This window comes from Acidimicrobiales bacterium (genome assembly GCA_035540975.1).
In the GTDB taxonomy this organism is placed as follows: domain Bacteria; phylum Actinomycetota; class Acidimicrobiia; order Acidimicrobiales.
The window spans coordinates 1-54,803 of sequence record DATLFN010000016.1 but is presented as its reverse complement, the minus strand read 5'-3'; the positions used below and the strand labels follow the sequence as shown (position 1 = coordinate 54,803).

Genomic DNA, 54,803 nt, shown 5'->3' with positions numbered 1-54,803 from the left:
ACCGTCCCCCGCGACGCGTGGGCCAGCCCGGCCGCAACCAGCCGCTTCGGCTCCTCGTAGATCTTGCTCTGGGCCCGGGGCCAGAAGTCGCCCAGGCCGCGTCCCATCTGCTGGGCGAGCTCGTACGTCGTCCACGAGCGCACGGCGAGCAGGCCGAGGACGGCGTACGAGGTGGTGGTCAGCTCCTTGGCCATTGACTTCCTCCTCGCCCCGCCCTACCTTCCTCCCAAAGGGAGTATAGGGGGAGGGCCGACGGATGAGGACGATCGCCAACGTCGACATGGCCAGGGCGTGGGACGGCGAGGAGGGCGAGCGCTGGACGGCGCAGGCCGACCGCTACGAGGCCGCCGGTCGCCGCCACGACGGCCGGCTCACCGGCGCCGGCCTCGTCGCCTCCGGCGATGCGGTGCTCGACGTCGGCTGCGGCACGGGCCGGTCGACGCGCGACGCCGCCCGCGTCGCCGCGCCGGGGCCGGTGCTCGGCGTGGACCTGTCGTCGCAGATGCTCGAGGAGGCCCGGCGGCGGGCGGCGGCCGAGGGGCTCGCCAACGTGTCGTTCGAGCAGGCCGACGTGCAGGTCCACCCGTTCGCCGACGGCGCCTTCGACGCCGCGATCAGCAGCTTCGGCGCCATGTTCTTCGCCGACCCGGTGGCCGCCTTCGCCAACATCGGGCGGGCCCTGCGCCCCGGCGGGCGGCTGGCCGTCCTGGCGTGGCGCGACCTCGGGCGCAACCAGTGGGTCACCGCCATCCGCGACGCGCTGGCCCTGGGCCGGGCGCTCCCCGAGCCGCCGGCCGACGCCCCGGGGCCGTTCGGCCTGGCGCGTGAGGACCACGTGCGCGCCGTCCTGGGCGCGGCGGGGTTCGGCGCCGTCGAGCTCGAGCCGGTGGACGAGCCGGTGTGGCTGGGCGACGACGCCGACGACGCGTGGGGCTTCGTGCGGACCATGGGCATCGTGAAGGGACTCACCCAGGACCTCGAGCCGGCCGACCGGGAGCGGGCGTTCGCATCGGTGCGGGCTGCGCTCGCCGCCGCCGAGGGGCCCGGAGGCGTCGAGTTCGCGTCGTCGGCCTGGCTCGTCACCGCCGCCCGCCCGCCGTCGTGACCGGGTTCGCCCGCCGGGGCCCGGGCGGGCGGGCCGCCGGACGCGTCTGGCGGCGAGAAGGGCCGCTGTGCGCCCGATCCTGCCGCCGGAACGGCGTGCCTCAGCCGGGCCGCCCCGCCGTCGGCCCTGCGACCGCCTTCACCTCGTCCCAGAGGGCGTCGAGGCCGTCGAGGTCGAGGGCGGCCAGGTCCAGGCCCCGGTCCCCGGCCAACGCCTCCACGGCACGGAAGCGGTCCCGGAACTTGACGGTGGCGCCCCGCAGGGCGGCCTCGGGGTCGAGCCCGAGGTGGCGGGCGACGTTCACGACCGCGAAGAGCAGGTCGCCCAGCTCCTCCTCCGACGGCTCCGCCCGCAGCTCCTCCAGCTCCTCGGCCACCTTGGGGTAGGCGCCCTCGACCGACTCCCAGTCGAAGCCGGCGGAGGCGGCGCGGCGCTGGACCTTGGCGGCGTGGAGGAGCGACGGGAGGGCCGACGGGATCCCCTCCATGATGCTGGAGCGGCCCTTCTCCTCGGTCTTGATGCGGTCCCAGTTGGCCATGACCTCGGCGGCCGTGCCGGCCTCTACGGCGCCGAACACGTGCGGGTGGCGGTGGACCAGCTTGTCGGAGATGCCCCGGGCGACGTCGGCCAGCGTGAAGTGGCCCTCCTCGGCGGCCAGCGTGGCGTGGAAGCAGACCTGGAACAAAAGGTCGCCCAGCTCCTCCTCCAGGTGGGCCATGCCTTCGGGCCCGTCCGTGCGGCCCAGCGCCTCGATGGCCTCGACCGTCTCGTACGCCTCCTCCAGCAGGTGGCGGGTGAGGCTGGCGTGCGTCTGCTCGCGGTCCCACGGGCAGCGCTGGCGCAGCGTGCGGACCAGCTCGGCGAAGGCGACCAGCTCCCGGCCCACGGGGGCGGCCAGCAACGGGATCCACAGGGAGGTGAGGTGGTCGGCCTCGACCTCCCGGTCGAGGTCGTGCCAAGCCACCTCCCGGACCCGCTCGTCGGGCAGGCCGAGGCGCTGGAGCACGGTGAGCGACGGCGGCGGGTCGTCCACCGCCAGCTTGATGTCGGAGAGGACGAGCGCCGAGTCGCACTGGGCGACCAGCAGCGGGCCCCGCTCCCCGGCCGCCTCCGAGGCGAAGCGGCGGCCGTCCACCAGCCGGGCACCGGCCGCCACCGGGTCGACGCCCAGGCGGTCCCACGCCAGGTCGACGAACGACAGGGCGGGCAGCACCACCACCGACACCCGGTCGTCGTCCCGCAGCAGCTCGACCGTGCGCTCGGCCACCGACGGCGACCCGGGGACGAGGTACAGGACCTCGCCCTCCTCGCCGGCCGCCTCGACGAGGGCGTCCACGATGCCGGCGTACACCTCGTCCAGCGTCGCCGACCGCTCGTACACGTCGTCGAACGCGACGGCGGACGGGAAGGCGGCGGCGGCCGGGTGGCGGGCGGTGCGCAGGAACGTGCGAGGCGCCCGCCCGGCCGCCTCCAGCGTGGCCGCGGTGAGCAGCTCGGGGCCGGCCGGGCCGAGCCCGCCGACCACGACCCGCCGGTTCACGGCGTCGAGCGGGGCCGGGGCCCCGGCACAGGCGAGGCGGGGGCCGGCGCCCCGGCGCGGTCGAGCGTCAAGGCCCGGGGGTCGGCTCGGGGAGCTGCGGCTCGGTGGGCGCGCCGAGCAGCTTGGGGGCCTTGACGCCGGGGCTGTCCCCCTCCTTCTCGAACGTCCCGTACCGCGGGTTCACCTTGATGTCGGCCTCGGCCAGGGCCCGGTTGACGAACTGCTGCACCGGATCGGCCCGGGACGACTGGAGGCTCTGGCGGATCTGCGGCGTGGCCTCCTCCAGCGAGACCACCTTGCGCTCGCGCACCTCGATGAGGTGGTAGCCGAACTGGGTCTGGACGGGGTCGCTCACCTGGCCGGGCACGAGGTCGTCCATGGCCGCCTCGAACTCGGGGACCAGGCTTCCCCGGGCGACGCAGCCCAGGTCGCCGCCCTGCTGGGCGCTGCCGTTCGGCACCTGGTTGTCGGTGGACTCCGCCATGGCGACGGCGGCGAAGTCCTCGCCGGCGGCGATGCGCGCCTTGAGCTCGGCCGCCTTGGCCTGGCTGTCCACCAGGATGTGGCGCACGCACGACTGCTGGAACGCGTCGGGGTTCTCCTCGTAGAACGATCGGACGGCGGCGTCGTCGACCTCGGCCTCGCCCAGCGCCTCCTGGAGGGCCGCCACCTCGGAGAAGATCCGCACCAGGTCCTCCCGGTACCCCTTCGGGAAGGCCCGGAAGATCTCCTTGCCGTACGATTCCTCCAGGTTCGCCTGCGTCTCCCGGCGCCGCTCGGCCGAGATCGGGATCTTGCGCCGCACGACCTCCTGGTGGATCAGCTCGAACCCGATGCGGCGGTCGAGCACGGCGGCCACGAACACCGTGTTGAACGTGCCCCGCCCCTCGCCGACGGCCGGCTCCCCGCCGCGGCTGGCGAAGCCCTGGTCGACCTGCTCCAGGTAGTCCTCGTTCTCGAGGATCGCCTCGAGCTCGCGGTTGAGCTCCTCCTGGGTGATGCGCTGGCCGTTCACCTCGGCCGCGTAGGTGTCGAAGGTGCCGCAGCCGCCGACCACGGCGACGGATGCCACGACCAGGGCGGCGAGGCGCTTCACGGGCCGGGATCCTACGCCGTGGCACCCGCCGCCGGGCTCTCGTCGCCCGGGGGGACGAGCGTGCCCAGCAGGGAGAGGACGGCGTCCACCGGCTCGGCGCCCCGCACGACGGGCACGACCAGCTGGCGCAGGTCCTCCTTGAACACGGCCCGCGGGAACAGCCGCCTGAGGCGGATGGCCTGGCTCGTCCTGAGGGCGAGCGGGCTGAGGCGGATGACGTCGCGGGCGACGTTCACCTCCCGCACCCCGGTGCGCACGCACTCGGCGCGGAGGCGCCCGACGGCCAGGAGGGCCTCGGCCGGCGGGGGCAGGGGGCCGTAGCGGTCCAGCCACTCGGCCCGGATGTCGTCCACCTCGGCGTGGCTGGTGACCGTGGAGAGGCGCCGGTACGCCTCCAGGCGCAGGTCCTCGCGGGCCACGTAGTCGGGCGGCAGGTTGGCCGTCACCGGCAGGTCGAGCTTGACCTCGGCCGGCTCGCGGGGCTTCTCGCCCTTGAGCTCGGCCACCGCCTCGCTCACCAGCTGCACGTACAGGTCGTAGCCGACCGCCGCGATGTGGCCGGTCTGGTCGGCGCCCAGCAGGTTGCCGGCGCCCCGGATCTCCAGGTCCCGCATGGCGATCTTGAAGCCCGACCCCAGCTCGGTGTGCTCGCCGATCGTCCTCAGCCGCTCGTAGGCCTGCTCCGACAGCGAGCGGTCGGGTGGGAAGAACAGGTAGGCGTACGCCCGGGAGCCGGCCCGCCCCACCCGGCCCCTGAGCTGGTGGAGCTGGCCCAGCCCCAGCAGGTCGGCCCGGTCGACCACCAGCGTGTTGACGGTGGGCATGTCGATCCCGGACTCGATGATCGTGGTGCAGACGAGGACGTCGAAGGCGCCCTCCCAGAAGTCGAGCACGACCCGCTCCAGCGTCCCCTCGTCCATTTGGCCGTGGGCGACGGCGATGCGGGCCTCGGGCACCAGGTGGCGCAGGTCGCGGGCCACGTGCTCGATGTCGGCCACCCGGTTGTGCACGAAGAAGACCTGTCCTTCGCGCAGCAGCTCGCGCCGGACGGCCTCGGCCACCGCCCGCTCGTCGTACTCGCCGACGTAGGTGAGGATGGGCTGGCGGTCGGCCGGGGGCGTGTTGAGCAGGGTGAGGTCGCGGATGCCGGTGAGGCTCATCTCCAGCGTCCGGGGGATGGGCGTGGCCGTGAGCGTGAGCACGTCCACGTCGGCCCGCAGCTTCTTGATGGACTCCTTGTGGCTGACGCCGAAGCGCTGCTCCTCGTCCACCACCAGCAGGCCGAGGTCCTTGAAGACGATGTCTGCGCTCAGGAGGCGGTGGGTGCCGATCACCACGTCCACCGTCCCGTCCTTCAGGCCGTCGGTGACCTTCTTGGCCTGGGGGCCCGTCAGGAAGCGGGACAGGACCTCGACGCGCACCGGGTAGCCGGCGAAGCGGTCCGAGAAGGTGGCGTAGTGCTGCTGGGCCAGGAGGGTGGTGGGGACCAGCACGGCCGCCTGCTTGCCGTCCTGCACCGCCTTGAACACGGCGCGCAGCGCCACCTCGGTCTTGCCGAAGCCCACGTCGCCGCACACCAGCCGGTCCATCGGGACCGGCTCCTCCATGTCGGCCTTGACCTCCTCGATGGCCTTCAGCTGGTCGGGGGTCTCGGTGTACGGGAACGACTGCTCCAGCTCGTGCTGCCACGGCGTGTCCGGGTCGAAGGCGTGGCCCGTGCTGGTGACCCGCCGGCGGTACAGGACGATGAGCTCCTGGGCGATCTCCCGCACGGCCGAGCGGACCTTGGCCTTGCTCCGCCCCCAGTCCACCCCGCCCAGCTTGTGCAGGGTGGGCGACTCGCCGCCCGTGTAGGGGCGCACCAGGTCGATCTGGTCGGAGGGGACGTACAGCTTGTCGCCGCCGCGGTACTCGAGCAGGAGGTAGTCGCGCTCGGCGCCGCCCATCGACCGCTTCACCATGCCGCCGTAGCGGGCGACGCCGTGGCTGTGGTGAACGACGTGGTCGCCGGGCGCCAGGTCGTCGAAGAAGCCATCGCTGGCCCGGGGGCGGGCCCGGGGGCGGCGGTGGGGGCGGCGGCGGCCGGTGACGTCGCTCTCGCCCAGCACGGCCAGCTTGATCGACGGCAGGACGAACCCCCGCTCCAGGGGCGCCACCACCACCTCGACGCCGCCCACCGCCTCGTCCCGCAGGCGGCCGGTGATGCGGGCCGCCGTGCCCTCGCCGTCGGCCGCCACGACGACCCGGAACCCGTCGCCCACCAGGTCGGTGAGCTGCTTGGCCAGGCGCGACCCGTCGCCCACCACGGGGTCCCAGCCGGTGGCGGCGAGCGTCGGCGTGCCGGGGCCCTCGGCGGTGCCGGTGACCGACCACACCGGCGCCCTGGTGTGGGCCAGCAGGCGGTCAAAGGGCAGGTGGAGCGGGGGGAAGGAGCGGTCGCCGGCACCCTGGCCAGCACCTGGGGTGCCGGCCAGGGCGGCCTCCTCGTCCAGCAGCTCGGCGGCCCGGTCGCGCATGCGGCGAGGCTCGACCAGCAGCACCTGGGCGTCCTCTTCGACCAGGTCGGGCAGGAGGTGCTCGCCCTCGGTGAGCCACGGCAGCCACGACTCCATGCCGTCGAACACCAGGCCCTCGGCCAGCCGCTCCCACTGCTCGCGGCCCCACGGCTCGGCGCCCACCAGCCGGGCCGCCCGCTCCCGCACCTCGGGTGTGGGCAGCAGCTCCCGGCAGGCGAAGATCTCGACCCCCTCCACGTCGGCCGTCGAGCGCTGGTCGGCCACCGCGAACTCGGTGAGGCGGTCGACCTCGTCGCCCCACAGGTCGACGCGGACGGGGACGTCGGCGGTGGACGGGAACACGTCGACGATCGAGCCCCGCACGGCGACCTCCCCCCGGTGCTCGACCTGGTACTCCCGCCGGTAGCCGGCGCCCACCAGGCGGGCGACCAGCTCCTCGGGATCGACCCGGTCGCCGGGCGCCAGGACGACGGGCTCGGCCGCCTCCACGTGGGGCCCGAGCCGCTGGACCAGCGCCTTGACCGGCGCCACGAGGACCCGGGGCATGCGGTCCGGGTTGCGCAGCCGCCACATGGCCCGCAGGCGCCGGCCCATGGTCTCCACGCTGGGGCTCACCCGCTCGAAGGGGAGCGTCTCCCACGCCGGGAAGGTGTCGACCGAGTCGTCGCCCAGGAAGGCCCGCACGTCGGCCGCCAGCCGCTCGGCGTCGGTCGCCGTGGGCAGCGCCACCACCAGGGGGTGGCGGTCGGACAGCTGGGCCAGCCCGGCGACCGTGAACGCCCGGGCCGGCTGGGGGACGGCCAGCACCGCCGTCCTCCGTCCGGCCACGGCGGTGAGGGTCGGATCGGCGCGCAGCAGCGACGGGAGGGACCGCAGGCTCACCGGGACAAGGCTACGGCGGCCCACGCCATGCGCTCACCTCGCGATTGAGCGCCACCTGCTGGCGCGCCGGCGCGAGGTGAATCAGGCGGGGGCGGCGTTGAAGCGGTTCATGGCGGCCGCCGGGCCCTCGGCCAGGACGGCCTCGACGGCGTCGGCCGCCTCCTCCACGGCGACGGCCAGCAGCTCGCGCTCCGCCTTGCCCGGCGCCCGCAGCACGTGGTCCACGCCCTGGCGCCGGCCCGGCGGCTTGCCGATGCCGATGCGCACCCGGCAGAAGGCGTCGGTGTGCAGGTGGGCCTTGATCGACTTCAGCCCGTTGTGGCCGGCCAGCCCGCCGCCCACCTTGACCCGGATGCGGCCGACCGGCAGGTCCAGCTCGTCGTGGACCACCACCAGCCGGGTGAGGTCGTCGATGCCGAAGCGGCGGACGAGGGGCGCCACCGCCATGCCCGACTCGTTCATGTACGTCTGCGGGAAGGCCAGGGCCAGGCGGCGGCCGCCCACCCGCACCTCGTCGACCAGCGCCAGCTCCCGGCCCTTGCGCAACCGGCCGCCGTGGCGGGCGGCCAGGAGGGCGACGACGTCGGCCCCGGCGTTGTGGCGGGTACCGGCGTACTGCGTGCCCGGGTTGCCCAGGCCGACGGCCAGGAGGTCGGCGGGGGTGCCCGTTCGGGGCCCGGCCAGGTGCTAGCCCTCGCCGCCCTCGGACGCCGCGGTGGGTGCCTCGCCACCCTCGGCCTCGGCCTCGGCCTGGGCGGCCTCGGCCTCCTGGGCGGCCTCCTGCTCGGCCTCGGTCATCAGGTCGGCGTCGGACACCTGAGGCGGCTGGGCGACCACGACCGTCACCTCCGGGTCGGTGTCGGTGGTGACGCCCGACGGCAGGGGCAGGTCGCCGACGCGCACGGTGTCGCCGATGGCCAGCCCGCTGATGTCGATCTCGATGCTGTTGGGGATCCGCGCCGGCACGGCGTGCACCGTGAGGCCGAACAGCTGCTGCTCCACCACCCCGTCGCCCCGGTGCACCTTCTCGGCCTCGCCGACCAGCGCCAGGGGGACCTCGGCGGAGATCACCTCGTCGCGGCGCACGACCTGGAAGTCGACGTGCACGACGGTGTGGCGCACGGGGTGACGCTGGAGCTCGCGTGCCAGGGTGAGGTGCGACGCCCCGTCCACCTCGATGTTGAGCAGGGCGTTCAGCCCCGAGTCGGTGGTGAGGGCGGCGCGCAGGGCGCGGGCGTCCACGGCGACGGGCAGCGGCTCGATGCCGTGCCCGTACACCACGCCGGGGATCTTGCCGGCGGCGCGGAGGCGGCCCGACGAGCGCGACCCCAGGGCGCGCCCGCTGTCGGCGGAAAGGGTGATCTCGGCCATCCCGGGAGTCTACCGACCGTCCGTGCGGCACCAGCATCCGCCCAACCCCCGGGCGGCACCGAGCGGCTCCGTGCCGTGCTGGTCGCTCGCCTCGGCCCCTCGGGGGCCGTCGTTCACGACTGGTTGTCGCCGCCGAAGATGTCGGACACGGAGGCATCCTCGAACACGGCGTCGAGGGCGTCGGCGATGATCCCGGCGACCGAGAGCACCTCCAGCTTGTCGATCTGCTTCTCGGGGGGCACCGGGAGGGTGTTGGTGACCACCACCCGGGCGATGGGCGAGTTCTTCAGGCGGTCGACGGCGGGGTCGGAGAGGACCCCGTGGGTGGCCATGGCCCACACCTCGCCGGCGCCCCGGCTGGTGAGGATCTCGGCGGCCGCCACGATGGTGCCGGCCGTGTCGATCATGTCGTCGATGAGGACGCACCGCCGCCCGGCCACGTCGCCGATGACCTCGCGCGCCTCCACCACCCCGGAGGACCGCTTCTTGTGGACGATGGCCAGGTCGGCGCGCAGGCGCTGGGCGAACTTCTCCGCCACCTTCACCCGGCCGGCGTCGGGCGCCACGATCACCATGCCCTCGGGATCGTGGCCGAGCAGGTACTCCACCTGCACGGGCATGGCCGTGAGGTGGTCGACGGGCCCGTCGAAGAATCCCTGGATCTGCCCCGAGTGGAGGTCGACGCTCACCACCCGGTTGGCGCCCGCCGCCTGCAGGAGATCGGAGACGAGCTTGGCGGTGATCGGCTCGCGGCCCTCGGCCTTGCGGTCCTGGCGGGAGTACCCGTAGTAGGGGCAGACTGCGGTGACCCGCTTGGCCGACGCCCGCTTGGCGGCGTCGATCATGATGCACTGCTCCATGATCGAGTCGTTCACCGGGCCCGAGTGGGTCTGGATGATGAACACGTCGGCGCCCCGCACCGACTCGTTGAACCGGCAGTGGATCTCGCCGTTCGGGAACTGCCGCAGGTTCGGCTCGCCCAGGCGCACGCCGAGGTGGGCGGCGATCTCCTCGGCCAGGGACCGGTGGGCCCGCCCCGAGTAGAGCTCGAGCCGCTTGGTGGGGACGACCTCGAGCGTCGTCACGGGCGCTCCTGCACGTGCGGGACGGCCGAGAAGAACGGCCCGGTGACCGTCCCCGGCTCGACCCGGGACCCGGGCGCCAGCGACGCGAACGGGCCGACCCGGGCGTCCGCCCCGATCTCGGCCTGGCGGCCGACGGTGTGCTCCACCACCGCGCCCTCGGCCACGGCGCAGTCCACCAGCCGGCAGTCCGGGCCCAGCTGGGCCCCGGCGGCCACGACCGTCCGGCCCTGGAGCACGGTGCCCGGGAAGAGGGTGACGTCGGTGCCCAGCTCGACGGTGGCGTCGATGTACGTGCGAGCCGGGTCGAGCATGGTGACGCCCCGCTCCAGCCACATGCGGTTGGTCCGGTTGCGCAGCTCGGCCTCCGCCACGGCCAGCTGGGCCCGGTCGTTGACGCCGGCCGCCTCCAGCGGGTCGCCGGCGAGCAGGGAGAACACCGGGTAGCCGGCGTCGTGCAGCACCTCGATCACGTCGGTCAGGTAGTACTCGCCCTGGGCGTTCTCGGGGCTCAGCCGCCGGAGGGCGGGCGCCAGCACGCTGCGGCGGAAGCAGTAGATCGACGTGTTGACCTCGTCGATTGCCCGTTCCTCGGGGGTGGCGTCGGCCTCCTCGACGATGCGGGCGACCCGGTCGTTCTTGTCCCTCACGACGCGCCCGTAACCGGTGGGGTCGGCCATGCGGGTGGTGAGCAGGGTGGCCGCCGCGTTCTTCTCGCGGTGGCGGGCGAGCAGGTCGGCCACCGTCGACGGCCGCAGCAGCGGCGTGTCGCCGGGCAGGACGACGATCTCGCCGTCGTCCGCATCGTCGTCGGGGAAGGCGGTGAGCGCCACCGACGCGGCGTCGCCCGTCCCCCGCTGCACCCGCTGCTCCACGAAGTCGATGCGGAGGCGGGCCGGCGCCTCCTCGAGCAGCGCCTTGGTGACCCGCTCGGCGCCGTGCCCGACGACCACCACGGCCCGGTCGACGGGGACGGCGCCGAGGGAGTCGATCACGTGCAGGACCATGGGCCTCCCGCAGAGGAGGTGCACCGGCTTGGGCCTCGACGACTTCATGCGGGTGCCCTCCCCGGCGGCCAGCACGACGGCGGAGAGCGGACGGTTCATGGTTCCTTTCTACCGCGACGGCCCGTTGGCGGGGCAGGGATCGAACCTGCGACCTCCGGATCCAAAGTCCGGCGTTCTGCCAGTTGAACTACCCGCCATCCCTCCATCGAGGCTACTGTCCTCCCCGGCATGGGCTCACTGATAAAGAAGCGCCGCAAGCGGATGCGGAAGAAGAAGCACAAGAAGATGCTGAAGGCCACCCGCTGGCAACGGCGGGCCGGCAAGTAGCGACGGCTCCCCCGGACACCGCCCCTGCCGACCGTCCCGACTAGGGACGCTCGGTCCGCGTCACGACCGCACCGCGCACGTCGGGGAAGGCCCCTTCGACGAACCAGGTGCCGCCGCTCCCGGCGAGGACCGGCACGCACTCCGTGGCGTCCCCCAGCGCGTCGCGCCACGCCGCCAGGCGGGGCTCGACCCGCAGGGCGGCCGGCTCCAGGTCGTTGGGGCCGTCGGCGGTCGGCCCCCCGAGGTCGTCCCACGCCGCGTAGACGGCGGGCGTCGACACGTGCAGCGGCGGTGTGAGGAGGGTGTACGCCGCCTCCACGAACGGGAGGGGCTCGACGACCTCGCCCACTCCCGTCACCCGCGCCCGCCCGCCCACCAGGCAGAACGGGACGTCGGCTCCCAGGGCGACGGCCACCGCCGGGTCGGAGCAGCCCGCCCAGCGCAGGACGGCGGCCGCGTCGGCCGAGCCGCCCCCGAGGCCGCCGCCCACCGGGATCCGCTTCTCGAGCCGCACCGCCGCCCGCCGCCCCACCGCCCGCAGGGCGCGGGTGACCAGGTCGTCCGCCGGCAGGTCGGCGCCGACCACCTCCACCCCGTCGCCGTCCGAGAACTCGAGGACGTCGGCCAGGTCGATCGTGGTCATGACCGAGTCGAGCAGGTGGTAGCCGTCACCCCGGCGGCCGGTGACGCGCAGCGTCAGGGTCAGCTTGGCGAGGGCCCGGCGGCGGTCGCGCACTCGGTCAGCCTCCCCCATGCCTCGACGCCGAGCTCCTCGGCCCGCGCCTCGGGCCGGATGGCGGCGGCCGCGAACACCCGGTCGTCGACCACCCCGGCCAGCGCCCGGCGCAGCATCTTGCGCCGGTGGGCGAAGCCCGCCTCGACGAGCGCGAACAGCCGCGCCTCGTCCACCGCCACCGCCGGCTCGGGCCGCCGCGTGACCGACACCAGGACCGACTCGACCTTCGGTTGCGGTACGAACACCGTCGGCGGCACCCGGCCCACCAGCCGGGCCTCGGCCCGGTACGCCACCTTCACCGACACCGCCCCGTACGCCTCCTCGCCCGGCCCGGCGGCCAGGCGCTCGCCCGCCTCCCGCTGCACCATCACCAGCATCCGACCGATCATGGGCGCCCGCTCGAGGAGGGTGAGGACCAGTGGCGTCGCCACGTTGTAGGGCAGGTTGGCGACGAGCACCCATGCTCCGCCGTCTCCGAGCAGCTCCGCCCAGTCGAGGCGCAGGGCGTCCGCCTCGACCACCCGGACGCCCGCCCGCTCCACGACCTCGCGCAGCACCGGCACCACGTAACGGTCCAGCTCGACGGCGACGACCGATGCGCCCGTCTCGGCCAGCGCCAGGGTGAGCGACCCCAGGCCGGCGCCGATCTCGACCACCCGGTCGCCGGGCCCGACGGCCGCCAGGCGGGCGATGCGGCGCACCGTGTTGGGGTCGACCACGAAGTTCTGGCCCAGCGCCCGGCTGGGGCGGATCCCGCTGCGGCGGAGGAGATCGGCGACCTCCCGCCGCGTGAGCGTCACCCGGCGCGGGGGCCCGCCGGGCGCCGGGGGGGACGGGGCCTCACCACTCGATCTTGACGTCCACCACGCCTTCGTGCGAGCCGGTGAGCTGGGCGAAGTCCACCTCCGACAGGTCGACGACCCGCCCGTCGATGTACGGGCCGCGGTCCGCCACGGTGCAGATGACCGACCTGCCGCTCGCCAGGTGCGTCACCCGCACCCGGGTCCCCTTGGGGATCGTGCGGTGTGCGCACGTGCCCGGGGCGGCCGCCACGTACCACGACGCCTTGCCCACCTCCTGGCCGGCCACGAACTGGGCGGCCGTCGTGGTCGTGGTCGCGGGCTTGGCCGTGGTCGTGGTGGCCGGGGCGTGGGTGTGGGTGGTGGTCGTGGGCTTGACCGTCGTCGTGGTCGCCGGGGCGTGCGTGTGCGTCGTCGTCGTCGGCTTGACCGTGGTGGTCGTCGCCGCTCGTGCCTCCGTGGTCGTCGGCGCCTTCACCGCCAGCGGGACGGGGACGGCGATGGTCGACGGCGCGGTCACCGGCAACGAGATCGGCGGCCTGGCACCGGCGTCGCGCGCCGCCCGCGACGAGCCCGGGCGCTCGAGGTCAGCGGCGCTCAGCCGGGTGGCCCCGGCCCCTGGAGCGGGCGACTCTCGATTGGTTCGTGCGATGAGCGCGGGAATCAGCAGAAGCCCGGAACACAGCAGCAGGGCAACCACAACCCGCCTCACCTGAGCATGTTCCAGCCTCAGGTCCTCCCCTTGTGGCGCTGGGGGGACCCTAGGTGGAGCCGACAGCTACCGCAACTTCGGCGGGCCGACAAGGGGCTACCGGGCGCAAGCGGGGGTTGCGGACCGCTAAAGGCCGAAGACCCGTCCGGCGTTGTCCCAGGTGACCGCCTCGACCTCCTCGACGGCGACCGCCCTGGCCGACGCCACGGCGGCGCCCACCACGGGCAACAGCTCGGGCCGGTTGGGCTTCCCGCGGTGGGGAACCGGGGCGAGGAACGGCGAGTCGGTCTCCACCAGGAGCCGGTCCAGCGGGCAGAGGGCCGCCGCGGCGCGCAGGTCGTCGGCCGCCTTGAACGTGACGATGCCGCTGAACGACAGGAAGGCGCCGACGTCGAGCGCCCGGCGCGCCTCGGTGGGGCCGCCGGTGAAGCAGTGGAAGACGGTGCGGGCGGGGGCCCCCTCGGCGGCCAGCAGGTCGAAGGTGTCGTCCCACGCCTGGCGGGTGTGGATCACCAGGGCCAGGCCCCGCTCGTGCGCCAGGGCGATCTGGGCGGCGAACGCCTCCCGTTGCGCGGGGCGGGGCGAGTGGTCGTAGTGGTAGTCGAGGCCGCACTCGCCGACGGCCACCACCTTGGCCTCGCCGAGCAGGGGGACGATGGTGTCAACGCCCAGCTTGGCGTCGTGGGGGTGGAGGCCGACCGTCGCCCACACGCCGTCGTGGGCCTGCGCCACCGCGATGGCGGCCGCCGACTGCGCGGCGTCGGTGCCCACGTCGACCAGCCGCGTGACGCCCGCCCGCCGGGCGTCCGCGACCACCTGGGCCGGGTCCGCCCCGAGGCCCTCGAACGGGACGTGGCAGTGGCTGTCGGTCCATGCCATCAGCCCGGCCGGGGCCCCGACCCCGGCCTCCTCGCCGAGACGGGGGCCCCAGCCCCGTCCGGCGCCGTCGACGCCATCAGCCCGGCCCGGGGCCCCGACCCCGGTCTCCTCGCCGAGAGCGTCACTTGCGGGGGAACAGGGGCGGGCCCTTCTCCACCGGGAGCCCACCCGGGTAGCCCCCCCACGCCGCCGCCCGGGGCAGGTGCTCGTCGCCCGGCACGCCCGGCAGGCCGATGCGCCGCCACACCTCGGCGCACGCAGCCGGCATGGCCGGGGTGGCGAGCACGGCGACGATGCGCAGCGCCTCGAGGGCGTCGCCCAGCACGGCGTCGACCTCGGGCCCGGGCTGCGCCTTCCACGGCTCGTTGGCCTCGAGGTGGGCGTTGGTCTCGCGGATGAGCCGCCACGTGGCGTCCAGCGCCTCGCTGGGCGCCACCCGCTCCCACGCCCGCGCCGCGTCGGCGAAGGCGGCGGCGGCCACCGGCGCCAGGGTGCTGCCGGCGGCGGGGGCCGGCCCGACACCGCCGCACTTGCCGTTGACCACCGTCGAGACGCGCGACAGCAGGTTCCCGAGGTTGTTGGCCAGGTCGGCGTTGTAGCGGGAGACCATGCCCTCGTACGAGAACTCGCCGTCCGGGCCGAACGGGGTGTCGCGCAGGAAGTGGTAGCGGAAGGCGTCGACACCGAACTCCTCCACCAGGTCGGCGGGGGCGATGGCGTTGAGCCGAGTCTTCGACATCTTCTCGCCGCCCACCAGCAGGTACCCGTGGACGTGGATGTGGGCGGGAGGATCGAGCCCGGCGGCCAGCAGCATGGCCGGCCAGTACACGCAGTGGAACCGCACGATGTCCTTGCCGATCAGGTGGTGCACGGCGGGCCACCACGCCCGGAACCGCTCGTCGTCCTCGCCGTAGCCGATGGCCGTGGCGTAGTTGATGAGCGCGTCGTACCAGACGTAGAAGACGTGGCCCGGCGCCCACGGCACCTGCACGCCCCAGTCGAGCGACGTGCGGGTGATGGACACGTCCTGGAGCCCCTGGCGGATGAGGCCCAGCGCCTCGTTCCGCTTCGACTCCGGCGTGACCGCGTCGGGGTGCGCCTCGTACCAGTCGAGGAGCGCCTGCTGGTACCGGCTCAGCTTGAAGAACCAGTTCTCCTCCTCGAACATCTCCACCGGGCGGAGGTGCACCGGGCAGCCGCCGTCGACCAGCTCGCCCTCGTTGTAATAGGCCTCGCACGACACGCAGTACGGGCCCTGGTAGGTGCCGAGCTCGATGTCGCCGTTGTCGTAGATGCGCTGGAGGAAGGCCCGGACGGCGCGGTGGTGGCGCTCCTCCGTCGTGCGGATGAAGTCGTCGTAGGAGATGTCGAGCAGCTTCCACGCATCACGGAAGCGCTCGCTCGTCCGGTCCGCCTGCTCCTGGGGCGACAGCCCGTTCTCGGCCGCCTTGCGGGCGACGTTCAGCCCGTGCTCGTCGGTCCCGGTGAGGAAGAACACCTCGTCGCCCACCAGCCGGTGCCAGCGGCAGAGGGCATCGGCGGTGACCGTGGAGTACGCGTGGCCGATGTGGGGCGCGTCGTTGACGTAGTAGATCGGCGTCGTCGCATAGAAACGGCCCACGTGCCTAGGCTATAGACGGCAGCGGGGGAGGCTCGATGGTTTCGACCGGGATGGCACGCAAGGTGGACGACCTCGGGCGGATCGTCCTGCCGGTCGAGATGCGGCGCATGTTCGGGATCCGCCCGGGCGACGAGCTCGAGATCGCGGTGGACGGCGCGTCGATCCTCCTGCGCAAGATCGAGGCCCGCTGCGTGTTCTGCGGCGACGCCGGCGGGCTGCGGCCGTACCGCGACAAGCAGGTGTGCGGGTCGTGCTGGCACGACCTAGTGGCCGGGCAGCCGGCGCGCCAGCTCGTAGACGCGCCGCTTGGCGACGGCCAGGTCTGACGCCACGGCGGCCACCGCCGCCCGCCGGTCGTCGCCCGCCGCCATCCGGTCCACCAGCGCCTCCGCGATCTCCTCGTCGGACGCGTCGGCGGGCGGCGGGGCGCCGCCCACCACCACCACGTACTCACCTCGCGGCGCCCGGTCGGAAAGGTCGGCGACGGCCTCGCCGAGGGTGCCCCGCCACACCTCCTCGTGCAGCTTGGTGAGCTCGCGCGCCAGCGCCACCGGCCGGCCGTCGCCGCACGCGGCCGCCAGGTCGGCCACCGTCTCGCGCACGCGGTGCGGCGCCTCGTACAGCACCACCGTGCGCGGCTCGCCCGCCAGCGCCGCCAGCCGCCGACGCCGGGGTGAGCCCGTGCGGGGCAGGAACCCCTCGAACACGAACCGCTCGCAGGGCAGCCCGCTCGCCACCAGCGCGGCGACCACCGCCGACGGGCCCGGCACGACGTCCACCGGCAGCCCCTCGGCAGCCACCGCCGCCACCACCCGCTGGCCGGGGTCCGAGATGGAGGGCATGCCGGCGTCGGTGACCAGCGCCACCCGGGACCCGTCGCGCACCAGGGCCGTGATCTCCTCCGCCCGCTGGGCCTCGTTGTGCTCGTGCACGGCGACGAGGCGCCGGCCGGTGACGCCGGCCGCCGTGAGCAGGGCGCGGGTCCGGCGGGTGTCCTCGCAGGCGATGACGTCGGCGCCGGCCAGCGCCTCCACCGCCCTCGGGCTCAGGTCCCCCAGGTTGCCCAGCGGCGTGCCGACCACGACCAGCGCGGCCTCACCCGTCACCCGTCACCCTTGATCTCCAGGCGGTCGCCGGGCTTCAGCCCCCATCGCTCGAAGGCACCGGCCTCGGCCTCCACCACGCACCGGGCGCGCAGGCGGGGCCGGCTCACCCGGAACCGGCCCATGGTGATGGTGTCGACCACCGTCAGGTCCTTGTCGCAGAAGGCGACGTCGATGGCGAACCTCATGCCGACGGTGTGCACCGACCGGGCCGGCCTGATGAGCATGGCCCCCTCGATGCCGTCCCGCCCGAGGAGGCCGCGGGAGCGCCCGGCGAACCCGTCGGCCACCTCGATGGCCGCCAGCACCTCACCGTCACGCAGGAGCCACGCCATCCCGAGCCCTCACACGTTGAAGCGGATCTCGAGGACGTCGCCGTCGAGCACCTCGTAGTCCTTGCCCTCCACCCGCAGCCGGCCCGCCTCCTTGGCGGCGTGCCACGAACCCAGCGAGAGCAGCTCGTCCCAGCGGATCACCTCGGCCCGGATGAAACCCCGCTGGAGGTCGGAGTGGATGACGCCCGCGCACTCCGGGGCGCGGGCGCCGGCCCGGAACGTCCACGCCCGCGACTCCTTGTCGCCGGTGGTGAGGAACGTGCGCCGGCCGAGCAGGTGGTAGGCGGCGCGGGTCACCCGGGCGAGAGCGCCCTCCCCCAGGCCGAGGCCTTCGAGCAGCTCGGCCCGCTCGGCGGCGTCCAGGCGGGCCGCCTCCGCTTCCAGCTGGACGCACACGCCGAGCACGTCGGCACTGCCGCCGAGCGCGTCGGCCACCGGCTTGACCGCCGCGTCCAGGTCGGCGACGTCGTCCTCGCCCACGTTCACCACCGCCAGCACCGGCTTGGCCGTGAGGAGGAACGACGGCTTGAGGGCGGTCATCACGTCGGCGGGCAGCGACGCCCGGTAGAGCGGCGTGCCGGCCTCGAGCACCTCGCCCGCCGCCTCCAGAGCGGCCACCTCGGTGCGCGCCACCGGGTCGTTCTTGGCGGCCTTGCGCCGGCGCCCGACCAGGTTCTCGACCGTGGCGGCGTCGGCCAGGACCAGCTCCAGCTCGAGGACCTCGAGGTCGTCCACCGGGTCCGAGCCGCCGGGCACGGTGTCGTCCTCGAACGCCCGCAGCACCAGGCAGATGGCGTCGGTCTCCCGGATGCCGGCCAGGAACCGGTTGCCCATCCCCTCGCCGGTGGACGACCCGGCGGTCAGCCCCGCCACGTCCACCAGCTCCACGGTGGCCCGCACCGTCTTCCTGCTCCTGGACATGGCCGACAGCGCGTCGAGGCGGGCGTCCGCCACCTGGGCGACACCCACGTTCGTCTCCGTGGTCGAGAAGGGGTGGGGCGCCACCGCCGCGCTGCCGCCGGTGAGCGCGTTGAAGAGCGCCGACTTGCCGGCATTGGGCAGGCCGACGATCCCGAGTCGCTCCATTCGGCGGAGGCTACCTGCGCCCGCTACGGTGCTCAGGCCATGTCGAAGAAGACCAGCAAGCGCAAGCAGCGAGCCACCAAGAAGGCCAACCACGGGAAGCGGCCCAACGCCGGGCGCTGACTCCACCGCTTCCCGCCGCCGAGCCGTGCCGGTTACGGCGGCTCGGGTGCCCCCGTGGCGGCGAGCACCACACCGAGCAGGCTGGGGCGGTCGGTCATGATCCCGTCGACCCCCGCCGCCAGCAACGCCTCCATCTCGTCGCGCTCGTCGACGGTCCACACGTGGACGGCGAGGCCGGCCCGGTGGGCAGCGGCGACGAAGCGCTCGTCGACCACGGTGACGCCACCGAGGCTCGCCGGCACCTGGAGGGCCACCGCCCGGCAGGGCGGGGGCTCCTCGCCGTTCACGGCCGCGAAGTAGAAGGCGGCGGTGGCGTTGGAGGCGGCGGCGGTGGCGATCTCCGGCGCGGCGGCAGAGAAGGCCGACACGGCGGCGTCGGAGAACGAGGCGACGATGACGTCGTCCGCGCGCCCGTACTCGCGCAGCAGCCGCGCCACGTCCTCCTCGTAGGGCTCCACCTCGGGCGCCGTCTGCTTGATGTCGAGGTTGAGGATCGTGCCGGGGAACTCCTCGAGCACCTCGCGCAAGGTGGGGATGCGCAGGGCGGCGTCGCCCGGCGCCCGTCCTCTGAGCAGGAACTCGGACGGCTCCGCCTCGTGGTCCACCACGGTGCCCGGCACCCACCAGTAGGCGTTGTCGAGCGCCTGCACCTGGGCGAGCGTCATGTCGGCGATCCGGCCCGTTCCCTCGGTGGTGCGGTCGACGGTGGCGTCGTGGCACACGACCAGCTGGCGGTCGGCGGTGGCGTGCACGTCCAGCTCGATGGCGTGGGCGCCCCCGGCGACGGCGTGGTGCATGGCGTGGAGGGTGCTCGACGGGCCCTCCCGGGCGCCCCCCTGGTGGGCGTAGTTCAGGACCCGGCGCTCCAGCCACGGATTGTCCACGCCGCGGGACGGTAGCCTCGACCCGCATGCTCGACCACGCGTTCGTGGAGGCGATCGCCGCCGTGCGCCGGGGCCTCGAGGGGGCGCTCCTCCAGCGCTCGGCGGTCGAGGAGCGCTTCCAGGTCGACATCCTGCTGGGCGACGTCTCCTGGGAGACCTCGTACACGCTGCCCTTCGAGGGCGTCCCGCCCCGGGTCCAGGCCGAGCTGGCCGTCGACTGGTCGGCGTGGAGCCAGGCCGCCTACCGGTCGTGGCGCATCGGCGACCCCGGGGAAGACCCCCCCGAGATCGACGTGGAGGTGGTGCTGCGCATCCAGCGGCTGGCCCGCCAGCCCGACGTGTCGACCGTGCTCTCCGTGCTCCCCGCCGAGGGGCCGGCCGTCCTCGGCGAGCCCCTGGAGCGCGACGACCCGACGGTGGAGCAGCACGTCGACACCGGCACGAACACCTCCCAGTACGCGCTCGAGGTCTCCTACGCCGGCACCGTCGCCCTCGGTGTCGAGGTGCTGGAGGACATCCGCCGCCTGGACGACCACCTCGGTCCGCTCGGGGCGTGGATCGCCTCCGGGCTGGTGCGCCTGGCCGACCTCGACCTCGCATTCGTGCCGCCCGAGATGGAGGGCGGCGGCCTGCGCTGAGGCGCCGCCCCGCTACCGGGGCTGCTCGGCGGGCTCGGTGACGAAGTCGATGAGCCGCTCGACGGCGCCGACCAGCGCCGGCTCGAGGTCGGCGTAGGACCGTACCGACGACAGGATCCGCCTCCACATCAGCGGCGGGTCGCCGACGCCGAGCCGCCGGCACACCCCGGCCTTCCAGTCCTCTCCCCGCGGCACCGCCGGCCAGGCGGACAGGCCGACGGCGGCGGGGCGCACCGCCTCCCACACGTCCACGAACGGAGTGCCGGTCACGAGGACGTCGGGCCCCTCGACGCCGGCCGCCAGCCGGGCCTCCTTGGAGCCGGCCACCAGGTGGTCCACCAGCACGCCGAGCCGCCGTCCCGGCCCCGGGCGGAACCGGGCGACCACGTCGCGGAGGACGTCGACGCCGTCCAGGCGCTCGACCACCACGCCCTCGACCCGCAGGTCGTCGCCCCACACCCGCTCCACCAGCTCGGCGTCGTGCACGCCCTCGACCAGGATCCGCCCGGCGCGGGCGACCCGGGCGGAGCGGCGCTGCACGGTGAACGACCCCGAGGCGGTGGTCGCCGGTCCGGCTGCCCGGTCGGGCCGGGGCGCCACGAGCGTGACGGCTCGGCCGTCGACGTCGAAGGCGCCCGCCGTGTACGGGAAGACGCGCTCCATGCCGGTGACACCCCTCAGCACCACCCCGTCGCGCTCGAGCCGGGCGATCACCCCGGAGAAGCCGCTCGCCCGGTGGGCGGCCCGCAGCCCGGCCACGGCCGCCACCTCGGGGTAGGCGACCTTCGGCTTCGCCGGGCCGTCGAGTGGGCCGGCCAGCAGCCCGGCCCACGGGTCCCACGTCTTCACGGCGAGCGACGGTACCGCCGCCGCCTCGGGCGGGCGGGGATGGTCGGGGGACGTGCGGCTCGAGGCCCGCCCGTGGTCGGTGGGCACCATGAGCCGGCGCTCGTCTCCCTCGGCCACGTCGGTGCGCCGGCCCCGTGCCGCTCCTCCCGGCGGCTGCCGGCGCCCTCGAAGGTGAACGGCACCGTCTGGTCGGAGTCGCCCACCGTAGAGCGGCGGTGCCACCTCAGATCAGAGCTCGACGTCGATGACGATCCTGCAATGGTCGCTGGGCCCCCACTCCTCAGGGTCGTTGAGCGCTCTGGCGCTGACGCGGTCGGCGATGAACTTCGACGCGAACACGAAGTCGAGCTGCCGCGTGGCGGTCGCCGGGTTCTGACGACTGTGGTGGTAGGTCGGAACACACTTGCTGTCCTTCGGAAGCTCGTCGGGCCAGGGTTCCGCCTGTCGCCCGGCAGGGTGTTGAGGCCCGAGGAACGTCAGCTCCAACGCCTCGGCTCGTGCGAACACGGTGTCGTAGCGCGCCTTGTTGTACGCCGCTCCGTTCTCCCCGTAGCCGTACAGGATGTTCCAGTCGCCTGACACGACGACTGGTTCGCGCCGCTGGTTCCACAGCAGCGGAGCGAGGTCAGAGAGGACTCGGTGCGCTGAGCCGTCCGCCCACATGGGCGACTCCTTGCCGAAGTACCGCTCCCACGGTGCATACACGCTGACAGCGGTGAACCGCGGCGCGCCGTCGACGGACACCTTTGCCGCCGTGCTGGTGCCGGACCGGCTGATCGGCAAGACGCTGGGGTCTTCGCCGTGGATGTCCCCGCTGATGATCGGCTCGAGTGTGATCCGGTCGGACAACGGCAGGATCGCAGTGCGCCACGGACGCTTCTCCCATCCGGCCGTGGACCAGGTGTCGGTGCCGCCCGGGAGCACCTTGGACTTCAAGTCGCCGGTCGGCTCAGGCACTTCCTGCAGCAGGCCGACGTCGGCGCCACTCGTGGCGAGCTCTTGCCAGAGCGCCAGCTTGTTGAGGTTCCAGGAGATCAGACGGATCACATCTCCACGGTACGCACGCCGTGTGACACCTGCCTGGCGGGGGCGGGCGAGAGTCACCCGTCGCCAGCGTCCAGGACACCCCGACCAACGGCGGTCAGGCAATGTCGGGAAAACCCTGGTACCGCGTGGTCGGGGAGGCAAGAGCCGTCGCCCTGGCGTCGTTGCCTCGGCCACCTGACATCCGGCGCGCGGTTTGCGTGCCGACCGCTCGGAAATGTCAGCGGCGCCACGAGCGACGACGTGTCTGGCGCGCCGCGCTCGGGAACGCCCGACCGGTCGGGCATGGGACCAGACACAGTGGGGATGTCGAGATCAGGCTGAGAATGAGAGTCGAGTCGCGCTCGTTTCTGACACGAAACCTCGGCTCGGACCGTTCGGCCAGGCTGATCTGTTTCGTGGACATGGCATGGCGGAGATCGAAGAAGGCCTACCCGACGTGGGGCCGAGTGGAGTCGGATTCGGCGGGCGGTGCCCAGAGTGTGGAACGGGCTTGGCCGGTGTGAGGGCGCAAGATGTTGGCTTGGTGACCGGTCATTCCCCAGTGCCCCAGGCACGGGGAGTGGAGTCGCGAACGGGAGCGGGCCTGGGGCGATCGGGCCGCCGTAGGAGCCCCATGCATGGACAAGCTGATGCGCCGCCTCCCCTGGACGCAGTGCCCGATCAGCAGGCGAATTCGCTGCAGCGCGCTAGCGCGCACCTGCTCGCTCACCTAGGTACGGCGGCTTCCGGCCACCGGCCGGCCGCACGCCCGGAAGGCGCTCGCGCCGGCGCTGCTACGCCCCCGGCGGTGGTCCCCGGTGGCGGGCCCGGTTGTGGAACCCGCAGGCCGGTCTGCCGTTGGCGGCCACCGTGCGCCCGCCGGCCGACCAGGGCTCCAGGTGGTCGACCTGGCAGCGCCCGGCCGGCTCGTCGCAGGTGGGGTGGAAGCACTCCCGGTCCCGTGCCAGCGCCTGCGGCTCGGCCGCCCCCACCTCCTCCAGCACCGCCTCCAGCACCGCCTCCAGCCCGTCGATCACGACACATCGTGCACCTGTTCGATCCACCGGCGCAAGGAGAAATCGTTGCGTGGCCACGGTTTCTGGTCTCCTGACCCCTTGCTCGGCTCGACGAGCGAGTGCAGGTCGCCTCGTTCAGCGCCGGCGCTTGCGTCGCTTGGCCGACGAGTGCCGGGGCCGGGTGCCGGGAGGGGTGAACCGGCCGCTCGGCGGAGGTCGGGGCGCTGCCGGGAGTGGCCCGAGCACCGCCTCGCGCTCGTCGCGAGGGCGAGCGTTGAACCGAGCCATGAAGGCTTCCATCGCTTCGGGATCGTCGGGCCGGACGCCCTCGGCCGACGCCGCCAGCCAGAAGCGCTTGCCGAAGCTGTGGCGGGACGCATCGGCCATGTGGGCACGGAAGCGGCCCTCGATCCGCTCGAGGTGGTCGATGAGCACGTCGGCAGGCTCGCTGCCGGGATCGAGGAGGTCGGTCTCGGCCAGGAACGCGATGAACGCCTTCGCCTCCTCCATGACGTCCCCGAGCTCTTCCGCCTCGGCGATCACCTTGGCGGGATGGAGCTCGAGGTAGAGCTCGTTCAGGTCGTCGCGCGTCCAGCGGGTGAGATGGCCGTCGAGGAAGCCCCACTTGTAGTGCAGCGGCGACTCAGGCGCTTCTCGATCGACGGCGATCGCCTTCTCCGCTGCCCATGCCGCGAACCTTGCCTTGAGTTCGGCGCGCACGAGCTCATATTCCTCGTCGGTGTCCGGGCTCCACCTGGCCTGCCCGTCACTGCTCACCGCACCATCTTTGCCAGTCAGCGGGGCGCTCACCACGGTTCCACCCACGGATGGGTGGGAGAGCCGCGGATTTCTCCTGCGCCCGGGACCGTCACGACCGTCGCACCGGCGCGCCGGCCGGGCGTCGAACGGTGGGGCGGCGGCAGGCACGGGGACCGTCAGCCCGCCGACCAAGCGACCGCCACTCCGTCCGGCGCCTGCTCGAGGACGGGTCGTTCCGGGAGGCGGTGGACCGGGTGGGCGCGGAGATCGCCGCCCTGCCCTCCCCCGCCGACGTGGCCGACCGGCTGCACGCGGCGTACGGCTGACCCGACGTGCGGCGGGCCGGCGCCTCTGCCAGTGTTCGCGTCCGTGACGACCGGAACCTCTACCGAAGGAGCGGGCGGCCGGCCGGGCGACGCCTGGCGCCGGGCCCTCGCCGAGGCCGCCCCGCCGCAGCACCTCGTCGACGCCGCGCCGCCCCGCCCGCAGCACCTCGAGCCGGAGATGTTCCGGTGGCGACCGGGCGACGAGGACGGCGTGCCCATCCGCCCGTCGCGCCGCCGGGTGCTGGAGGCGCTGCCCGAGGGCGGCACCGTGCTGGACGTGGGCGTCGGTGGAGGGCGGTCGAGCCTCCCGCTGGGCGGCCGTGCGAGCCGCATCGTCGGCGTCGACCGGAGCGAGGAGATGCTGGCCTCGTTCGAAGCGAGCGCCCGCCACGCCGGGATCGACGCACGCGGCGTGCTCGGCACGTGGCCCGCCGTCGCCGCCGAGGTCGAGCCGGCCGACGTGGTCGTGTGCCACAACGCCGTCTACGGCGAGGAGGAGATCGAGCCGTTCTTCGAGGCGCTCACCACCCACGCCCGCCGCCGGGTCGTGGTCGAGGTGTCGACGGTGCCTCCACCGTGGGGCCTGGCGCGGGTGTGGAAGGCCGTCCACGGCACGGAACGCCCCACGCCGCCGGTCGCCGACCTCCTGGAGGGGGTCCTGGCGGCCATGGGCCTGGTCGCCGGGCGGGAGGACGTCGTGGTGCCCGGCCAGGCCAGGGAGGTGACGCCCGAGCGGGTCGCCTTCGCCCGGCGCCGGCTCTACGTCGGCGAGGAGCGCGACGAGGAGATCGCCGAGCTGCTGCGGACGCTGCCCCCGGTGGACGTGACGGTCGCCGCCCTGTGGTGGCCGGGAGCCGCCTGACCCGACCGGCTCCCCGTCGCGTCAGCCGACGGTCGACCGGGTGGCGCTGCGGGTGTCGAGCTCGACGGTCCGGGTGACGTGCAGCGCCTCGAGGAAGCGGCGGTCGTGCGTGACGACGAGCAGGGTCCCCTCGAAGTCGTCGAGCGCCTCCTCCAGCTGCTCGATGGCGGGCAGGTCGAGGTGGTTGGTCGGCTCGTCGAGGACGAGGCAGTTGACGCCCCGGGCCATGAGGGTGGCGAGGATGGCGCGGCTGCGCTCGCCCGGCGACAGCTCGGCCGCCGGGCGCTCGACGTCGTCGGCCCCGAGGGCGAACTTGGCGAGCAGCGACCGCCCCTCCGACAGCGGCAGCCCGGTGGCCGCCAGGAACGAGCGGAGCAGGGTCTGCCCGTCCGCCGACGCGACCCGCGACTGGTCCATCTCGCCGACCACCACGCCGGGCCCGAGCCAACGCGAGCCGCCAGCCAGGGGGATGTCGCCCAGGAGGGCCCGCAGCAGCGTCGTCTTGCCGCTGCCGTTGGGCCCGAGGACGGCGATGCGCTCCTGCCAGCGGACCTCGAGGTCGACGGGCCCGAGCGTGAAGCTCCCCCGCTCGACCACTGCCTTCTCCAGGCGCGCCACCACATCGCCGCTGCGGGCGGCCGGGGCCAGGCTGAGCCGTAGCTGCCACCCCTCCCACCGCTTGTCGACGTCCTCCAGCCGCTCCAGCCGCTTCTCCGTGGCCCGCAGCTTCGACGCCTGCTTCTCGGTGCGGTTCTTGACGAAGCCGCGCCGCGCCTTGTCGTTGTCCTTGGGGTCCCGCTTGGCCTTGGCGACACCCTGGTGCGCCCACTGGCGCTGCATGCGGGCCCGGTCGACAAGGTCGCGCCGCTGCGCCTCGTTCTTCTCGAACGCCGCGTACTGCTGCGAGCGGGCCAGGTCGCGCGCCGCCACGTAGTCGCTCCACCCGCCGGCATACTCCACCGCCCGGTGGTCGTGCTCGGTGAGCTCCACGATGCGCTCGACGGCCCGGTCGAGGAAGGCGCGGTCGTGCGACACCAGCACGACGCCCCCCGCCACGGCGTCGAGGAAGCGCTCCAGCTGGTCGAGCCCGGCGAAGTCGAGGTTGTTGGTTGGCTCGTCGAGGAGGAACACCTCGAAGCGGGCCAGGAGGATGGCGGCCAGCGCCGCCCGAGCGGCCTGACCGCCGGACAGCGCGCCCACCTCGACGTCCAGGCGGTCGGCGGGCAGCCCGACACCGGCGACCACGTCGCCCGCCCTGGCGTCGAGGTCGGCGCCGCCCAGGGCGAGGAACCGCTCCAGCGCCTCGGAGTACGCGTCGACGGCGGCCGGGTCGGTGGCCATCACGCTGGTGAGGCGGTCCAGCTCGTCGCCCGCCGCGGTCACGCCCGTCCGGCGGGCCAGGTAACCGCGCAGCGTCTCCCCGGGCCGGGCGTCGGGCTCCTGGGGCAGGTAGCCCACGGTCAACGTGGCGGGCGCCCTCTCGACCCGCCCGCCGTCGGGCTCCTCCAACCCGGCGAGCACCCGCAGCAGCGTCGTCTTGCCCACCCCGTTGGGCCCGACCACGCCGATCCGGCTGCGGGGGCCGACGGTGAGCGAGACACCGTCGAGGACGGTTCGCCCGCCCCTGGCGAACGTGACGGCCGAGGCGGTCAGCACGCCGGCCAGGCTACGGCCGGTTCCCCATCCGGACGCCGGGAAGCGAGGCCGGGGCACGACGCCCGCTCCCGGCGGCAGAGAAGGGCGGTACGCGCCTGAATCCGCCGCCGGAGCGGCGTTCGCCCGCCGCCGCCCAACGCCCGGCGGTCAGCCGCCGAGGCGCTCCCAGCCCGGGTCGACGGGGCCGACGCCCGAGCCGAGGGCCAAGCCGGCAACGATGGCGCGCCGGCAGAAGTGGCGGGCGGCCACGCAGGCGTCGGCCGGGTCCATGCCCCGGGCCAGCTCGGCGCAGATCGCCGCCGAGAGCACGCATCCCGTCCCGTGCGTGTGCCGGCCGGCGATGCGCCCGCCCTCCAGCCACACGGGCTCGGCCGCGCCGCGTGCCACCAGGCAGTCGGGCGACGAGTCGCCGCCCAGGTGACCGCCCTTCACCACGGCCACGGTGGGGCCCATCTCGACCAGGGCCCGGCCCGCCGCCTCCATGGCCTGCCGGTCGTCGACGGCGAAGCCGACGATGCGGGCCGCCTCCGGCAGGTTGGGCGTGACCACCGTCGCCAGCGGGAGCAGCGCCGACCGGAGGGCGTCCACCGCGTCGTCGGCCAGCAGGGAGTCGCCGTGCTTGGACACCAGCACGGGGTCGACGACCAGGGGCCCGATCCGGTTAGCCCGCACCGCCTCCGCCACGACGTGCACCAGCTGGGCCGACGCCAGCATCCCCGTCTTGGCCGCGTCGACGCCGATGTCCGACGCCACGCTGTCGACCTGGGCCCGCACCAGGGCCGGCGAGACCGTCTCGAACGCCTGGACGCCGACCGAGTTCTGGGCGGTGACCGCCACCACCGCGCACGTCCCCCACACGCCGTGCGCCTCGAAGGTCTTGAGGTCGGCGACGACGCCGGCCCCCCCGCCCGAGTCGGTGCCGGCGATGGTGAGCGCGACGGGTCGCCGGCGGCTCACCGGAACTCGTGCTCCCATCCGCCCGCCCCGAGCGGCTCGCCGGCCAGGGTGCGCTCGCCCGCATCGGCCGTGCAGTACCCGAGCCCGAGTGGTTGGGCGAGCCCCGCCTCGGCGAAGGTGGCGGCCACGTGACCGGCGTTGGTGGCGGTGAAGACCAGCTCGTAGTCCTCGCCCCCCGACAGCGCCTCATCCGGGGTGGCGCCGGGCGCCCGGGGCACGGCGTCGAGGGCGACACCGACCCCCGACGCCGCCGCCAGCCGGGCCAGGTCCGCCGCCAACCCGTCGGACACGTCCACCATGGCCGTCGCGCCGGCCGCCCGCGCCGCCCGCCCCTCGGCCACCCGGGCGCGGGGCCGGCGGTGGGCCAGGGCCAGGGGATGGTCGGGCGCCGCGCTCCCATCCCGCAGGAGGCGGAGCCCGGCCGCCGACGCGCCGAGCCGACCGGTGACGAACACCCGGTCCCCGGGCAGGGCGCCCGCCCGCAACACGGGGGTGCGGTGACCGGTCTCGCCCGCCACCGCCACCGAGACGACCAGCTGCCCGGCGCCCACCAGGTCGCCGCCCACGACGGGGCACCCGTAGGCGTCGATCGCCTGGGCCACCCCCTCGTAGAGCAGGTCGACGTCGAGGTCGGGCGGGCCGCACACGGTCATCAGCGCGTACATCGGGCGGCACCCCATGGCGGCGACGTCGCTCACCGCCACCGACACCGCCTTCCAGCCGACGTCGTCGAGCGACACCAGCGAGAGGTCGAAGTGGACACCGGCCACCACGGCGTCGGACGTGAGCACGAGCGCGCCGGCGGGAGGCCCGACGACGGCGGCGTCGTCGCCGATCCACGTCTGGCCCGCCGGCGGTCCGGGGAGGGCGCGCCGCAGCCGGTCGACGACGGCGAACTCGCCCGTCACCGCCGCGCTCCGCTACCGTCCACGCGCCGGAGCGTAGAGGGAGTGGCCAACCAGGCATGCAAGGCGTCGTCAAGTCCTACGATCCGGCCACGGGTGACGGCGTCGTCGTGCGCGACACCGACCGCCGGGAGCTCGACCTCGCTCCCAACGCCCTGGCCGGGTCGATCCTGCGCATGCTGCGGCAGGGCCAGCGGGTGATCTTCGAGCTCGACGGAGAGGGCCGGGCCAGCCGGCTGCGCCTCGGCTCCGAGGTCGACATGGGGGCGCCGCCGGACCCGCCGGCCCTCTGAGAATCCTCGTCCGGGCCATGGCTCCGGCCGGGGCCCCGGGCCTACGATGGGCGGCCATGACGGCTCCCACGCGCAACAAGAAGCTGCTCGCCTGGGTCGACGACGTGGCGGCGCTCACCACGCCCGACCGCGTCGAGTGGTGCGACGGCTCGGCCGAGGAGTACGACCGGCTGTGCCAGCTCCTGGTCGACAACGCCACCTTCACCCGCCTGTCCGACGCCAAGCGCCCCAACTCGTACTGGGCCCGCTCGGACCCCGGCGACGTGGCCCGCGTGGAGGACCGCACCTTCATCTGCTCCGAGTCGGAGGCGGACGCCGGTCCCACCAACAACTGGCGCCCGCCGGCCGAGATGCGCTCCACGCTCACCGGGCTGTTCCGGGGGTCGATGAGGGGCCGCACCATGTACGTGGTGCCCTTCTCCATGGGCCCCCTGGGATCGCCCATCGCCCACATCGGCGTGGAGCTGACCGACTCGCCGTACGTCGCCGTCAACATGCGGATCATGACCCGCATGGGGACGGGCGCCCTCGAGGTGCTGGGCGACGACGGCGCCTTCGTCCCCTGTCTCCACTCGGTCGGCATGCCCCTGGAGCCGGGGCGGCCCGACGTGGCGTGGCCGTGCAACGCCGACAACAAGTACATCGTCCACTTCCCGGAGACCCGCGAGATCTGGTCGTTCGGCTCGGGCTACGGGGGCAACGCCCTGCTCGGCAAGAAGTGCTTCGCCCTGCGCATCGCGTCCGTCATGGCGCGCGACGAGGGGTGGCTGGCGGAGCACATGCTGATCGTGAAGCTCACCAGTCCCGAGGGCGACACCCGCTACGTCACCGCCGCCTTCCCGTCGGCGTGCGGCAAGACCAACCTGGCCATGCTCGTCCCCTCCCTGCCCGGGTGGAAGGTCGAGACGGTGGGTGACGACATCTGCTGGATGAAGTTCGGCCCCGACGGGCGGCTGTGGGCCATCAACCCGGAGGCGGGGTTCTTCGGCGTGGCGCCGGGCACCAGCGACTTCACCAACCCCAACGCCATGCTCACGCTGGCGGCCAACTGCATCTTCACCAACACCGCGCTCACCGACGACGGCGACGTGTGGTGGGAGGACATGAGCGAGGAGCCGCCCGCCCACCTCACGGACTGGAAGGGCCGGGACTGGACCCCCGAGAGCGGCACCCCGGCCGCCCACCCCAACGCCCGCTTCACCGCTCCGGCGTCGCAGGACCCGGCCATCGCCCCCGAGTGGGAGGACCCCAAGGGCGTGCCCATCTCGGCCATCCTCTTCGGGGGCCGCCGCTCGTCGGTGATCCCGCTCGTGACGGAGGCGTTCGACTGGGAGCACGGCGTGTTCCTGGGCTCCATCATGGCGTCGGAGACCACCGCCGCCCAGGCCGGGGCGGTGGGCAAGCTGCGCCGGGACCCCTTCGCCATGCTGCCCTTCTGCGGGTACAACATGGGCGACTACCTCCGCCACTGGCTGGAGGTGGGCCAGGCCACCGACCCGGCGAACCTGCCCAAGCTCTTCTACGTCAACTGGTTCCGCAAGGATGCCGACGGCCGCTGGCTGTGGCCCGGCTTCGGCGACAACAGCCGGGTCCTCGAGTGGGTCTTCGCCCGCACCGCCGGCCGCGGCGAGACGGTGGAGACCCCCATCGGCCGCCTGCCGCTCCCGGGCGCCATCGACATCAGCGGTCTCGACGTGACCGAGGACGACATGGCCGAGCTGTTGCGGGTGGACGACGGCGACTGGCGGGCCGAGGTCCCCTCCATCCAGGAGCACTTCGACCAGTTCGGCGACCACCTGCCCCAGGCGCTGCGCGACCAGCTCGCCGCCCTGGCCCGGCGCGTCGGCGCGTAGGTCGTCCGCTCGCTCCTGCGGGGGCGAACTTGAATTCCCGACCAAATCCATTAGATTTGTGGGGATGCCGGAGGAGCTCCTCGTCGTCTTCCTCGCCGGGTTCGCCGCCTCGTTCGTCGACGGTGCGCTCGGCATGGGGTTCGGCCCGACGTCGTCCAGCATCCTCCTCGGGACGGGGCTGTCCCCCGCCGGCATCTCGATCACCGTCAACCTGGCCAAGGTGGCGGCCGGCGCCACCGCCGCCGTCGCCCACTGGCGGTTCCGGAACATCGACCGGCGCCTGGTCCGGCGCCTGGCCGGGCCCGGGTGCCTCGGGGCTCTGCTCGGCGTCACCATCCTCGCCCGCGTCGACGGCGACCAGCTGAGGCCCGTCCTGTCGGGACTTCTCCTGGTCATCGCCGCCCGCATCCTCCTGCGGTTCAGCCGCCCGCTCCCGGCCTCCGCCGGCGACGCCGCCCCCGACGGTACCGGCGCGCCGGCCGACCTGCGGGGCACGGAGGCGGTGGCGGCCGTCGGCGGAGTCACCAACGGCCTGGTCGGCGCGTGGGGGCCCATCGTGACCCCGTTCCTGCTCCACCGTGGCCTGGCGCCGCGCTTCGCCATCGGCTCGGTCAACACCGCCGAGGTGGCGGTGGCCGTCGTGGCCTCGGGCTCGCTGCTGGCCTCCGTGGGAGGCAGCGGCATCGCCGTCGGCACCGTGGTCGCCATGCTGAGCGGGGCCGTCGTCGCCGCCCCCATCGCCGCCTGGTCCATCCGCTTCCTCCCGGCCCGGGGGCTCGGCGTCGGGGTCGGCGCCGTGCTGCTCGTCACCAACGTTCGAGAGCTGGCCGGCGCGGCCGGCGTCGGCGCCGCCCGCTGGGCCGGCTACGGGCTGGTGGTGGCCGTGTGCGCCGCCTCCGCCCTGCGCCCCCGCCTGCTCCGGCGCAGCCACGTCGCAGACGCCCCGCTCGCCGTGGCCCGCCGGTAGCCGAGCAGCCCCACCTCGTCTCCCGGTGGCGGCGCTATCGCCGGCTCAGTCACTCCTCGCAGCGCCCCCCGAGGTGCCTGGCCAGGAACGACTCGGCCGCCGCGTAGAACCGCAGGCGGTTCTCCGGCTTGGCGAAGCCGTGCCCCTCGTCCTCGAAGAGCATGTACTGGTGGTCGACGCCCTTCTCCTTCAGGGCGGCCACGAACTGCTCGGACTCGGCCTGTTTCACCCGCGGGTCGTTGGCACCCTGGGCGATCAGGAGCGGGATCCGCACCGACTCCACCCGCGACAACGGGGAGCGCGACCACAAGAAGTCCTCCTCGGTCTCCGGGTTGCCCACGCGGGTGTGGAACTGGGCGACGAGCGGCGCCCAGTAGGGCGGGATGCTCTCGATCAGGGTCCTCAGGTTGGACGGCCCCACGATGTCCACCGCGCACCGGAACAGCTCGGGAGTGAACGTGGCGCCCACCAGGGCGGCGTACCCGCCGTAGGAGCCCCCGTAGATGGCCACCCGCTCGGGGTCGGCCCACCCCTGGCCGACCGCCCACTCCACCGCGTCGACCAGGTCGTCGTGCATGCGCCCGCCCCACTCGCGGTCGCCGGCGCTGACGAAGTCCTTGCCGTAGCCGATGGAGCCCCGGTAGTTCACCTGGAGGCACAGGTAGCCGCGGTTCGCCAACCACTGGGCCTCGGGGTTGAAGCCCCACTGGTCCCGGGCCCACGGGCCCCCGTGGACGTTCAGGACCGTCGGCAGCGACCGGCGGGCGGCACCCGGGGGGAAGGTGGCGTAGCCGGAGATCTCGAGCCCGTCGCGGGACTTGTAGGAGAACGGCTCCATGCCGGCCAGCCGGTACCGGTCGAGCGCCGGCTGGTGGTGGAACAGGAACGTCCCCTCGCCGGTCCGGCGGTCGAACGAGAAGTACGACACGGGGCCGTCGTCGGCGGTGAAGCCGAGGAGCCACACCTGGTTGTCGTCGTCGCGGTTGGCGACCTGCATGTCGCCCGGGTGCAGCGCCCGCATGGCCGCCACGTCGGCCACCAACGACTCGTCCAGCACCTCCCACTCCAGCCGCTCCCGCAGGAACGCCACCAGCTGCGCCTCCCGCGTGTCGGGATGGACCACGACGTCGGTGACGTCGAAGCGGGGGTCCTCGGCCAGCACCTCGGGCTCGCCGCCGGCCAGCGGCAGTCGCACCAGGCGGCCGGCATTGGCGCCCTGGGACGAGATCATGAGCAGAGCCGTGCCGTCGGCCGTGAAGTCGACCGGCCCGGTGCTCAACGAGTCCTCCTGGCCGACCTGGTGGAACGGGCGCCAGTCGTCGTCCTCCGAGTCGCGGACGACGGTCACCATGCCTCCGTCGGGGGTGGGTGCAACGGCGGCCCGGACCCGGAGGTCGCGGTCGGCCACCCACCCGACGAACCCGGGGTTGTCGGCCACCTTCTCGAGGTCGCCGGTGGCCAGGTCCAGCCGGTAGACGTCGTGCAGCTGCGGGTTGTCCTTGTTCAGCCCCACGAGCACGGTGCCCGGGTGATGCTTGGACACCTCGATGACCTGGGCCTGGACACCGCCGAAGGGGGTGAGCTCGCGGTTCTGGCCCGTCTCCAGGTCGACGGCGAACAGGCGCCAGTCCTCGTTCCCGCCCTGGTCCTTGAGGTAGAGGAGGTGGCGGCCGTCGCGCGCCCAGAAGTGCTGGCGGATGCCGCGGTCGCGGTCGTCGGTGACGGCGCGGGCATCGTCGGCGCCGACGTCGCTCACCCACACGTTGAGCACGCCGTCGTCGGGCGCGACCCACGCCAGCCGGCGGCCGTCGGGCGAGATCCGGGGTGCGATGCGCTCGGGGTTGCCGAAAAGGACGTCGCGCGGGATCAGCTCGGGGGTCTTCGCCATGGTCCTCCACGGTAGAGTGCCGCTGCCCGGCAGGTCAGCGAGGAGGCAGCCAAGTGGCCGTTACCGCGTACGTGCTCATCCAGACCGAGGTCGGCAAGGCGGCGCAGGTGGCCGACCAGGTGGCGCGCATCGACGGCGTCGTCTCGGCCGACGACGTCACCGGTCCGTACGACGTCATCGTGCGGGCCGAGGCCGCCTCGGTGGACGAGCTCGGGCGCATGGTGGTGAGCAAGGTGCAGCTCATCGACGGCATCACCCGGACCCTCACCTGCCCCGTCGTCCACCTGTAGCGGCACGGCGCCGGCCCGGCGGCCGCCTCGCAGCCGCGGTCGGTCAGGTGGCGGGGATGGTCATGGCCCGGAGGGCGAGGCCCATGACGAACAGCCCTCCGAGGCCGTACAGCAGGTGGACCCGGTGGCGCAGCTGCTGGCGGTACGAGTAGAGGATGCCGACGGCCGCGATGGCCACGAACCCGTAGAACATGTGGAACTGCGCCCGCTCGGTGTCGCGCCCCGACAGGAGGCGCACGCCGAGGACGACCTGGACGAACACGGCGACCTCGGCGGCAGCCGTGAACCACCACAGCGCCCTCGTCCGCAGCGCCTCGTAGCGGTCGGCGCCCAGCGCCCACAGGCCGGCCACGCCGTTGCCGACCACCACCACCCACGCCCACGCCACGTGGACGTCGCGCAGCGCGGCGATCACCTCGGGGCGGCGCTCAGGGCCCTCAGGCGCGGGTCGCCCGCTGCTCGAGGTCGAACGACCACAGCTCCGAGCCGGTGGCGACTGGCGCCGTCGCGCCCTCGGGCTGGGCGTGGCCCTGGCTGAACGCCTGTGAGGCGACCCACTTCTGGAACGACTCGTCGTCGGCCCAGCGGGTGTAGACGAGCCACGTCTCGCGGCCGTCGGTGGGGCGCAGCAGCTGGAACTCCTCGAAGCCATCGGTCTTCTCGACCTGGCCGGCGCGGGCGGCGAACCGGGCGGCGAGTGCCTCGGCCCGCTCGGCGGGGACGTTGATGGCGTTGATGCGCACGACGGACATGCCGGCGATCTTGGCACGACCCCCGCCGGCCGGTCAGATCGCCCCGGGAGCGATCACCGGCCGGTGAGCGCGGCGGTGAGGATGGCGCGGGCGTCGTCGACGCTCACGGGCCGGACGTTGCCGGCGACGTTCCCGTTGCCCGGCGACGCCTCGGCGGCCGCCTCCACGTCGTCGGCGGTGACGCCGCACTCGGCCAGGGTGGCGGGCAGGCCGAGCCGCTCGCGCAGGCGGGCCGCCGCGCCGGCGGGGTCCGACGGGTCGCCCAGGGCGGTGCCGAGGCGGGCCGCCATGTCGCCGATGGCGTCGAGGTTGAAGCGCAGGGCGTGGGGCAGGACGAGAGCGTTCACCAGTCCGTGGGGCAGCCCGGTGCGCCCACCCAGCAGCTGCGACAGGCCGTGGTGGACGCCCATGGAGGCGTTCTGGAGGCACCGCCCGCCGAGCACGGCGCCCTCGAGCATGGCGGTGCGGGCGGGGAGGTCGGCGGGGTCGTCGACCACGAGCGGCAGCGCCGACGCCACCCGCTCGACGCACGACAGGGCCAGCGCCTCGGCCTCGGGCGACCGGGTCGGCGAGTACGCGCACTCCACCCCGTGGGCCAGGGCGTTCATGCCCGTCTCGGCGCTCACCCGGGGGGGCGTGTCGAGCGTGAGGACCGGGTCGTACACGGCGGCAACCGGCGCCAGCACGGGCGACGACGTGCCCCGCTTGCGCCGCGTCGCCTCGTCGGTCGAGCCGAAGAACGGCGTCAGCTCGGCACCCGAGTACGTCGTGGGCACCGAGACGTGGGGCAGGACGGGGCGGTCCGCCCACGTGGGCGACTCGGGACCGGCCCGCTGCTCGGCGGCGAAGCAGACGGCCTTGGCCAGGTCGGCGCACGACCCGCCGCCGAACGACACCACGCCGTCGACACCCTCGGCGCCCGCCCGGCCGACGGCAGCGTCCACCGCCGAGGTCGGCACGTGCGGCCGAACGCCGGTGAACACCGACACCGACACGCCCGCCGATCCCGCGGCGTCGACGAGGCGGGCGGCCCCGGCGGAGGCGCCCCGCCCCTCGGTCGTCACCAGCAGGGCCCGCCGCATCCCGACGGCGGCGCACAGCTCGCCGACCCGCTCGACGCTCCCCGGGCCGAAGACGATGCGCTGGGCGTACCCGGTGTGGACCCAGCTGGCGCTCACGCCGGCGCCGGCGCCGGTCCCAGCAGCCAGTCCTCCCGGGTGCCCTCCGGAGCGCCCCGGCGGACGAACCACTCGGTGCCCCACATCGCCCGGAAGGTGTCCGCGTCCAGGCGCAGGAAGAACGACGACTCGCTGATCTGGCTGGCGTGGGCGGCCATGGCCTTGCGCTTCTGGTCGAGGTAGGCGGTGACGTCCACGGTGGTGGTGATGAGCTCGCCCGGCGTGCCGAACGTCTCCAGGTCGAGGTCGCCGGCCGCCTCCTCCGCCTCGGGGGTGTCCATCCCCTCGGCCGCCAGGGCCATCATCTCGGTGATCCGGTCACGGTTCATGGTCGACTCGTACACCGCCGGCGTGCCCGCCAGCTCGGCCGCCCGCACGCCCACCCGGTACACCTGGATGTGGTCGGGGTGCCCGTAGTTGCCGTGGTCGTCGTAGACGGTCAGGACGTCGGCCCGCTCGTCCTCCAGGATGGCGGCCAGGCGGGCCGCCGCCTCGTCCACGTCGGCCTGCCAGAAGCAGCCGGGCGCGTCGTTCTCGGGCATGCCGATCATTCCCGAGTCGCGGTAGCCGAGGAACTCCACCCGGGACACGCCGAGCACCTGGGCGGCGGCCAGCGTCTCCTGGGTGCGCCGGTCGCCCAGCGTCTCCCCGGGGGCGAGGAAGCCCTCCTCCACCTCTCCGTGCTCTCCGCGGGTGGCGACCACGAGGACGACCCGGTGCCCCTCGGCGGCCGCCCGGGCCATCGTGCCCCCGCACGCGATCGCCTCGTCGTCGGGGTGGGCGTGGAATGTCACCAGCGTTGCCATCCATCATCCTCGCGCAGGCCTACGGTGGCACCGTGCGCGTAGACGTCGGCACCGTCGAGGAGCTCCGGGAAAAGGGGTGCCTCACCGGGAAGGCGGGCGCCCAGCCGGTGTGCGTGTTCTGGTCCGACGGCCGGGCGTACGCCCTGGACGACCGCTGCCCGCACATGGGCTTCCCGCTGCACCGCGGCACCGTCGAGGACGGCCTGGTGACGTGCCACTGGCACCACGCCCGCTTCGACCTGTCGTCGGGCGGCACCATGAACCCCTTCGCCGACGACGTGCGGGCCTACCCGGTGTCGATCGACGACGGCCGGGTGGTCGTCGTGGTGGAGGAGGCCGGCGAGGCGGCCCGTGCCGCAGTGGTGGCCCACCAGCGCCGGCGCCTGGAGGAGGGCCTCGAGCAGGGCCTCACGCTGGTCACCGCCAAGGCCACGCTGGCCCTGCTGGACGCCGGCGTGGCCGCCGAGGAGGTCGTGCGGGAAGGCGTGGAGTTCGGCACCACCTACCGGGACGCCGGGTGGGGCGCCGGCCTGACGGTGCTCGTCGCCATGGCGAACGTCCTCCCCTCCCTCGATCCCCACGACCGCCCACGGGCGCTGGTCCACGGGCTGGCGTTCGTGTCCCGCGACACCCGGGGCCGCCCGCCGAGCTTCCCGCTGCGGCCCCTCGGCTCGGGCGACGTGGGGCCCGAGCGGCTCGTCGGGTGGTACCGGCGGTTCGTGGAGAACCGCAACGCCGCGGCCGCCGAGCGCACCCTGCTGACCGCGCTGGAGGCGGGAATGGCCCCGGACGACGTGGCCCGGATGATGACGGCGGCCGCCACCGACCACGTCTTCCTCGACGGGGGCCACACCGTCGACTTCACCAACAAGGCGTTCGAGGCGCTGGAGCTGCTGGGCGACGGCATGGCCGCGGCCGTGCTCACGTCGCTGGTCCCGGGGACGGCTCGGGCGGCCCGCTCCGAGGAGGAGGGTCGCTGGCGCCACCCGTCCGACCTGGCGGGACTGGCGGCGGACGCGGCGCTCCGCCTGCCCCACCTGGTGGCGGCGGGAGAGCCCCGGCGGGGGACGTGGAACGACGTCGCCGGGCTCGCCTGGGCCGTGCTCGGCGACGACCCGGCCGGGATCGTCGACGCGCTGTGCGACGCGGTGGCGGCGGGCGCCACGCCCGAGCAGCTGGGCCGGGCCGTCGCCTACGCGGCGGCGCTGCGCATCACCCGGTTCCACACCCAGAACGACCACGGCGACTGGGACGTCGTCCACCACGCCTTCACGTCGGCCAACGCCGTCCACCGGGCGCTCGTGCGCGCCCCGTCGCCCGAGCTGCTGCGCGGCGTGATCCACGGGGCGCTCAAGGTCCACCTCGACCGCTTCCTGAACGTCCCGGCGGCACGGCTGCCCAGCGTCGACGGCGACGTGCGCCTCGAGGAGCTCCAGGCCTGCTGGGACCGGCAGGGCGGGGTGGACGAGGCGGGCGCCATCGCCTACGGCTGGCTGCGCCGGGGCGGCGACCCCGACGCGCTGGTGGCCGCCCTGGGCCGGGCGCTGCTGGCCGAGGACGCCGGGTTCCACTGGTACCAGACCTACGAGGCGGCGGTGCGGCAGTTCTCGGCCTGGCCGGCCGGCTCGGAGGAGGGAGCGCTCGTCCTGGCCGGGTGCGCACGCTTCCTCGCCGCCCACACGCCCACCCGCCGGGAGCTGGCCCAGGTCGTCCAGATCGCCTTCCGGCTGCGACGGGGCGAGGCCCTGTTCGACGAGGGCGAGGCCTAGCCCCGACCCGGCGCCCGACGACCGGATCCGGGTCGTTCGGACTCCGAGTTCGCCCGACGGAGAGGGTGTGGCACGTGTCACACTTCGGCATGGCCGAGTCCCTCGCCCGACCGCGGCCGTTGCGCCTGGGCGTGGCGGTCGGAGGCTTCGAGGCCGAGGGCGGCTACAACCGCCCGGGGCTCCCGGCCAACAACTGGTCGTGGTGGGAGGCGGAAGGGCGGGCACCGAGGAGCGCGTCGCTCAGCGCCTCGTGGCCGCGCTGGGAGGCCGACCTGGCCCGGGCCGCCGAGCAGGGTTGCCGGACCGCCCGCGTCAGCGTGGAGTGGGCCCGGTGCGAGCCGCTCGACGGGCGCCTCGACCGGCGGGCCCTGGGCGACTACTGCCGGCTGCTGGAGACCTGCCACGACCACGGGCTCCAGCCGGTGGTCACGCTGCACCGGAGGGCCCACCCGGCGTGGCTGGGCGTCGACTTCTGGCTGCGGCCCGACTCCCCGGAACGGTTCCGGCGCTGGGTGGAGACGGCGGTGGACCGCTTCGCCGGGCGCACCCACCGGTGGGTGACGATCGACGACCTCAACGTCACCGCCCTGTGGTCGTACCTCGGCGGCCACTGCCCGCCCGGCCGGCGCCTCGACGTGGGGGCCGCCATCCGGTGCCTCGACCACCTCCTCGCCGCCCACGTGCTGGCCTTCGAAGCGGTCAAGGAGCGACAGCCTCAGGCCGTGGTCGGCTTCGGCACCCGGGTGCTGCCCGTCTACGAGCTCGACCGCCTCCTGGTCGACCTCCTGCTCGGGCGGTCCGCGGGCATCGAGCGTCACCATCTCGGGGCCTGGCTGGCCGACCGCAGGGACCGGTACGGCGCGGGCGCCGGCGTGCCCGCCACCGCCGTGACCCGGGCGCTGCGCTGGTGGACGGCGTCGGCCGTGCCCCTCGAGCAGGCGCTGGCCCGGGCCACCGCCGCCGCCTACGAGACCGCCTGCGCGCGTTCGCTGGACGTCGTCCACCTCGGCGCCGACGACGACGACCTCCACCGCTCCCTCCCGTTCCCGCTCCCCCGGCCCGTGCCGGGTGCGGCGTCCGTCTGGCTGGCCGACGCCTGCCGGGCGATGGCCGACGCCGGCGTGCCCGTCGCCGTCGTCAGCGACACTCCGACCGACGACGACCGGTTCACCCGCGACGTCGCCTCCCTCGATCGGGCGGCGGCCGAGGGCGCTCCCGTCGTCGCCTACTTCGCGCGGCCGGCGGCCGTCCGGCCCGCCGCCCGCCGGTCGGCCTCGACCGGCCGGGTCGACCGGCGCGAGCCGACCCTGCCCCTGTCGGGCTGATTCGACCTCGTTCGTTCGCTTCGCTCACTCCACTCGCTCGAGTTGGATCAAGCTCCGGCGGGCGAGCGGAGCTCGCCCGCCTCCGCCCTGTCCCTTTTCCCGGTGTCCGCAGCCGTAGGGGCCGCCTGCGGCGGCGGGGGCGGCCACGGACCGTTATCTGGCGCGCCGCGGGGACACGCCGGCGGCGAAGCGGTAGCGCACTCGGGCGTCGACGTCGTCGACCTCGAGGGCCTGGCGGAAGCGGGGGAACGCCTCCTCCTCGATGCGGCGGTTGACGGCCGGCACGTCGGCGTCGTCGTCGACCTCGACGGTGAGCACGACCTCCGGGCGCGAGCCGTCGCGCAGGAACCGGGCCGAGGCGGCCTGCACGCCCGGGTACGACTCGACGTCGCGGCCGAGCGCCGCCGCCGCGGGCGCCGCCTGGACGAAGGTCGGCCCGCCCGCCCGCTCGCTGAGGTCGAGGCGCGTCACCCGGGCCCCCACCAGCTGGCGGCGCAGCCAGCGCCAGCCCACGTAGGCGACCAGGACGGCCAGGGCCGCCGCCGCCGGCCACAGCCACGGCTCGTTGCGGTCCACGAACGAGCGCGCCGCGTCGGTGATCACGGGGTCGTCGGACGCCTCCTCGCCGAAGGCGCCGAGGCCCCGCGCCACCCCGTAGACGCCGCCGGCGAGGAGGAGCACGCCGGCCAGCGTCACGCCGACGACGTCGGCCCGGTCCGAGCTCCTCACCGCTCGTCCCTCGCCTTCACGGCCACGGCCACGGCGGTGTCGGCCAGCCCAACGGCGCGCAGCCGCGCCGTCGTGGCCTCGGCCACCCGGGGCTGGAGGTCCTTCACCAGACGGCGGTTCGTCGCCGCCTCCACCGTCGCCCGCGCCGGCGAGACCTTGGCCCGGGCGGTGGCGACGCCGTCCACCCGCTGGGCCGTGCGGGCCAGAGACCGCTCCAGGCTCCTCCGGGACAGCTCCGCCCGCGAGCCCCCACCCAGGGGGACGGTGTCGGGCCGACGGCGGGCCACCTGGAGGGCGAGCAGGGCCACGCCGGCCGCGGCCACCGCCAGGAACAGCCACGTCGCCTCCGACGAGCTCCACCGGTCGGCGACGCCCGCCCGGTACCAGTCGCCGTGGGGCAGCACCCAGGGCTGGGCGCCGAACGCCGCCACCGCGATCTCCACCGCGACCACGACGCCGCCCGCCAGCAGGGCGAGCGCCAGCGCGGCGGCCACCGCCCGGTGCAGGAGGCGGGCCGTCACCGGGCCCTCGCCGGGCGGGCCCGGCACCGGGCGGGCAGGCCGGTGACGGTGACGGTGACGCCGCGCACGCCCAGCCCCGCCAGCTCGCCCAGGCGGGCCGTCACCCGCTCGCGGACCCGTCGGGCGGTGGTGGCGACGGGCAGCGGGTACCGCACGTCGACGGTGAGGTCGACCGACACGGCGTGGCCGCTCACCTCGGCGGTGGCGCCGGCCGACGCCGACGACGACCACGGCGCCAGCCGGGAGAGCCCGGTGGCCACGACCTCGACGCCGTCGACCTCGGCCGCCGCCCGTGCCGCGATCTTCTCGCACACCCGCGGCGCGACGGTGGTCACGCCGAGCTCGGTCTCCAGCCGCCCGCCGCCGGCCGGCAGCGGGACGGTGGGGTCGTCGGGCCGCACGGCGGTCGTGCTCACCGGGGCGGGCGGCGGGAGCCGTTGATGTACTCGGTGACGTCGATCTCGCCTTCGACGACCTTGACGACGACGAAGCCGAGGGCGCCGCAGAAGGCGACGATCAGCATGGCGCCGAAGCCCTCGAAGGCGAGGGCGAGGCCGAGCACGAGTCCGACGAACAAGCCGACGGTCGATCGCTGGAGCAGCATGTCTTCCCTCCTGGTGGTCAGCGCAGCCGGCGGGCGTCGCGGCGGCGGCGGGCCAGCCCGGCCAGCCGTCGCAGACCCCGGCGGCGGTGGTGGAACACGACGTCGGCCGTGGCCGTGGACGGCGTCGGCACGGTGGTCGTGCCGGTGAGACGGCGGTAGGCGTCGACGCCGGCCCGGAACCGGTCGGGATCGCCGCCCCGGTCGGGGTGGTGGGCGGCCGCGAACCGGCGGAACGCGGCCCGGACCTCGCGGGGCGAGGCCCCGGGGGCGACCCCGAGGACGTCACCCGGCGGCAACGGCGGGCACCTCCAGGTCGTCGACGAAGACCCGTACGGGCCGGCCGGCGGCGGCGGGCGCCACGGCGGCGGCGACGGCCTCGCCCACCTCGGGGAGCGGCCGGCCCCACCGGGCGACGATGTGCACCTCGACCCCGCCGTCGCCGACGCGCACGCCCGGCACCCGCCGGCCCGGAAGGTACGAGGCGACCTCGCCCACCACGCCCTCGGAGAGGCCGGCGACGTCGGGGCAGGCGGCCGCGGCCTGCGCCACCGCCTCGGGGTCGACGGTCGCCCGCTCGGTGGTCACTGGGCCCGCGGCTCCGCCGGCTCGCTCTCGTCGCCCAGCCAGATGTCGTCGACGACGATGTTCACCTCGGTGACCTCCAGGCCCGTCATGCGCTGCACGCGGTCGATGACGTTGCGCCGCACCGACTCGGCGACATCGGGGATGGAGACGCCGTACTCGGCGACGAGGTCGACGTCGATGGCCGACTGGCGCTCGCCGACCTCGACCTTCACCCCCTGGGTCGGGTTCGGCCCGGTCCCGCCCACCGGCAGCCTCTCCTTGATCGAGCCGAAGGCCCGGGTGGCGCCCGTGCCCATCTGGTGGACGCCGGCGACCTCGCGTGCCGCGATCCCGGCGATCTTGGCGACCACCGAGTCGGCGATCGAGGTCCGTCCCTGGGGCCCGACCAGCGAGGGGGTCCCCCGCTGGACGTCCGGCACCATCGTCGCTTGCTGGGACATGTCGTCCTCCTCTGCCACGTGCGACCGGAGGTTTCTCTACCGAACGACACGACGGCGCAAACGGGCGGAGGCGCCGCCGCTCGCCGGCGACTACATGCGGTCGAGCAGCTGTGCCTTCTTGGCGTCGAACTCGGCCTGGGTGATCACGCCCCGCTGGCGGAGCTCGTCCAGCTTCTCCAGCTGCTCGGGGATGGACAGCTCCCTCGACCCCGACGCCCGGGCCGCGTCACGGGCGCCGGCCCGCTCCATCTCGGTGTAGATGACGTTCTGGACGAGGAAGGGCTTGGGGATGTCGGTGAAGAGCTGCTGGCCCCGCTCGCCACCCGACTCGATGGTGACGTCGCCCGAGCCGATGAGCCGCTCGAAGAGGGTCTGGCTCACGGCGATGTCGTTGACCCGCTCGAGGGGGATCTCCTTGCCCTGCTTGCCGAGCACGCCCACCCGGTGGATGAGGCGGTCGGTGGTCACCACCACGTTGGTGGTCGCCCACTTGGCGTACACGACCGCCAGCCACACGGCAGCGACCACGATGACGACGAGGAAGGCGATGCGGGCGGCGTCGACGTCGCGGAGGGCGACGGCGCCCACGATCCCGGCGACGAGGACGACGACCGGCTTCACGAAGTACCACCAGTGCGGGTGGAGGTCGAGGACGATGTCCTCGCCCTCGTTCAGCAGCTTCCGCGGGAAGGGCACGGGCCCACGGTAGAGCGCGCGGCGGCCCGCCGGGCGGTCCCTACCGGTAGACGGTGCGCCGGAACACGGCGTCGGCCGAGCTCACCCGGTCGAGGAACAGCAGGCCGTCCAGGTGGTCCATCTCGTGCTGCACGGCGCGGGCCTCGAAGGCGTCGGTGCGCAGCACCCGCTCCTCCCCGTCGACCGTCAGGCCCCGCACCACGACGAGGGTGGAGCGGGCCACGTCGCCCGTCAGGTCGGGCACGCTCATGCACCCCTCCCGCCCGTGGACGGGGTCGGACGCCACCAGGACCTCGGGGTCGAACAGGACCACCTCGCCGTGGCACGAGCGGGCCTTGCGGTGCCCGGTCACGTCGATGGCGAACGCCCGCAGGCTCACGCCGATCTGCGGGGCGGCCAGGCCGACGCAGGCGGGCGACGCCCGCATGGTGTCGATCAGGTCGGCGGCCAGGTCCCGGCACGCCTCGTCCACCTTCCCCACCTCGGCGGCCCTGATCTTCAGCACCGGCTCCGGCAGCCGCAACACCGGCCGCACCGCCATCAGCGCATCCGGGCGCCGGCACGGCCGGCTCGCCGGGCGAGCCCTGGCCGCGAGGCGAGCCTCACAGACCCCACCGGCCCCTGGCGGGGCGGCCATCGAACGACGAGAATCGCCGGCGGCCGCTCTCGCCGCCGAAGGCGGCCTCCCCCGGCTGCCGGCCGGGAGGACAGGGCGGAGGCCGGCGGCTCTGCCGCCCGGCCGGAGCACCGCCGGCTCGGCTCGGAACCTCCGGTTGCGAGTCGATTCCCCTCACAGGATGTCGGCCTCGGAGGGGTGGGCCGAGCACTCGACCCCGAGCTCGCGGGCGAGGGCGACGAGGCGGGCGGAGAGGTCGGTGCCGTCGGCGCCGGGCGGGAGGGCGACCTCGAGGATCATGGCGTAGACGGGGCGGGCCGGCTCGCCGATCACCCGGGTGGTGAGGTCCACCACGTTGACGCCGGCGTCGGCGAGGAGCGACGTGAAGCGGTGCACGATGCCGGGCCGGTCGGCGCCGTAGACGGCCACCGACCACGGCTCCCCGCTCGGGCCCGGGCGCACCTCCTCGTCGATCGGCCGGACGTGGACGACGAGGTCGAGGTCGGCGGCGGGGGCGGCCAGCGCCTTCTCCAGGGTGGCCGCGTCCAGCCCCTCGGGGCCGGCCACGACCAGCATGATGGCGAACTGCCCCCGCAGGATCGTCATCGACGAGTCCTCCAGGTTGCAGCCCGACTCGGCGAGGGCGCCGGTGACGGCGGCCACGATGCCCGGCCGGTCGGCGCCGACGGCGCTGAGCGCGAAGTGCGGCATCAGTGCTTCGACCTCATTCGTTCGCTTCGCTCACTCCATTCGGTCGAGTTGGAACGTGCTCCGGCGGGCGAGCGAAGCTCGCGCCGCCTCCGCCCTGTCCTTTCCCGGTGTCCGCAGCCGCAGGGGCCGCCTGCGGCGGCGAGAGCGGCCGCAGACCTTGCGCCTGAGCGAAGCGGACGAATGTGGTCGGACATCAGGCGTCGAGCCGGTCGTGGAGGTGGTCGTCGTAGGCCGACAGGTCGAGCAGCCCGTGGCCCGAGTACCCGAACAGGATCACCCGCTCTTCGCCCTCCTCCTTGGCCGCCAGCGCCTCGTCGACGACGGCCCGGATGGCGTGGCTCGTCTCCGGCGCGGCGATGGTGCCCTGGGTGCGGGCGAACTGCACGGCCGCCTCGAACACCTTCGACTGCGGGTAGGCGACCGCCTCCATGCGGCCGCTGCGGACCAGGTTGGAGATGATGGGGGCGTCGCCGTGGTAGCGCAGCCCGCCGGCGTGGATCGACGGCGGCACGAAGTCGTGGCCCAGCGTGTACATCGACAGCAGGGGCGTCATGCCCGCCGTGTCGCCGAAGTCGTACTCGAAGCGACCGGCCGTCAGCGTGGGGCACGAGGACGGCTCGACGGCCACCAGGCGGACCCCCTCGTCGGCCACGAAGGGCAGCGCCAGCCCGCCCAGGTTCGACCCGCCGCCGCACGACCCGATCACCACGTCGGGGCGCTCCTCGCCCGCCAGGGCCAGCTGCTCCTTCGCCTCCAGCCCGATGACGGTCTGGTGCAGCAGCACGTGGTTGAGCACCGAGCCCAGGGCGTAGTGCGTGTCGGGGCGGGAGGCGGCGTCGGCGACGGCGTCGCTGATGGCGCTGCCCAGCGACCCGGGATGGCTCGCGTCCGCCACCGGCGACGGGACGACCCGGCCGCCCCACGTCTCGATCATCATCCGCCGGTACGGCTTCTGGTCGTACGACGCCCGGACCATGTACACCATGCAGTCCAACCCGAACAGGGCGCTGGCGAACGACAGGGCGCTCCCCCACTGCCCGGCGCCGGTCTCGGTGGCGAGCCGGGTCGTGCCCTCGGCCTTGTTGTAGAAGGCCTGGGGGACCGCCGTGTTCGGCTTGTGCGACCCGGCCGGCGACACCGACTCGTCCTTGAAGTAGACCCGGGCCGGGGTGTCGAGCGCCTGTTCCAGGCGGGTCGCCCGCACCAGCGGGGTGGGCCGCCACAGCCGCAGCACGTCCAGCACCTCGCCGGGGACGTCGATCCACGGCTCGGCCGACACCTCCTGGCCGATCAGCGCCATCGGGAACAGCGGCGCCAGGTCGTCGGGGCCCACCGGCTCGCGCGTGGCCGGGTGGAGGGGCGGGTCCAGGGGCGTGGGCAGGCTCGGCACCACGTTGAACCAGGCCTCCGGGACCTTGTCGGGCGGCAGCGTCCAGCGCATCGTTCTCCTCTCCCCTCGGCTCGGGCGATCCTACGACGGCCCCCGGCGCGAAACCTCTGGACACGAGCGCCCCCGAAGGCGTACCTGTGGCGTCATGGACAACCCCGCCCCGAAGGTGCGCATCGTGGACGGCAAGGTGACGTTCGAGGCCGACATCTCCCCGCCGGCCGACCCCGACGTGCTCGTGGCGCTCAACCCCTCCGACGAGGGCGTCGAGGAGGCCAACCCGGCGCGGGTGCCGCCCGAGCGCTGGATCACCCTGGCCGGCGGCTGACCGGCCCCGCCTCCGGCCCTACGACCAGCCGAGCTCGTCGAGGCGGTCGTCGTCGATGCCGAAGTGGTGGGCCACCTCGTGGACGACGGTGACCCGGACCTGCTCGGTGACCTCGTCCTCCTGGTCGCACACGGCGCAGATCGCCCGGCGGAAGATGGTGATGCGGTCGGGCAGGGCGAAGCCGCCGTACTCGTAGCGCTCGGTGAGGGGGATGCCCTCGTACAGCCCGAGCAGCCCGGCCGGGGGCGACGTGTCGTTCACCACCACCGCCACGTTCTCCATGAGGCGCCCCAGCTCGGGCGGGAGGTCGTCGAGGGCCTCGGCCACCAGCTCACCGAACCGCTCGGGAGGCACGTCGATCACGCGACCGCTCAGGCCAGCTTGTCGGCGATGCCCCCGGCTGCCCGCAGCGCCGTCCCGTCCGCACCCTGCGTGCTCCACGCGAACGACGGTCGGCGCACCGCCTCCTCCAACATGTCGTCGAGGAGGCGGCGGAAGGGGACGGCCGGGTCGACCCACAGGTAGCGGGCCAGCGACCCCGGGATGGTGTTGATCTCGTTGACGTAGAGCTCGTGCCCGTCGTCGCCGGCGGCCAGGAAGTCGATGCGGGCGACGCCCCGCAGGCCGACCAGCCCCGCCACCGTGCGGGCCATCTCCCGCAGGCGGTCGGCCACCGCGTCGGGGACGGCGGCGGGCAGCTCGCGCGGCGCACTGGCCATGCCCTCGCCGCCCAGGTACTTGTCGCCGTACCCGAGGATGTCGCCGCCCGCCGCCCTCAGCGGGCGCTCGATGTTCGACAGCTGCAGGTCGGGCCACGACCGCACGGACACGTTGAGGTCGTAGGCGTCCCGGCGGTACGGCTCGGCCACGGCGCCGGCCCGCAGGTGGGGGACGGCCGGCAGCAGGGCCACCGCCGTGGCCACGTCCCTGACCACCTGGATTCCGATCGAGCTGCCCCCGAAACGCGGCTTCACGATGCACGGCCCCTCCCACGGGACCCCGGTGGTCGACGGGGTGAGCGCCACGCGCGGCAGCGACGGCAGCCCGGCGGCGGTCACCACGCCCCCGAACGCCAGCTTGTCCATGCCGAGGGCCGCCCCCGCCACGGTGGGCCCGGTGTAGGCGATGCCGGCCAGGTCGAGCGCGGCCTGGACGCTCCCGTCCTCTCCCGGTCCGCCGTGGCAGCAGTTGACGACGGCCGACAGCTCGAGCGCCCGGCGCCGGCCGAGCAGGCCCTCGCCCGCCTGGAGGCGCAGCTGGCCCGCCCGGCGGGGGACGCCGTCGGCGAACGCCTCCGCCTCCAGGCCGGCGTCCACCTCCCAGAAGCGCCCGTCCTTGGCCCAGTAGACGCCGGTGACGTCGCCCAGGGCGCGGGCCGCCTGGAGGCCGGTGAGGATGCTCACGTCGTGCTCGGGGGACGGCCCTCCGAAGAGGACGGCGGGCTTGGGCAACGGTTGCGCTCCTCGGCGTGGTCGCGATCGGGCGGACGGGCGGACGGGCGGCGGCGGGTCAGGGGAAGTGGTCGGGCAGGTCGTTCTCGTAGAGGACGGCGTCGCCCTCGCCGACGTGGTCCCGTACCCACGCCACAGCCTGCTCTCTCGTCTCGACCGGCACCACTCGCGCACCCCGCCCGGCCGCGCCCTCCAGCAGCGCCCGCCGGTTGGTGTGGCCGACGACCAGCAGGTGGGTGGCCGCCTCGGCCGCCGCCTCGGCGAACCGGGCGTTCTCCTCGTGCTGGCGCCCGCCCAGCTCCACCATGCCGGGCGTGACGACGACCCGCAGCTTCCCCGGCGCACCGTGGCGGGCCAGCGCCTCCAGCGCCCTGGCCGCGCCGGCCGGGTTGGCGTTGTACGTGTCGTCGATGACCGTCGCCCCCGAGGCCGTCGTCGACACGGTGAGGCGGTGCTGGGCCGTGGGCAGGCCCCCCAGGCGCGCCGCGAGGTCGTCCTCGGCCACGCCCACCTCCAGGGCGGCCGCCACCGCGCACGCCACGTTGGTGGGGTGCCCGCCGCCCGACGTGCCGACCATGCGTCCGCCGACGCGCACCTCACCGTCGACCACGGCGACGTCGGCGTCGGGCGAGGCACCCGAGCACCGCACCACCTTCCGGCCCGCCGCCGTGCGGCCGGCGGCCAGCTCGGCCAGGTGGGGGGAGTCGACGTTGAGAACGGCCACCCGGGCCCGTTCCAGGATCTCGGCCTTGGCGGCGGTGATGTTCTCCTCGCTGCCCATGCGCTCGAGGTGGACGGGCCCGATGGCGGTGATGACGGCCACGTCGGGCGGGCACCACCGGCACAGCTCGGCGATCTCGCCCCGGCCGTAGGTGCCCATCTCGGCCACGAAGACCTCCGTCCCCGGCGTCAGGTTCTCGTTCACGGCCCGGGCCAGCCCGGCCCGGTTGTTGAAGCTGGCCGGGGTGGCGACCACCGACCGGCTGCCGGCGACCAGATGGGCCACGTAGCCCTTGGTCGTGGTCTTTCCGTAGGAGCCGGTGATGGCGACGACGGTGGGCCCCACCTTGGCCAGGCGGGCGGCGGCGTCGCGCACGAACGGCTCCACCAGCTTGCGCTCGAGGGGGGCGGTCACCGCGAGGGCGACGTCGACCAGCACCGGGGTGAGCGCGGCGGCCAGCACCGCCACCGTCGGCCCGTCACCCGTGACCACGCCGACGGCGACGACGCAGCCCTGGGCGGTGGCCCAGACGGCGGCCAGCGTCTTGAGCCGGCGCGTCCACGCCAGCTTGGCCGTGCGCCCCCGGAGCGAGAGCCCGAACGGCCCGGCCGCCACCGCGCCGGCGGCGACCACGGCCGACAGCGGCGAGCCGACCGACAGCACCACCCCGAGGGCGACGGCCACCGCGAGCACGCGGTTCGCCCCGAGCGACCACCAGCGGACGGCGAAGCGGGAGACCGACCCGGGCAGGTAGTGCTCGCGCTGCGCCACCCGCAGCCAGCGCAGGCCGGCCACGGCGCCGGCCACCAGGCCGGCGACCACCGCGAGCACGCTCATGCCGGCGCGGCCAGGCGGCGGGCGACGGCCTCGCGCAGGGCCGCCGGCGCGGTGAGGGGCGTGTGGTGGCCGGCCCCGGGCACGAGGTGCAGGGTGGCGTCGCCCAGGAGCCGGCTCGCCGCCTCGGCCACGGCCACCGGGACGTCGGCGTCGTCGTCGCCCCACACCAGCTCGACGGGGCAGGCGACGCGGGGAAGCACGTCGTCGTAGGTCTCGTTGACGGCGCGCACGTGGACCGAGCGCATCACGCCGCCGGCCGCCCGGTAGTCGGCCGAGCCGTAGCGCCGGCGGAGCGCCTCCATGCGCCCGTCGGAGAGCAGGCCCCGCCGGTGGAGCGCCCTGCCGACCCGGAACGCCGGCGCCGGCCGGCGCCCGGGCGCGTCGGGCCGGCGGACGAGGGGGACGCCGGTCAGCACCAGCCCGCCGACCCGGTCGGGGTGCGCCGCCGCCAAGTGGACGGCCACCCGGCCGCCGAAGGAGTGGCCGAGCACGACGGCGGGCATCGCCATCTCGTCCAGCACGGGTGCCACCGCCGCCGCGTACTCGGCCGCCCCCCACGCCTCGGGCGGTTCGGGCGTGGCGCCGAAGCCGGGCAGGTCGAGGGCCACCGCGTCGAGGCCGTCGAGGGTGGCGCGGAAGTCGGCTGACGACCGCCCCCACCCGTGAAGCGCCAGCACGGCCGGGCGGCCCGACCCGAAGGAGGAACCGAACAGCCGCCCGTCGGCGAAGGCCTGGAGCACGGCGGTTGAACCTACCGGACGACCGTTCCGGGAGACCGGAGCGGCCCCGCCACCTCGCCCTGGCGCAGGCCGGCGCCCGCGGCGGCCGGCTCAGGGACCCGGCGGGAGCGCCGGGTCCTGAGCCGCTTCCGTCTACTTGGCGCTACCAGCGCCGGCCGTCCTACCCGAAGAAGAACTCCATGAGGGTCTCACAGTCCTCCCAGGGCGTGTCCCCGGGGAACACGGGCACCACGGCGTTGCCGGCCTCCCACAGGGCCTCGCCGGCACGCCCCGTGTGGAGGTTGGCGTGGTGCGCCTGGAGGGGAACCGAGTGGCCATTCGCCAACGGCCTGCACTTTTTGATGCTGAGGGGCCACTCGCCGGTTTCGTCGAGTTCGATCCCGGTCAGGAGCAGGTGCGAGTGGGGGGGCACGTCCTGCGACCCCGCCGGGCTCACGAACCCCGCCCCCGCAATGGCCGCCAACGCGGCGAATGCAAATGCTCGCTTCATCATCGCCATGCCCCCCGCTAAGAACGGACACGATCACGCGCCGTGGCGGGAGTCTAAACACGAGACGGCGAGCAGCGCAATGACTGCTGGGCCCTCACCGGCCCGAAGTCCAATGGGGCGCGCCTGCTACTGCTGGAATGGCGACTTCGAGGTGCTGCTCGTCAACGCCGCCCACCCCGACCACCTGGAGCCGCACGACCGCACCATCGGCGCCGCCTGGCTGACACCGGTCTGGGGACGCCGTGTGGACCGACGTGGGGACAACCGGGAATGTCCGGGGACGAGCTGAGGATTTTCCTCCTGGCTCTTGACGGCCGCCGCGCCAGGGTTCACACTGCCATCACTTCAGCACGACGCCACCGCGGCGCCGAGGAGGAGTGGCCCCAGGTCACTCGCCACGGCAAGGCGGGAACGTCAGGCTGGAGAGGATCGAAGCCAAAACGTCGCCGGAACGCCGGACCGCCGAAAGGCGGGAAGGTGGGAAGGCGTCAGGAAGCTGAGATCCGACCTGGACCGGCCCCGAGGAGCAGCGAAGCGCAAGCGGAGCGGCTACTTGGGGCCGTTCCGCGTCCGGGCTCCGGTCGTGCTCGCCTCGACGCGACCGCGACCATCCACCGCGCGGTCACACCCCGTCGGTACGTTCGCCGGTATGGCGTTGCTCGAGGGGCTCGACCCCGCTCAGCTCCGGGCGGTGGTGTCGGAGGCGCAACCGCTGTGCGTCCTGGCGCCGGCCGGCTCCGGCAAGACGCGGGTGCTCACCCGCCGCATCGCCCACCGCGTCGCCACCGGGCAGGCCGACGCCGCCCGCGTGCTCACCTTGACCTTCACCCGCAAGGCGGCGGGCGAGCTGCGGGGCCGCCTGGGGTCGCTCGGGGTGCGCGAGCCCATCGCCGCCGGCACGTTCCACGCCGTGGCCTACGCCCAGCTGCGGCGGCGATGGGCCGACCGGGGCGAGCGCCCGCCGGTGCTGCTCGAGCGCAAGGCCCGCCTGCTGGCGCCGCTGCTCCCCCGCGCCCGGACCGGCGCGGCGGCCAGGGCGACCGTCCAGCCCGGCGACCTGGCCGCCGAGATCGAGTGGGCCAAGGCCCGCCTCGTCCCCCCGTCGCGGTACGAGGCCGAGGTGGAGGCCGCCGGCCGGCGCCCCCCGGTCCCGCCGGCCACCATGGCGGTCCTCTACGAGCGCTACGAGAACGAGAAGCGCCGCAAGGGCCTGGTCGACTTCGACGACCTGCTGATGCTGTGCGCCCTGGCCCTGGAGCAGGACCGGGAGTTCGCGGCGGCCCAGCGCTGGCGGTTCCGCCACCTGTTCGTGGACGAGTTCCAGGACGTGAACCCGGTGCAGTTCCGCCTCCTCCAGGGCTGGCTGGGCGACCGCAGCGACCTGTGCGTGGTGGGCGACCCCGACCAGGCCATCTACTCCTGGAACGGCGCCGACCCCACGCTGCTCACCGGCTTCGAGCGCCGCTTCCCGGGCGCCGAGGTGGTGCGGCTGGACCGCAACTACCGCTCCACGGCGCAGATCGTGGCCGTGGGCCGGGCCGTGCTGGGCGGCGGCGGTGGCGACGGCGGGCACGACGTCACCGCCGTGCGGGGCGACGGGGCCCTGCCGGCGGTGCGACCGTACGACACCGACGCCGACGAGGCCCGCGGCGTGGCCCGGGCCCTGCGTCGGGCCCACCGGCCCGGCGTGCCGTGGTCCCACCTGGCCGTCCTGGCCCGCACCAACGCCCAGCTGGTGCTGTTCGAGGAGCGCCTCCGGGCCGCCGGCATCCCGTGCCGCCTGGGCGGCGGGGCGCTGCTGCTCCGCCTGCCCGAGGTGCAGGCGGCCCTCGAGCACCTGCGGTCGCTCCCCCCCACCACGCCGTTCGTCTCCCGCCTGGCCGACGTCGAGGCGGCGGCCGCCGAGGGCGGCGCCGAGGAGCGCCGGGCCAACCTGGAGGCCGTCGTCCGCATGGGCCACGACTACGCGGCGGTCGACGCCGCCGCCACCGTCGACGGGTTCGTCGCCTGGCTGGCGGCCGGCGACCGGGGCGACGGCGCCGACGGCGGGCGGCCCACCGACGCCGTCGAGCTGGCGACCTTCCACCGGGCCAAGGGCCTCGAGTGGCCGGTGGTGTTCGTCACCGGCCTGGAGAAGGGGCTGGTCCCCATCGGCCACGCCACCACCCCGGCGGCGGAGTCGGAGGAGCGGCGGCTGCTGCACGTCGCCCTCACCCGGGCGGTCGACGAGGTCCACGTGAGCTGGGCCGAGCGGCGCACGTTCGGCTCGTCGTCGGTCGCCCGAAGCCCGTCGCCCCTGCTGGGCGCCATCGAGGACGCGGTGGCGGCCATGGCCGCCGGCGGCACGCCCGGGGAGTGGCGCGAGCGCCTCGCCGCCGAGCGGGCCAGGCTGCGCGCCCTGCCCGGCCCCGGCCCCGGCCGCCACCGCCCCGGCGCCGGCGCCGACCCGGCCGTGTGGGAGGCGCTCACCACGTGGCGGGCGCAGGCGGCGCAGGCCTCGGGCGTGCCCGCCCACGTCATCTTCCACGACGCCACCCTGGCCGCGGTGGCCGAGGCCCGCCCGCGCAACCGGGCCGAGTTGCTGGCGCTCCCGGGCCTCGGGCCGGTGAAGGCCCAGCGCTACGGCGACACCCTGCTCGCCGTGCTGGCGGCCTGCGGCTCGTAGTCTCCACCGGTGCGGTTCCGGGTCGAGCAGCGCTTCGACGGCCCGCCCGACGTGGTGGAGGCCGCCCTGCTCGACCCCGCCTTCGTCTCCGAGCTCTCCCGGCTGCCCGGGCTGGGGGCGCCGGAGGTGCTGTCGCACGAGGTCGACGGCGACGTGGTGCGCCGGCGGGTCCGCTACCGCTTCACCGGCGACCTCGCCCCGGCGGTCACCGCCGTGGTCGACCCCGACCGCCTCACGTGGGTGGAGGACACCTCCTACGACCTGCGCTCGCACCGGGGGGACCACCGGGTCCGCCCCGACCACTACGGGGGGCGCCTGAAGGCGTCCTACACCACCCGGGTGGAGCCGGACAGCGACGGCACCCGGCGGCTCACCGAGGGCGAGGTGACCGTCCGCTTCCCGTTGGTCGGCGGCCGGGTGGAGAAGGCGATCGTGTCGGGCCTGGCCGAGCATGCGCGCCTCGAGGCCGACGCGCTGTCGGAATGGCTGCGAAATCCAAACAGGGGTTGACTCGCCACCACGCGCGGCGCGACAACAACGACATGCGTACCTTCCTGTGGCCGGCGGAGGACGGGTGGCCCTATCCCGACACCGGCCCGGAGGTCGCCGACCCCCAGGGTGAGGTCGACGAGGACCTGCTCGACCTCCACGCCCGCTCCCCCCGCCTGTTCGCCGCCCTCGACGCCGTCGAACGCCAGGTGATCACCCGGCACTACGGCCTCGACGGCGCCCAACCGTGCTCGATGAAGCAGCTGCACAACGAGACGGGCATGTCGAGGGCGGAGTTGCGCGAGGCCCTGGGGTCCGGGCTCGGCAAGCTGCGCATGCAGCTCGGGAGCTGAGGGTTGCCGCTCGTCCGTGCCGGCCGTTCGTGCCACCTAGGATGACGGGAGCCATGCCGCACTGGATGTCCATCGAGGTGATCGACGGGTCGTCGGCGGCTTCCCTGTGGGCCGACGCCCATGGCGACGCCCTGGTCGAGTCCGCCTTGTCCACCGGTGCCGTCGACTGGTCGTGGCACCGCCACACCTGGGGCGTGGTCTTCGAGGTCGCCTTCACCGACGAGGAGGCGTGGGAGCGGTTCCGGGGCCTGCACGGCGTGCGGGCGGCCCTCGACGCCGTCCCCGACCCCGACTTCGGGCTCGTCATCTCGCGTGGCCGCGGCGGCAGCGCCGGCACCCGTGACCCCCGCCGGCCCCCGCTGCTCAGCGGCTCGGGCGCGGCCGCCCTCCCCCTGCCGTTCGACCTGTTCGGCGAGGACGAGTGGCGGGTCTCCCCCGCCGACCTGCTCGACCTGCGGCGCCTCAGCCTCGCTCGCTGACGCCTGCGCGGGCCCTCAGTCCGCCACGTCCACCAGCAGGGGCGCGTGGTCGGACGGGAGCTTTCCCTTGCGCGCGTTGCGGTCCACCAGCGTGAACGTCACCCGCTCGGCCAGCGGCTTCGACACGAGGACCAGGTCGATGCGCATGCCGCGGTGGTTGTGGAAGTCGCCCGCCCGGTAGTCCCAGTACGTGAAAAGCCGGTCCTCCTGGCGGACCAGCCGGAAGGCGTCGACCAGGCCCCACTCCCGCAGGTGGGCCAGGGCGGCCCGCTCGGGACCGGTCACGTGGGTCGAGCCGACGAACGCCGACGGGTCCCACACGTCGCGGTCCTCGGGCGCCACGTTGAAGTCGCCGCACACGGCGACGGGCGAGCGGGGGTCGGTGGTGTTCTCCAGATGGCGGCGCAGTCGCTCCAGCCACGACAGCTTGTAGGCGTAGTGGTCGCTGCCCACGGCGCGCCCGTTGGGCACGTACACGCTGGACACCCGCACCCCGCCGCACGTGGCCGAGATCAGGCGGTTGTCGGGGTCGGCCTCCAACCCCTCGCAGAAGCCGTCGACCACGTCGTCGATGCCCACCCGGCTGAGGATGGCGACGCCGTTCCACCGGCCGTTGCCGTGGTGGGCGCTGGAGTACCCCAGGG

64 protein-coding genes and 1 tRNA gene (1 of these 65 running past the window's edge) are annotated in these 54,803 nt (G+C 74.5%); 18 read left to right on the top strand and 47 right to left on the bottom strand.

Annotated elements, in window-relative coordinates; all coding sequences use genetic code 11:
* Positions 1 to 194, bottom strand: partial view of a PadR family transcriptional regulator gene (locus VM242_02660; GenBank protein HVM04050.1) — the start only. Its footprint begins 460 nt before the window's first position; the window shows 194 of its 654 coding nt (coding positions 1–194); it begins with the start codon at positions 192 to 194; its stop codon lies beyond the left edge, outside the window.
* A gap of 62 nt (positions 195 to 256) precedes the next feature.
* On the opposite strand from VM242_02660, the gene VM242_02655 reads away from it, so the two are divergent.
* Entirely contained in the window at positions 257 to 1,105 is an 849-nt protein-coding gene (locus tag VM242_02655) for a class I SAM-dependent methyltransferase (protein HVM04049.1), read from the top strand.
* Positions 1,106 to 1,205: 100 nt separating this feature from the next.
* On the opposite strand, the gene mazG is transcribed toward VM242_02655, so the two are convergent.
* From mazG to VM242_02615, 8 genes are all read right to left on the bottom strand, one after another.
* The gene (gene mazG, locus VM242_02650) at positions 1,206 to 2,645 is read right to left on the bottom strand and encodes a nucleoside triphosphate pyrophosphohydrolase (GenBank protein HVM04048.1); all 1,440 of its coding nucleotides are present in this window, start codon (positions 2,643 to 2,645) and stop codon (positions 1,206 to 1,208) included.
* A 67-nt stretch (positions 2,646 to 2,712) separates the two neighbouring features.
* Positions 2,713 to 3,741 (bottom strand): peptidylprolyl isomerase, encoded by a 1,029-nt coding sequence (locus VM242_02645; protein ID HVM04047.1) that lies wholly within the window; start codon positions 3,739 to 3,741, stop codon positions 2,713 to 2,715.
* A gap of 11 nt (positions 3,742 to 3,752) precedes the next feature.
* Positions 3,753 to 7,139, bottom strand: a complete 3,387-nt coding sequence (gene mfd / locus VM242_02640; protein ID HVM04046.1) for a transcription-repair coupling factor — start codon at positions 7,137 to 7,139, stop codon at positions 3,753 to 3,755.
* Between the two features lie 81 nt (positions 7,140 to 7,220).
* Positions 7,221 to 7,775, bottom strand: coding sequence for an aminoacyl-tRNA hydrolase (pth, locus tag VM242_02635; protein ID HVM04045.1), 555 nt, complete (start codon positions 7,773 to 7,775; stop codon positions 7,221 to 7,223).
* A gap of 51 nt (positions 7,776 to 7,826) precedes the next feature.
* Entirely contained in the window at positions 7,827 to 8,510 is a 684-nt protein-coding gene (locus VM242_02630; GenBank protein ID HVM04044.1) for a 50S ribosomal protein L25, read from the bottom strand.
* A gap of 113 nt (positions 8,511 to 8,623) precedes the next feature.
* Positions 8,624 to 9,595, bottom strand: coding sequence for a ribose-phosphate diphosphokinase (locus tag VM242_02625; GenBank protein HVM04043.1), 972 nt, complete (start codon positions 9,593 to 9,595; stop codon positions 8,624 to 8,626).
* Complete coding sequence (locus VM242_02620) at positions 9,592 to 10,698, bottom strand: sugar phosphate nucleotidyltransferase (GenBank protein ID HVM04042.1); 1,107 nt, start codon at positions 10,696 to 10,698, stop codon at positions 9,592 to 9,594. The genes VM242_02625 and VM242_02620 overlap by 4 nt, the downstream gene beginning before the upstream one ends.
* Before the next feature lie 25 nt (positions 10,699 to 10,723).
* A tRNA-Gln gene (locus VM242_02615) sits at positions 10,724 to 10,796 on the bottom strand.
* Positions 10,797 to 10,827: 31 nt separating this feature from the next.
* Here VM242_02615 and VM242_02610 point away from each other — a divergent pair.
* A complete protein-coding gene (locus tag VM242_02610) occupies positions 10,828 to 10,926 on the top strand; it encodes an AURKAIP1/COX24 domain-containing protein (protein ID HVM04041.1) in 99 nt (32 codons plus the stop codon).
* 40 nt (positions 10,927 to 10,966) lie between these two features.
* Here the strand turns inward: VM242_02610 and VM242_02605 are convergent, their stop codons facing one another.
* From VM242_02605 to metG, 5 genes are all read right to left on the bottom strand, one after another.
* Complete coding sequence (locus VM242_02605; GenBank protein ID HVM04040.1) at positions 10,967 to 11,662, bottom strand: 4-(cytidine 5'-diphospho)-2-C-methyl-D-erythritol kinase; 696 nt, start codon at positions 11,660 to 11,662, stop codon at positions 10,967 to 10,969.
* Entirely contained in the window at positions 11,629 to 12,462 is an 834-nt protein-coding gene (gene rsmA / locus VM242_02600; GenBank protein HVM04039.1) for a 16S rRNA (adenine(1518)-N(6)/adenine(1519)-N(6))-dimethyltransferase RsmA, read from the bottom strand. Before rsmA ends, VM242_02605 begins: the two co-directional genes overlap by 34 nt.
* A 40-nt stretch (positions 12,463 to 12,502) precedes the next feature.
* Positions 12,503 to 12,982 (bottom strand): septal ring lytic transglycosylase RlpA family protein, encoded by a 480-nt coding sequence (locus tag VM242_02595; GenBank protein HVM04038.1) that lies wholly within the window; start codon positions 12,980 to 12,982, stop codon positions 12,503 to 12,505.
* A gap of 318 nt (positions 12,983 to 13,300) precedes the next feature.
* Complete coding sequence (locus VM242_02590) at positions 13,301 to 14,053, bottom strand: TatD family hydrolase (GenBank protein HVM04037.1); 753 nt, start codon at positions 14,051 to 14,053, stop codon at positions 13,301 to 13,303.
* A 121-nt stretch (positions 14,054 to 14,174) separates the two neighbouring features.
* Positions 14,175 to 15,674, bottom strand: coding sequence for a methionine--tRNA ligase (metG, locus tag VM242_02585; GenBank protein ID HVM04036.1), 1,500 nt, complete (start codon positions 15,672 to 15,674; stop codon positions 14,175 to 14,177).
* 50 nt (positions 15,675 to 15,724) lie between these two features.
* Between metG and VM242_02580 the strand changes: the two genes are divergently transcribed.
* The gene (locus tag VM242_02580; protein ID HVM04035.1) at positions 15,725 to 16,000 is read left to right on the top strand and encodes an AbrB/MazE/SpoVT family DNA-binding domain-containing protein; all 276 of its coding nucleotides are present in this window, start codon (positions 15,725 to 15,727) and stop codon (positions 15,998 to 16,000) included.
* Here the strand turns inward: VM242_02580 and rsmI are convergent.
* The 4 genes from rsmI to VM242_02560 all read right to left on the bottom strand — a co-directional run bounded on the left by rsmI (position 15,938) and on the right by VM242_02560 (position 19,202).
* The gene (gene rsmI, locus VM242_02575; GenBank protein ID HVM04034.1) at positions 15,938 to 16,780 is read right to left on the bottom strand and encodes a 16S rRNA (cytidine(1402)-2'-O)-methyltransferase; all 843 of its coding nucleotides are present in this window, start codon (positions 16,778 to 16,780) and stop codon (positions 15,938 to 15,940) included. The two genes, VM242_02580 and rsmI, sit on opposite strands and share 63 nt — an antisense overlap.
* On the bottom strand, positions 16,777 to 17,112 hold the full coding sequence (locus tag VM242_02570; GenBank protein HVM04033.1) for a DUF192 domain-containing protein: 336 nt from the start codon (positions 17,110 to 17,112) through the stop codon (positions 16,777 to 16,779). The genes rsmI and VM242_02570 overlap by 4 nt, the downstream gene beginning before the upstream one ends.
* Positions 17,113 to 17,121: 9 nt before the next feature.
* Entirely contained in the window at positions 17,122 to 18,198 is a 1,077-nt protein-coding gene (ychF, locus tag VM242_02565; GenBank protein HVM04032.1) for a redox-regulated ATPase YchF, read from the bottom strand.
* A 152-nt stretch (positions 18,199 to 18,350) separates the two neighbouring features.
* A complete protein-coding gene (locus VM242_02560) occupies positions 18,351 to 19,202 on the bottom strand; it encodes a glycerophosphodiester phosphodiesterase (GenBank protein ID HVM04031.1) in 852 nt (283 codons plus the stop codon).
* A 26-nt stretch (positions 19,203 to 19,228) separates the two neighbouring features.
* Here VM242_02560 and VM242_02555 point away from each other — a divergent pair, with 26 nt between their 5' ends.
* The gene (locus VM242_02555; protein HVM04030.1) at positions 19,229 to 19,840 is read left to right on the top strand and encodes a hypothetical protein; all 612 of its coding nucleotides are present in this window, start codon (positions 19,229 to 19,231) and stop codon (positions 19,838 to 19,840) included.
* Positions 19,841 to 19,852: 12 nt separating this feature from the next.
* On the opposite strand, the gene VM242_02550 is transcribed toward VM242_02555, so the two are convergent.
* The 4 genes from VM242_02550 to VM242_02535 all read right to left on the bottom strand — a co-directional run bounded on the left by VM242_02550 (position 19,853) and on the right by VM242_02535 (position 23,541).
* Entirely contained in the window at positions 19,853 to 20,806 is a 954-nt protein-coding gene (locus tag VM242_02550; GenBank protein HVM04029.1) for a DUF3097 family protein, read from the bottom strand.
* Positions 20,807 to 20,917: 111 nt separating this feature from the next.
* Positions 20,918 to 21,736: a hypothetical protein gene (locus VM242_02545; protein ID HVM04028.1), complete on the bottom strand. Its 819-nt coding sequence runs from the start codon at positions 21,734 to 21,736 to the stop codon at positions 20,918 to 20,920.
* A 773-nt stretch (positions 21,737 to 22,509) separates the two neighbouring features.
* Positions 22,510 to 22,752 (bottom strand): HNH endonuclease signature motif containing protein, encoded by a 243-nt coding sequence (locus VM242_02540; GenBank protein ID HVM04027.1) that lies wholly within the window; start codon positions 22,750 to 22,752, stop codon positions 22,510 to 22,512.
* 114 nt (positions 22,753 to 22,866) lie between these two features.
* Positions 22,867 to 23,541, bottom strand: coding sequence for a hypothetical protein (locus VM242_02535; protein HVM04026.1), 675 nt, complete (start codon positions 23,539 to 23,541; stop codon positions 22,867 to 22,869).
* A 98-nt stretch (positions 23,542 to 23,639) separates the two neighbouring features.
* Here VM242_02535 and VM242_02530 point away from each other — a divergent pair, with 98 nt between their 5' ends.
* Both VM242_02530 and VM242_02525 read left to right on the top strand, forming a co-directional pair.
* Positions 23,640 to 23,816: a hypothetical protein gene (locus VM242_02530; protein HVM04025.1), complete on the top strand. Its 177-nt coding sequence runs from the start codon at positions 23,640 to 23,642 to the stop codon at positions 23,814 to 23,816.
* 43 nt (positions 23,817 to 23,859) lie between these two features.
* On the top strand, positions 23,860 to 24,678 hold the full coding sequence (locus VM242_02525; GenBank protein ID HVM04024.1) for a class I SAM-dependent methyltransferase: 819 nt from the start codon (positions 23,860 to 23,862) through the stop codon (positions 24,676 to 24,678).
* Positions 24,679 to 24,699: 21 nt separating this feature from the next.
* Here the strand turns inward: VM242_02525 and VM242_02520 are convergent, their stop codons facing one another.
* From VM242_02520 to thiL, 3 genes are all read right to left on the bottom strand, one after another.
* Complete coding sequence (locus VM242_02520) at positions 24,700 to 26,334, bottom strand: ABC-F family ATP-binding cassette domain-containing protein (GenBank protein ID HVM04023.1); 1,635 nt, start codon at positions 26,332 to 26,334, stop codon at positions 24,700 to 24,702.
* Positions 26,335 to 26,481: 147 nt separating this feature from the next.
* A complete protein-coding gene (gene thiD / locus VM242_02515) occupies positions 26,482 to 27,291 on the bottom strand; it encodes a bifunctional hydroxymethylpyrimidine kinase/phosphomethylpyrimidine kinase (protein HVM04022.1) in 810 nt (269 codons plus the stop codon).
* Positions 27,288 to 28,199, bottom strand: coding sequence for a thiamine-phosphate kinase (gene thiL, locus VM242_02510; protein HVM04021.1), 912 nt, complete (start codon positions 28,197 to 28,199; stop codon positions 27,288 to 27,290). Before thiL ends, thiD begins: the two co-directional genes overlap by 4 nt.
* Positions 28,200 to 28,255: 56 nt before the next feature.
* Between thiL and VM242_02505 the strand changes: the two genes are divergently transcribed.
* The 3 genes from VM242_02505 (at position 28,256) to VM242_02495 (ending at position 31,309) form a co-directional block, all read left to right on the top strand.
* Positions 28,256 to 28,489 (top strand): hypothetical protein, encoded by a 234-nt coding sequence (locus VM242_02505; GenBank protein HVM04020.1) that lies wholly within the window; start codon positions 28,256 to 28,258, stop codon positions 28,487 to 28,489.
* Positions 28,490 to 28,545: 56 nt separating this feature from the next.
* On the top strand, positions 28,546 to 30,342 hold the full coding sequence (locus VM242_02500; GenBank protein HVM04019.1) for a phosphoenolpyruvate carboxykinase (GTP): 1,797 nt from the start codon (positions 28,546 to 28,548) through the stop codon (positions 30,340 to 30,342).
* A 64-nt stretch (positions 30,343 to 30,406) separates the two neighbouring features.
* Positions 30,407 to 31,309, top strand: a complete 903-nt coding sequence (locus tag VM242_02495; protein ID HVM04018.1) for a sulfite exporter TauE/SafE family protein — start codon at positions 30,407 to 30,409, stop codon at positions 31,307 to 31,309.
* Positions 31,310 to 31,358: 49 nt separating this feature from the next.
* On the opposite strand, the gene VM242_02490 is transcribed toward VM242_02495, so the two are convergent.
* A complete protein-coding gene (locus tag VM242_02490; protein HVM04017.1) occupies positions 31,359 to 33,197 on the bottom strand; it encodes a S9 family peptidase in 1,839 nt (612 codons plus the stop codon).
* A 53-nt stretch (positions 33,198 to 33,250) separates the two neighbouring features.
* Between VM242_02490 and VM242_02485 the strand changes: the two genes are divergently transcribed.
* The gene (locus VM242_02485) at positions 33,251 to 33,487 is read left to right on the top strand and encodes an Lrp/AsnC ligand binding domain-containing protein (protein ID HVM04016.1); all 237 of its coding nucleotides are present in this window, start codon (positions 33,251 to 33,253) and stop codon (positions 33,485 to 33,487) included.
* A 43-nt stretch (positions 33,488 to 33,530) separates the two neighbouring features.
* On the opposite strand, the gene VM242_02480 is transcribed toward VM242_02485, so the two are convergent.
* Genes VM242_02480 through VM242_02465 form a run of 4 tightly spaced genes read right to left on the bottom strand, consistent with a single transcriptional unit; the run spans position 33,531 to position 36,223 of the window.
* Positions 33,531 to 33,902 (bottom strand): hypothetical protein, encoded by a 372-nt coding sequence (locus VM242_02480; protein ID HVM04015.1) that lies wholly within the window; start codon positions 33,900 to 33,902, stop codon positions 33,531 to 33,533.
* Positions 33,903 to 33,924: 22 nt separating this feature from the next.
* Positions 33,925 to 34,239 (bottom strand): antibiotic biosynthesis monooxygenase, encoded by a 315-nt coding sequence (locus VM242_02475; protein ID HVM04014.1) that lies wholly within the window; start codon positions 34,237 to 34,239, stop codon positions 33,925 to 33,927.
* A 53-nt stretch (positions 34,240 to 34,292) separates the two neighbouring features.
* Positions 34,293 to 35,417: an iron-containing alcohol dehydrogenase family protein gene (locus VM242_02470; GenBank protein ID HVM04013.1), complete on the bottom strand. Its 1,125-nt coding sequence runs from the start codon at positions 35,415 to 35,417 to the stop codon at positions 34,293 to 34,295.
* Positions 35,414 to 36,223, bottom strand: coding sequence for a PIG-L family deacetylase (locus tag VM242_02465; GenBank protein HVM04012.1), 810 nt, complete (start codon positions 36,221 to 36,223; stop codon positions 35,414 to 35,416). The genes VM242_02470 and VM242_02465 overlap by 4 nt, the downstream gene beginning before the upstream one ends.
* Before the next feature lie 32 nt (positions 36,224 to 36,255).
* Here VM242_02465 and VM242_02460 point away from each other — a divergent pair, with 32 nt between their 5' ends.
* Both VM242_02460 and VM242_02455 read left to right on the top strand, forming a co-directional pair.
* Complete coding sequence (locus tag VM242_02460; protein ID HVM04011.1) at positions 36,256 to 37,992, top strand: Rieske 2Fe-2S domain-containing protein; 1,737 nt, start codon at positions 36,256 to 36,258, stop codon at positions 37,990 to 37,992.
* Positions 37,993 to 38,066: 74 nt separating this feature from the next.
* Positions 38,067 to 39,317, top strand: coding sequence for a family 1 glycosylhydrolase (locus tag VM242_02455; GenBank protein ID HVM04010.1), 1,251 nt, complete (start codon positions 38,067 to 38,069; stop codon positions 39,315 to 39,317).
* Between the two features lie 153 nt (positions 39,318 to 39,470).
* On the opposite strand, the gene VM242_02450 is transcribed toward VM242_02455, so the two are convergent.
* From VM242_02450 to VM242_02400, 11 genes are all read right to left on the bottom strand, one after another.
* Complete coding sequence (locus VM242_02450) at positions 39,471 to 40,046, bottom strand: hypothetical protein (protein HVM04009.1); 576 nt, start codon at positions 40,044 to 40,046, stop codon at positions 39,471 to 39,473.
* A complete protein-coding gene (locus tag VM242_02445; GenBank protein HVM04008.1) occupies positions 40,043 to 40,567 on the bottom strand; it encodes a DUF6286 domain-containing protein in 525 nt (174 codons plus the stop codon). The genes VM242_02450 and VM242_02445 overlap by 4 nt, the downstream gene beginning before the upstream one ends.
* Positions 40,564 to 40,983, bottom strand: coding sequence for an Asp23/Gls24 family envelope stress response protein (locus VM242_02440; GenBank protein HVM04007.1), 420 nt, complete (start codon positions 40,981 to 40,983; stop codon positions 40,564 to 40,566). The genes VM242_02445 and VM242_02440 overlap by 4 nt, the downstream gene beginning before the upstream one ends.
* Positions 40,980 to 41,171, bottom strand: coding sequence for a hypothetical protein (locus VM242_02435; GenBank protein ID HVM04006.1), 192 nt, complete (start codon positions 41,169 to 41,171; stop codon positions 40,980 to 40,982). Before VM242_02435 ends, VM242_02440 begins: the two co-directional genes overlap by 4 nt.
* Positions 41,172 to 41,188: 17 nt before the next feature.
* Complete coding sequence (locus tag VM242_02430) at positions 41,189 to 41,467, bottom strand: DnaJ domain-containing protein (GenBank protein HVM04005.1); 279 nt, start codon at positions 41,465 to 41,467, stop codon at positions 41,189 to 41,191.
* Entirely contained in the window at positions 41,454 to 41,756 is a 303-nt protein-coding gene (locus VM242_02425) for a hypothetical protein (GenBank protein HVM04004.1), read from the bottom strand. Before VM242_02425 ends, VM242_02430 begins: the two co-directional genes overlap by 14 nt.
* Entirely contained in the window at positions 41,753 to 42,196 is a 444-nt protein-coding gene (locus VM242_02420; protein HVM04003.1) for an Asp23/Gls24 family envelope stress response protein, read from the bottom strand. Before VM242_02420 ends, VM242_02425 begins: the two co-directional genes overlap by 4 nt.
* A gap of 90 nt (positions 42,197 to 42,286) precedes the next feature.
* Positions 42,287 to 42,892, bottom strand: coding sequence for a PH domain-containing protein (locus VM242_02415; GenBank protein HVM04002.1), 606 nt, complete (start codon positions 42,890 to 42,892; stop codon positions 42,287 to 42,289).
* Positions 42,893 to 42,932: 40 nt separating this feature from the next.
* Positions 42,933 to 43,433, bottom strand: coding sequence for a peptide deformylase (gene def / locus VM242_02410; protein ID HVM04001.1), 501 nt, complete (start codon positions 43,431 to 43,433; stop codon positions 42,933 to 42,935).
* Between the two features lie 249 nt (positions 43,434 to 43,682).
* Positions 43,683 to 44,219 carry an ACT domain-containing protein gene (locus VM242_02405; GenBank protein ID HVM04000.1) on the bottom strand — a complete coding sequence of 179 codons (537 nt, stop codon included), beginning with the start codon at positions 44,217 to 44,219 and terminating at the stop codon, positions 43,683 to 43,685.
* Between the two features lie 193 nt (positions 44,220 to 44,412).
* A complete protein-coding gene (locus tag VM242_02400) occupies positions 44,413 to 45,660 on the bottom strand; it encodes a TrpB-like pyridoxal phosphate-dependent enzyme (GenBank protein HVM03999.1) in 1,248 nt (415 codons plus the stop codon).
* Between the two features lie 94 nt (positions 45,661 to 45,754).
* Here VM242_02400 and VM242_02395 point away from each other — a divergent pair, with 94 nt between their 5' ends.
* Complete coding sequence (locus VM242_02395) at positions 45,755 to 45,934, top strand: hypothetical protein (GenBank protein ID HVM03998.1); 180 nt, start codon at positions 45,755 to 45,757, stop codon at positions 45,932 to 45,934.
* 18 nt (positions 45,935 to 45,952) lie between these two features.
* On the opposite strand, the gene VM242_02390 is transcribed toward VM242_02395, so the two are convergent.
* The 5 genes from VM242_02390 to VM242_02370 form a co-directional block, all read right to left on the bottom strand.
* On the bottom strand, positions 45,953 to 46,297 hold the full coding sequence (locus VM242_02390) for a metallopeptidase family protein (GenBank protein HVM03997.1): 345 nt from the start codon (positions 46,295 to 46,297) through the stop codon (positions 45,953 to 45,955).
* 8 nt (positions 46,298 to 46,305) lie between these two features.
* Entirely contained in the window at positions 46,306 to 47,385 is a 1,080-nt protein-coding gene (locus tag VM242_02385; protein ID HVM03996.1) for a hypothetical protein, read from the bottom strand.
* A gap of 58 nt (positions 47,386 to 47,443) precedes the next feature.
* The gene (locus tag VM242_02380; protein HVM03995.1) at positions 47,444 to 48,943 is read right to left on the bottom strand and encodes a Mur ligase family protein; all 1,500 of its coding nucleotides are present in this window, start codon (positions 48,941 to 48,943) and stop codon (positions 47,444 to 47,446) included.
* The gene (locus tag VM242_02375) at positions 48,940 to 49,683 is read right to left on the bottom strand and encodes an alpha/beta hydrolase (GenBank protein HVM03994.1); all 744 of its coding nucleotides are present in this window, start codon (positions 49,681 to 49,683) and stop codon (positions 48,940 to 48,942) included. Before VM242_02375 ends, VM242_02380 begins: the two co-directional genes overlap by 4 nt.
* 160 nt (positions 49,684 to 49,843) lie before the next feature.
* On the bottom strand, positions 49,844 to 50,182 hold the full coding sequence (locus VM242_02370) for a hypothetical protein (GenBank protein HVM03993.1): 339 nt from the start codon (positions 50,180 to 50,182) through the stop codon (positions 49,844 to 49,846).
* Between the two features lie 103 nt (positions 50,183 to 50,285).
* Here VM242_02370 and VM242_02365 point away from each other — a divergent pair, with 103 nt between their 5' ends.
* From VM242_02365 to VM242_02345, 5 genes are all read left to right on the top strand, one after another.
* Positions 50,286 to 50,462, top strand: coding sequence for a hypothetical protein (locus VM242_02365; protein ID HVM03992.1), 177 nt, complete (start codon positions 50,286 to 50,288; stop codon positions 50,460 to 50,462).
* A 360-nt stretch (positions 50,463 to 50,822) separates the two neighbouring features.
* A complete protein-coding gene (locus tag VM242_02360) occupies positions 50,823 to 52,838 on the top strand; it encodes an ATP-dependent DNA helicase UvrD2 (protein HVM03991.1) in 2,016 nt (671 codons plus the stop codon).
* Positions 52,839 to 52,847: 9 nt separating this feature from the next.
* Positions 52,848 to 53,348, top strand: coding sequence for a DUF2505 domain-containing protein (locus VM242_02355; protein HVM03990.1), 501 nt, complete (start codon positions 52,848 to 52,850; stop codon positions 53,346 to 53,348).
* Between the two features lie 32 nt (positions 53,349 to 53,380).
* On the top strand, positions 53,381 to 53,680 hold the full coding sequence (locus tag VM242_02350; protein HVM03989.1) for a hypothetical protein: 300 nt from the start codon (positions 53,381 to 53,383) through the stop codon (positions 53,678 to 53,680).
* A 53-nt stretch (positions 53,681 to 53,733) separates the two neighbouring features.
* Positions 53,734 to 54,159, top strand: coding sequence for a hypothetical protein (locus VM242_02345; GenBank protein ID HVM03988.1), 426 nt, complete (start codon positions 53,734 to 53,736; stop codon positions 54,157 to 54,159).
* Positions 54,160 to 54,174: 15 nt separating this feature from the next.
* On the opposite strand, the gene VM242_02340 is transcribed toward VM242_02345, so the two are convergent.
* A partial coding sequence (locus tag VM242_02340; GenBank protein ID HVM03987.1) for an exodeoxyribonuclease III occupies positions 54,175 to 54,803 on the bottom strand: 629 nt, incomplete at its 5' end.

What these genes read in the sequence shown, in the direction of transcription:
- VM242_02475 (HVM04014.1), bottom strand. Translation starts at nt 34,239, where the DNA reads ATGTCCGTCGTGCGCATCAACGCCATCAACGTCCCCGCCGAGCGGGCC.
- VM242_02435 (HVM04006.1), bottom strand. Translation starts at nt 41,171, where the DNA reads ATGCTGCTCCAGCGATCGACCGTCGGCTTGTTCGTCGGACTCGTGCTC.
- VM242_02395 (HVM03998.1), top strand. Translation starts at nt 45,755, where the DNA reads ATGGACAACCCCGCCCCGAAGGTGCGCATCGTGGACGGCAAGGTGACG.
- VM242_02630 (HVM04044.1), bottom strand. Translation starts at nt 8,510, where the DNA reads ATGGCCGAGATCACCCTTTCCGCCGACAGCGGGCGCGCCCTGGGGTCG.
- VM242_02370 (HVM03993.1), bottom strand. Translation starts at nt 50,182, where the DNA reads ATGGCGATGATGAAGCGAGCATTTGCATTCGCCGCGTTGGCGGCCATT.
- VM242_02365 (HVM03992.1), top strand. Translation starts at nt 50,286, where the DNA reads ATGGGGCGCGCCTGCTACTGCTGGAATGGCGACTTCGAGGTGCTGCTC.
- VM242_02465 (HVM04012.1), bottom strand. Translation starts at nt 36,223, where the DNA reads ATGGCAACGCTGGTGACATTCCACGCCCACCCCGACGACGAGGCGATC.
- VM242_02620 (HVM04042.1), bottom strand. Translation starts at nt 10,698, where the DNA reads ATGAACCGTCCGCTCTCCGCCGTCGTGCTGGCCGCCGGGGAGGGCACC.
- def (HVM04001.1), bottom strand. Translation starts at nt 43,433, where the DNA reads ATGGCGGTGCGGCCGGTGTTGCGGCTGCCGGAGCCGGTGCTGAAGATC.
- VM242_02655 (HVM04049.1), top strand. Translation starts at nt 257, where the DNA reads ATGAGGACGATCGCCAACGTCGACATGGCCAGGGCGTGGGACGGCGAG.
- VM242_02590 (HVM04037.1), bottom strand. Translation starts at nt 14,053, where the DNA reads ATGGCATGGACCGACAGCCACTGCCACGTCCCGTTCGAGGGCCTCGGG.
- VM242_02610 (HVM04041.1), top strand. Translation starts at nt 10,828, where the DNA reads ATGGGCTCACTGATAAAGAAGCGCCGCAAGCGGATGCGGAAGAAGAAG.
- VM242_02505 (HVM04020.1), top strand. Translation starts at nt 28,256, where the DNA reads ATGCAAGGCGTCGTCAAGTCCTACGATCCGGCCACGGGTGACGGCGTC.
- VM242_02405 (HVM04000.1), bottom strand. Translation starts at nt 44,219, where the DNA reads ATGCCGCACTTCGCGCTCAGCGCCGTCGGCGCCGACCGGCCGGGCATC.
- VM242_02360 (HVM03991.1), top strand. Translation starts at nt 50,823, where the DNA reads ATGGCGTTGCTCGAGGGGCTCGACCCCGCTCAGCTCCGGGCGGTGGTG.
- VM242_02500 (HVM04019.1), top strand. Translation starts at nt 28,546, where the DNA reads ATGACGGCTCCCACGCGCAACAAGAAGCTGCTCGCCTGGGTCGACGAC.
- VM242_02490 (HVM04017.1), bottom strand. Translation starts at nt 33,197, where the DNA reads ATGGCGAAGACCCCCGAGCTGATCCCGCGCGACGTCCTTTTCGGCAAC.
- VM242_02420 (HVM04003.1), bottom strand. Translation starts at nt 42,196, where the DNA reads ATGTCCCAGCAAGCGACGATGGTGCCGGACGTCCAGCGGGGGACCCCC.
- VM242_02555 (HVM04030.1), top strand. Translation starts at nt 19,229, where the DNA reads ATGCTCGACCACGCGTTCGTGGAGGCGATCGCCGCCGTGCGCCGGGGC.
- VM242_02380 (HVM03995.1), bottom strand. Translation starts at nt 48,943, where the DNA reads ATGAGCGTGCTCGCGGTGGTCGCCGGCCTGGTGGCCGGCGCCGTGGCC.
- VM242_02345 (HVM03988.1), top strand. Translation starts at nt 53,734, where the DNA reads ATGCCGCACTGGATGTCCATCGAGGTGATCGACGGGTCGTCGGCGGCT.
- VM242_02495 (HVM04018.1), top strand. Translation starts at nt 30,407, where the DNA reads ATGCCGGAGGAGCTCCTCGTCGTCTTCCTCGCCGGGTTCGCCGCCTCG.
- VM242_02570 (HVM04033.1), bottom strand. Translation starts at nt 17,112, where the DNA reads ATGGCGTGGCTCCTGCGTGACGGTGAGGTGCTGGCGGCCATCGAGGTG.
- VM242_02400 (HVM03999.1), bottom strand. Translation starts at nt 45,660, where the DNA reads ATGCGCTGGACGCTGCCGCCCGACAAGGTCCCGGAGGCCTGGTTCAAC.
- ychF (HVM04032.1), bottom strand. Translation starts at nt 18,198, where the DNA reads ATGGAGCGACTCGGGATCGTCGGCCTGCCCAATGCCGGCAAGTCGGCG.
- VM242_02350 (HVM03989.1), top strand. Translation starts at nt 53,381, where the DNA reads ATGCGTACCTTCCTGTGGCCGGCGGAGGACGGGTGGCCCTATCCCGAC.
- VM242_02580 (HVM04035.1), top strand. Translation starts at nt 15,725, where the DNA reads ATGGCACGCAAGGTGGACGACCTCGGGCGGATCGTCCTGCCGGTCGAG.